This window comes from Planomonospora parontospora, from assembly GCA_014647935.1.
Taxonomy (GTDB): Bacteria; Actinomycetota; Actinomycetes; order Streptosporangiales; family Streptosporangiaceae; genus Planomonospora; species Planomonospora parontospora.
This window is the reverse complement of record BMQD01000025.1, coordinates 1-54,263: the sequence shown is the minus strand read 5'-3', so window position 1 is coordinate 54,263 and position 54,263 is coordinate 1. Positions and strand designations below refer to the sequence as shown.

Here is a 54,263-nt window from a genome sequence, read left to right as displayed (position 1 = left end):
CCCGGTCCGGCGACGGGTTCGTCGGCGTCCTCGACCCGGATGTCGCCGGGGGCGTGGAAACGGGCGACCTTCATTCTTCCTCCTCTATGGGTTCCAGCAGGCGCAGCACCTCGGCGACCTCGTCCGCCTCGCGGAGGGCCCGGGCACGGTCGGGTTCCATCAGGATCCGGGCGAGCGCGGAGAGCAGCCGCAGATGGCCGTCTCCCCGGGCGGCGATCCCGACGCAGACCGTGACCCGCTCGCCGTCCCAGTCGACGCCGCCGGGGAAGCGCAGCACGCACAGGGCGTCGTGCCGGACGGCGTCCTTGGCCTGCAGGGTGCCGTGCGGGATGGCGACGCCCTCGCCCATGTAGGTCGACACGGTGCGTTCGCGCTCCAGCATCGCGTCGAGGTAGGGGGCCTCGACCGCGCCCACCTCCATCAGCGCCCGGCCGCACTGCAGGATCGCGTCGTCGCGCCCGGCCGCCGCGGCGTCCAGCCGTACGGCGCGCGGGTCGAGGGGGAGCGGAGCGGCCTCAGCCACCGACCGTCCCGCCCTTCTTGATGGTGTCGATGAGCCGCGTCACCGCGGGGTCGCCGATGAAGACCTGGAAGGGGACCAGCACGGTGCCCGGGGCCGAGGCCCTGGCCCGGTCGGCCAGGCCCGCGTGGCACAGCACCACGTCGGCGTCACCGGGGATGGAGTTGACCGGGGTGTGCACCACCTCGATCTGCTCGCCCTTGAGCTGGCGGCGGACCTGGGTGGCGAGCATGACGCTGCTGCCCATGCCCGCGTCGCAGGCGACGACGATCTTCCGGATGTCCTTGCTGTCGATGCCGGTCACGGGTCATGCCTCCTTGGAGAAGGGTGCGGTGGCGGGTGAGGCGGTGGTCGCGGCCCCGGGGGCGGTCCCCTCCGGAGCCTCGTCCGCCGAGGTCGCGGCCGCGGTCGGGGTGGCGGTGGCGTCCGCGTCCGGGGCGGTGGCGTCCGGGGCAGGGTCGGCGGCCGGGTCCTGCTCCTCGCCCCGGCCGAAGCCGAGCAGCACCGCCGCGACCGCGAAGGAGACCGCCGCGGCGACGAGGATCCCGGCGCCCGAGGCGAGCCAGCCGCCCCTGGGGGTGACCGCGAAGTAGGCGAAGACGCTGCCGGGGGACGGCGGGGCCACCAGGCCGCCGCCGGTGAGGATGAAGGTGAAGACGCCCGCGGCGCCGCCGGCGATGACCGCCAGGATCAGGCGCGGCTTCATCAGGACGTACGGGAAGTAGATCTCGTGGATGCCGCCGAGGAAGTGGATGACGATCGCGGCGGGCGTGCTGGGGCGCAGCGCCCGGGGGCCGAAGAACATGAAGGCCAGCAGCAGGCCGAGGCCGGGGCCGGGGTTGCTCTCCAGCATGAACAGGATCGACTTGCCCTGCTCGGCGGCCTCGGCCACGCCCAGCGGGCTGAGCACGCCGTGGTTGATGGCGTTGTTGAGGAACAGCACCTTGGCGGGCTCGATCAGGACCGAGGCCAGCGGGAGCAGGTTGTTGCCCACCAGCCAGCCGACGGCGTCGCCCGCCGCCTCGGTCACCGTCTCGATGACCGGGCCGATGCCCCACACGCCCAGCAGCGCCATGGCGCCGCCGACGATGCCGGCGGTGAAGTTGTCCACCAGCATCTCGAAGCCGGCCCTGGTCCGCTCCTGGGTGAAGCCGTCCACCAGCTTGATCAGGTAGGCGGCGAGCGGGCCGACGATCATCGCGCCGAGGAACATCGGCACCTCGGCGCCGACGACCACGCCCATGGTGGCGACCGCGCCCACCACGGCGCCGCGCTGTCCGTGGACCATCCGCCCGCCGGTGTAGCCGATCAGGACGGGGAGCAGGACCTTGACCATCGGGTCGACGAGGGCGGCCAGGCTCTCGTTGGGCAGCCAGCCCGTGGGGATGAAGAGCGCGGTGATCAGGCCCCAGGCGATGAAGGCGCCGATGTTCGGCATGATCATTCCGGCGAGGTGGCCGCCGAAGCGCTGGATGGTGGCTCTCACCCCGGTCCCCTGGACGGCGGGGGTGTAGTCGGTGGTCATGTGGATGGTGCTCCTTCCGGGGCGACCGGCGTGGTGCGCCGGTCAGGGGGGTGGTGGTGCGCCGCCGTCAGCCCCCGGACCGCAGCGGCAGGGCCGGATCGGCCGTGAAGGTGCGGACGTGGTCGCGGCGGATGTCGGCCGGGCCGGGCATCCGGCTGCCGGGCAGCCCGACGGCGGCGGTCGCCCAGGCCAGTGCCTCGACCAGGGCGGCCTCGCCGCTGGCTCCGGCGGCGAGGAACCCGGCCAGCATGGCGTCGCCGGCTCCGACGGTGCTGCGGGGCTCGGCGACCGGGCCCTCGCCGTACCAGATCTGGTCGCCCTGGAGCAGGACCGCGCCGTCGGGCCCGAGACTGGCCAGGACCGTGCCCGCACCGCGGGCGCGCAGCGCCGAGGCGGCCTCGATCGCGTCGCCGAGCGTGGTGATCGCCCGCCCGGCCGCCTCGGCGAGCTCCTCCCGGTTGGGCTTGACCAGCGCGGGCTCCGCGGCCAGCGCGGAGCCCAGCGCGGGGCCGCTGGTGTCGACCGCGACGAGGATGCCCGCGCGGGTGAAGCGGCGGCACAGCCGGGCGTAGACGTCGGCCGGGACCTCCGGGGGGAGGCTGCCGGAGGCGACCACCCAGTCCGCCGAGTCCGCCGCGCCCAGCACCGCCTCGGCGAGGGCGTCCAGCTCGGCGGGGGACAGGGCGGTGCCCGGCTCGTTGATCTTCGTGACGGTGCCGTCGGGCTCGGCCAGCGCGACGTTGGACCGGGTCGGCCCGGTGACCGGCACGGTGACCATGTCGATGCCCTCGGCCGACAGCAGGGAGACGAGTCGCCGCCCCTCGTCGCCGCCGTAGGGGACGACCGCGCAGGAGGGGACGTCGTTGGCCAGCAGCGCGCGGGAGACGTTCACCCCCTTGCCGCCCGGGTCGAGGTGGGTGTCGGCGGAGCGGATGACCGCCCCACGGGTCAGCGCCCCGATCTCGATCGTCCGGTCCAGGCTGGGGTTGAGGGTCAGCGTCACGATCATGCCCGCACCACCTCGGGACCGGCGGCCGAGATCTCGGCGGCCAGCGCCTCGTCCAGGCCGGTGTCGCTGATCACGAGGTCGATCTCCGGCAGCGTGGCGAAGCGGGCCAGGTAGGTGTTGGTGAACTTGGTGTGGTCGGCCAGCAGCACGCTGCGCTGCGCCGCGCCGATCATCGCCCGTTTGATCGCGGCCTCGGCCGGGTCGGGGGTGGTCAGGCCCTTGGCCACCGAGCAGCCGTTGGCCGCCATGAACGCCACGTCCACGTGCAGGTCGGCGAGGGGGCGCAGGGCCCAGTCGTCGACGGTGGCCAGCGTCCGCCCGCGCACCCGGCCGCCGAGCATGATCACGTTCAGGCCGGGCCGGACGGCCAGGGCGGTCGCCAGGGGCGGGGAGTTGACGATGACCGTGAGCTCCCGGTCGGGCGGCAGGGCCTGCACCAGCCGGGCGGTGGTCGTCCCGGCGTCGATGATGACCGCGCCGTCCTCCGGGAGCTCGGCGAGGGCGGCCTTGGCGATGCGCTCCTTCTCCGCGGTCATCACCTCGTCCCTGGCGGCCAGCGCGGGCTCGAAGCCCAGCCGCTCCACGGGGATGGCGCCGCCGTGCACGCGCCGCAGCACCCCGGCCCGCTCCAGCGCGGTCAGGTCGCGGCGGATCGTCTCGGTGGTGACGGCGAACTCCTCCGCCAGCGCCATCACGTCCACCCGCCCGGCCCCCCGGGCGCGCCGCAGGATCTCCTGCTGCCGCTCCTCGGCGTACATGGTGTTGATTCACCGCCGTTTCCATGTTGTTTCGTATTTATTTACACCTGTATGTGTGGGAACACAATAGGGAGGGGGACGGTACTTCGTCCGGGCGGGAACGGGATGGGGCGGCCGTAGGCAGGACGCGAAGGGCCCCGGGGCGTTCGCCCCGGGGCCCGGTCGTTCGTGGCGGATCTCAGCGCGCCGGGATGGTCTCCTGCGCCGCCGCGGCGTCCGCGCGGTCCACGGCGACGGAGCCGGCCGTCCGGCGGCGGGCGTGGAGCCGGCCGGCGCGGACCGGCCCGGCCGGATCACCGCCTCAGGGGGCCTGCGACGCGGCCCCCTCCCAGGTGCGCAGGTAGGCCTCGGCCCCGGCGGCCATGTCCTGGACGAGCTCGTCGCCCGCGACGATCCGGAGGTCCTCGATCCAGTCGGGGACCAGCCCGTAGTGGGCGACCCCGTCGGTGTTGACGTCCCAGACCCGCTCGCCGGTGCGCTGCCGGTCCAGCGTGACCGCGCCGTCGAAGGAGGTGAAGGGGTAGGTCACCGGGTTGCCCGCGTTGCCGGGGCGGGCCGGGGGGAGCGGGCCCAGGCCGTTGGCGTCGAGGCCGTAGCCGTACCCGGGGCGCCCGGACTCCGCGCGCAGCGGCTCGCTCCGCCGCCAGGTCTCCGCGAACTCCTCCGCGTGGTGGCCGTAGGCGGTGACCATGCCGCCGAGCCGGTAGATCCGGCGCAGGAAGCCCGGGTCGGTCCAGCTGTGCGAGGAGACGACGCCCGGGTAGCCGGCCGCCTCCAGCAGGTCCAGCGTCCGGTCGGCGGCCTTGACGCTCATGTGGTCGATCTCGACGAGCATGCCGCGCTCCATCATGCCCTCGACCATGTGCGCGCCCAGGCTCGTCAGCCCGCGGGTGTTGCAGTGCGGGGCGGGCGGGTACAGCGGGAGCCCGACCCCGCCCGGCAGGAACCGCGCCAGCTCGGGCGGGAGCGCCCCGGCCTTCTCGATGGTGTTGTCGTGCTCGGGCCCGGTGCAGGTCCGCGCGGCCCAGAACCTGCCGCTGGACAGGAGGTTGCCCAGGTTGACGATGACGCCCTGGGCGCCGGAGTCGAAGCGCACGCCGCACAGCGCGTTGTCGTACTTGTGGCAGACGAACATGCTCCGCACGCCGAGCGCGTGCAGCTCGTCGAGACCCCGGTCGATCTGCGCCCTCGTGCAGTGCGGGATGCCGAGGGTCTGCCGGCAGCCGAAGGGCTCGGAGGTCTCCACGCCCAGGACCACCGCCAGGTTGCCCGCCGCGATCACCTGCCGGGCCTCGGCGGGGGAGCGCACGACCCGGAACCAGCCCCGGCCGGGCCCGCCGGCCCGGGCGTCGACGAAGTCCTGCAGCTCGAAGGTGCGCTGTGCCTGCAGGCGCAGCGAGGCCATCTCGTCGCAGGGGTGGCGCTTGAGCGGGTAGATCTCGCACAGCTGCCGGTTGGCGACCAGCTGGTTGACCAGGACGCGCAGCCCGCCCCGCCAGGCCCGCTCGACCCACCTGTGGTAGGTCTGCTGGTGGGTGAGGGAGTCGCCGGCGGGCCAGCTCCGGAAGGTGGGCCAGCCGACCGGGTCGTGGGTGCCGGTGGGGGAGCCGGTCCGGGTGAAGTTCTCGAACCAGGCGGCCTCGCCGCGCGGCAGGTGGTCCGGGCAGTCGACGAGGGCCTCCTGGGCGCCGTCGGGGTCGAACGGCCTGCCGCAGAGCAGGCTGCCGCCGAACGCCTCGTAGGACATCAGGTGGGTGTGCCCGTCGACGAACCCGCGGACCGGGGCGGCGCTGCCGGGCGGCTGCCCGATGGCGTTGACCTCCGACTCGGGGGGAGCGGGGGCGGCCATGGCCGTGGTGCCGGCCATGGCGAGGGCGCCGATCAGCAGGAAGGCGGCGGCGAGGGATCTGGGCGGTCTGGCCATGGGGGGTGCCTCCGCGGGGAGGGGGCCGGTGCCTCATGGTCCGTCCGGGACGGCGGCCGGTCAAGAGAAAAGATGAGCCTGACTCAAGGGCTGTCCGGTTCCCGGTGGAACAGCGGCAGGACCATCTCCACCAGTGCGTCGACGTCACCGTCGACCATCGGCTCGCCGGTCATGCCCATCCGGTGGAGCAGGGTCCCGACGACGACGTCGATGAGGAACAGGACCCGGTGCTCCGGCTCGCCGAGCGCCTCCTGGAGTGCGAGCCGGTAGGGGTCCTGTAAGCGTGAGGAGAGGATCTCGCGCAGCTCCGGATCACTGACGCCGTCGCTGAACACGCCCGCGAACGCGTCACCCACCCCCGGCTCGCCGATCTTGCCCGCGGTCCAGCGGACGGCCGAGGAGACGATCTCGGCCCGGCTGCCGCCCTCCAGTGGCACCGGGCCGAACGCGTCGAGCAGGCAGTCCACGATCAGCGCCCCCTTCGTCGGCCAGCGACGGTAGATCGTCGTCTTCGCGATGCCGGCCGCGGCGGCGATGCGCTCCACCGTGGCGCGCGCGTAGCCCAGCTCGCGGACTGTGCTCAGCGTCGCGGCGAAGACCACGTCGTTGATGCCGGAACGCGGGCGGCCGGGCGGCCGGGCGGGTGTGAGCGGAGTCATTCTCACACGATACCGAATTGCGCTACCTTAGGTTCCGAAACCAGAGGTATCGAAACTTGGGGAGAAGTATGACCGACATCACCGCGATGCGGCCCGCGGAGCCGGACTGGTCCACGGTGACGGCTGAGGAGCTGATCGCCTACCGGGACGCCGAGAACCGCGTCCGGGCGTCCACGGCGGCACGGATCATCACCGGGGAGCCGGACCCCGGTGCCGCGATCGGCTGGCAGCAGGTGGCGCTGCCCGGTCGCGAACTCCCCGTCCGGGTGTACCGCCCCCCGGTCGCAGGCCCCCTGCCCCTCGTGATCCACGTGCACGGAGGCGCCTTCGTCGGCACGGCCGTGCAGAGCGACTGGGTCAACAGCCACCTCGCCGCCCACCTGCCGACGGTCGTCGTCTCCGTCGAGCACCGCCTCCTCGACTGGGAGACACCGTTGTCCGCCGCCGCCGACGACGGCTGGGACGTGCTCCGGCACGTGGTGGAGCACGCCGGGACGTGGGGCATCGACCCGGCCCGCGTCGCCGTCTTCGGCGAGAGCTGCGGCGGGCTGATCAGCGCGCTGGCGGCCGTCAGGGCCAGGCGGACCGGCCTGGGGCTGCGGGCGCAGGTGCTGGTCAACCCGGTGGTCGACGTGACCGCGGCGGCCTGGACGTACGACTCGGCGACCCGGTACGCGACCACGCCCACCCTGTCCTTGCCGCTGCTGCGGTTCTTCCAGCGGCTGGCCGTTCCCGAGGGTGCCGACGCCCGCGCGCTGTCGCCGCTGTACACCGACGACCCGGCCGGCGACCTGAGCGGGACGGCCCCGGTGCTCGTGGTGGTGCCGACCACCGATCCGATCGCCGACCACGGCCGCCGCTACGCCGAGCGGCTCCAGGCGGCCGGGGCGCCCGTACGGCTCAGCGAGTACCCGGAGGCGGGGCACGCGTTCCTGAGCATGCCGGGCATGGCACCCCAGGCGACGCCCGCCCGGGCGGAGATCCTCGACTTCCTCCGCGAGTCCCTCGGCGGGTGACGCCCGGCGCGAGCGACCTGGACGCGGCCGTCCAGCCGGGCCGGCGCACTCGTCCGCACCCCGCCGTCGGCCAGGACATCCGCACCTTGCCGCCGCCCAGGACGGCCGCGTCCGGCCGTACCCCGTTCACCGCGACGGCCCCGAGCACGGCGGCACCGCCGGGCTCCCGCCACCCGCTCCCCGCCGGGGAGCGCCCCCTGACCGCTCGACGCAAGGAAGGACGTTCGGCATGACAATCACCTCCGACGCCGGACAGGTCCAGGCCGGGCCGCCGCCCGCACCGCCGCCCGGCCCCGATCCCGCGCACGACGCCCGCCTGGGCAGGCTGCTGCGCCCGCACGCCTGGAGTTTCGCAGCCGTCGTCGCCTTCCAGGTCATCGGCGCCGTCGCGGGGCTGGCGCCGCTGCTGGCGGTCGCCGAACTCGGCCGGATCCTGCTGGCGCCCGGCCCGATCGATCCCGGCCGGGTCTGGTCCGTGGTGATCGCCGGCGCGGCGGGGCTGTTCGTCCGGCTGGCGTTCACCGGTGCGTCGTCCGGGATCGGGCACATCGTGGACGGCGAGGTGCAGCTCGCGCTCCGCCGGCGGCTGGCCGCCCGGCTGGGCCGGGTGCCGATCGGCTGGTTCTCCCGCCGCCGCACCGGCGAGCTGGCCAAGGTGGTGGGCGAGGATGTCAGCGCCGTGCACCCGTTCATCGCCCATGCCCCCGGCGAGCTCGTCGCCGCGTTCGTGCTGCCGCTGCTCTCGCTGGTCTACCTGTTCACCGTCGACTGGCGGCTCACGCTGATCACGCTGATCCCGGTGGTGCTGGCCCTGGCCCACCTCCCGCTGATGATGACCCCGGCCCGGCTGCGTGAGGAGAAGCGGTTCGACGCGGCCATGGGGCGGATCGCCGACTCCGTCGTCGAGTTCGTCCAAGGCATCGCCGTGGTCAAGGCGTTCGGCGGTTCCGGGCGCGCCCACCACAGGTTCCGCACGGCCACCGACGACTTCGTCGGCGTCTACCACCGCTTCGTGCGCGGCCTCTCCGTGGTCGCCGCCGGAATGCAGCTGGTGCTGTCACCGCCGTTCGTGCTGCTGGTCGTGCTGATCGGCGGCACCGCCCTGATCACGGCCGGCGGCCTGCCCCCGGCCGACCTGCTGCCCTTCCTGCTGCTGGGACTGGGCCTGACCGCTCCGGTGGAGGCCCTCATCGCCCACGGTCTCGACGACCTGCAGGCCGCCAGGCGCGCGATCGGCCGGATCCGGGACGTGCTCGAGGTGGCGCCGCTGCCGGAGCCCGCGCACCCGCTCCCGCCGCAGGGCCACCGGGTGGAACTGCGCGACGTCCGCTTCGGCTACGAAGCCGATCGCGAGGTGCTGCGCGGGATCGACCTGGTCCTCGAACCGGGCACGGTCACCGCGATCGTCGGGCCCTCGGGCAGCGGCAAGTCCACGCTGGTCCGGCTGCTGCCGCGCTTCTTCGACCCGACTCACGGTTCGGTCACCCTGGGCGGCGTCGATCTGCGTGAGATCGGCAGCCACGATCTCTACCGGACGGTCTCCTTCGTCTTCCAGGACGTGCGCCTGCTGCGCGCATCGGTCGCGGACAACATCGCGCTCGCCGTACCGCATGCGGGCCTCGACGAGGTGATGCACGCGGCCCGGACGGCGAACATCCATGATCGGATCCTTGAGCTGCCACGCGGCTACGACACGGTGCTCGGACAGGAGGCCGGGCTGTCGGGCGGCGAGGCGCAGCGGATCGCGCTCGCCCGCGCGCTGCTCGCCGACACGCCCGTACTGGTCCTGGACGAGGCGACCGCATTCGCCGACCCGCAGACCGAGCAGGCGGTACGGCGGGCACTGGCGGAGCCGGAGGGCGACCGCACGATCCTGGTCATCGCCCACCGCCTGGAGACCGTCGCCGACGCCGACGCCGTCGTGATGCTGGACGACGGGTCGATCGTCGAGCAGGGCAGGCCCGCCGACCTCCTGGCGGAGAACGGTGAGTTCGCCGCCTTCTGGCAGTCCAAGGAGGACCGATGATCCGCATGCTGCTGCGCGTCCTGGGCCGTGATCACGCCCGGCCGGTGCGTCGCACCGTGGCCCTGATGACGGTGACCGCGATCGCCGAGGGTCTGTCCTACGCCCTGCTGGTCCCCGTGCTGCGGGCCCTGTTCGGCGGTGACCCCGCAGACGACCCCGCGGACGCGCTGCCCTGGCTGACCGCGTTCGGCGGCGCGGTCGCGATCTACGCGGTGCTGCGCTATCTCAGCGATCTGTTCGGTTTCCGCGCCGGGACCACGCTGCTGCGCGGCATGTACCACCGCCTCGGCGATCATCTGGCCCGGCTGCCCCTCGGCTGGTACGGCGGCGGCCGGGTCGGGGAGGTGTCCGTCCTGGCCAGTCAGGGCGTGCTGGAGACGATGGGCGTGATCGCGCATCTACTGGCGCCCTACATCTCCGCCTTCGTCACCCCCGTGACGATCGTCGGCGTGATGCTCGCCTTCAACTGGCAGCTGGGCCTGGCCGCGCTGGTCGCCGTGCCGCTCGTGGCGGCGGTCCAGATCCGGACCGGCCGCTCGATGGCCGCAGGCGACGCCGACCGCCACGAACGTGACACCGAGGCCACCGGGCGGGTCATCGAATATCTCCAGGCTCAGCCGGTGCTGCGCGCCGGCGGCCGGAGCGTCCAACGCTTCGCGCTGCTCGACGACGCGCTGCGGGAACTCCAGCGGGCGTCCCGCCGTACCGTGTTGTCGGTGCTGCCCGGCATGATCGGTTCAGCGCTCGTGGTGCAGGCGGTGTTCACCGGGTTGCTGGTTCTGGGTGCCCACCTCGCACTGGGCGGGAGCATAGGTGTCGCGGAGGTGCTGACGATCCTGGTGCTGGCCGCCCGCTGCGCCGATCCGGTCCTGTCGCTGGCGGACATGGGCGGCAGACTCCGCAGCGCGCGCTCCGAGCTGACCAGACTCGACGCGCTCCTGCGCACCGAGCCGCTGCCGGAGGCACCGGAACCGATCCAGCCGGTGGGTCACGGCCTGGAGCTGGAGTCCGTCGCCTTCCGGCACGGCGACCGCGCGGTGTTCGACGGGTTGTCGTTGTCCGTGCCCGAGGGACGGCGCCTCGCCGTGGTCGGCCCCTCGGGCGCGGGCAAGAGCACACTGCTGCAGCTGCTCGCGCGCTTCCACGACGTGGACGCGGGCGCGGTGCGCGTGGGCGGCGTGGACGTGCGCTCGATGAGCACCGAGACGCTGATGTCCCGGCTGGCCATCGTGTTCCAGGACGTCTACCTCTTCGACGGCACGATCGAGGAGAACGTACGGCTGGGCCGCCCCGAGGCCACCGAGGCCGAGCTGCGGGCGGCGGCGGGCGCCGCGCGGCTGGACGAGGTGATCGAGCGGCTTCCCGGCGGATGGGCGGCGAACGTCGGCGAGGGCGGCGCCCTGCTGTCGGGCGGCGAGCGCCAGCGCGTCTCGATCGCGCGGGCTCTGCTGAAGGACGCGCCCATCGTGCTGCTGGACGAGGTGACCTCCGCGCTGGACCCGGTGAACGAGGCGGCCGTCCACGAGGGCGTCGAGCGCCTGATGGCCGGCCGGACGGTCGTGATGGTCGCTCATCGGATGCGGACGGTCCGGCGCGCCGATCACATCGCCTTTCTCGAGGGCGGCCGGATCGTGGAGGAAGGCACCCACGACGAACTGCTCGACCGCGGCGGCCGCTACGCCGACTTCTGGAACGCCTCCCTGACACCGGCAGCGCAGGACTGAGCCGGTGAGTCCTGCCCGGGCTCCTTCGGCCGGTTGGGCGGGCACGGCCACGGCGGCCCCGGGCCTGCTCGCCTTCACCGGCGCGATCGGGTCGGCCGAACCGCACGCGCACGCCGCGGTGCAGGTCCTGCTGGTGCTCGACGGCGAGGTGACGCTGACCGACCGGCACGGCCACCGGTGCCGGACCGAGGCCGCGATCATCCCGGCCGGTGCCCGGCACGGACTGCGAGCCGCCCCCGGCGCCCATGGCCGGCTGACGTCCGATCCGGGACGTCGTCCGGAGCGTGCCCCCTGAACGACGCCAGCCGGTCCCGCCCTGTCGCCCGGCAGGACCGGCACGGCCCGGTTCGCAGCCCAGCGGATCCGTCCAAGTCCGAGAGGGCCGGCGGCCGCGACGATGATGCGCATGCTGAAATCTGTCGTCCGCTACGGCTACGCGCCGTTCATGCTGCTGGGCGTCAACGGCGCCGCCGTCGCCCTGGCCGCCTCCGGCGCCTCCAAACTGTGGCTGATCGGCCTGCTGTGGCGTTTCCACGCAGTCCACCACTCGGTCAAGCGCTTCTACGGCTTCAACGGCCTGATGAAGCACCCCTTGCACCAGACGCTGGAGATGAGCGCCGGTGTCGTCCCGCTCATCCTCATCGGGTTGCCCGTCGACGTGGCCGCCGCGCTGGCCGTCGCCGTCGCGGTGCAGCTGCTGCTGCAGCACTCCAACGCCGACTACCGCATCGGCGCCCTGAAGTACGTGCTCGCGCTCAACGAGGGGCACCGCCTCCATCATCTGAAGTGGGCCGGCGTCGGCGATGTCAACTTCGGCCTGTTCACCCTGGTCTGGGACCACCTGCTCGGCACCTTCTCCTACGACCCGGCCCGGAGCTTCACCTCCGAGCAACTGGGCATGGCCGCCAAACCCGACTACCCCGCCGCCTATCTGGCCCAGCTCGCCGAGCCCTTCCGCGCCGAACGGCGTCGGAGGTGACGGGGCACGGCCCGTGGGCAGGGGACCGGCATGCAGCACTACGACGTCGCGATCATCGGCGGCGGGCCCGCCGGGCTCACCGCGGCCATGACACTCAGCCGATCCCTGCGCCGCGTCGCGGTACTGGAGTCGCCGGCCGACCCCCGCAACGCGGGTTCGCACGGTGTGCACGGCATCCTCGGCCTGGACGGGGTGAGCCCCGCCGAGTACCGGAGCCGCGCCTGGAGCGACCTCGCCCGGTACGGCATGGCCGAACTCCACGAGACCGAGGCCGTGGACCTGGTCCCCGACCCGGGCGGCGGCGGGTTCGAGGTGGTCACGGAGGACGGTGGTCCGTTCTGGGCCCGGCGGGTGCTGCTCGCCACGGGGATGACCGACGTCATCCCCGAGCTGGAGGGGTTCCGGGAGTGCTGGGGCGCGAGCATCATCCACTGCCCCTTCTGCTCGGGCTGGGAGAACCGCGAGCGCGCCTGGGGAGTGGTCACCGCCGATCCGGAGTTCGCCAGGAAGGCGCCCCGGGCGTTCGCCGCCTGGAGCGACGACGTGATCGTCTTCACCGACGGGGAGGCGCCGGCGGGCGACCTCGGCGTGGAGACGGTCACCGGGAGGATCCGCGGGCTGCGCCACGACGGCGGCGACCTGCGCGCGGTCGAACTGGACGACGGCGCGGTCGTCGAGCGGGGGACCCTGCTGTGGCAGCTCGACCAGCGGCCGGTCCCGCTGGTCTCCAGGCTCGCGAAGGACAGGGGTCTGGCCCTGCGCGAGGACTGCTACGTCAAGACCGACGGCTGCTGCCGTACCAGCGTCCCGGGTCTGTACTCCGCGGGGGACACCATCACCGAGACGCAGGGCGCGATCGAGTCGGCCGCGAGCGGCTCCACCGCGGCGTTCCAGATCATCGAGGACGAGACCGCGTGAACGGAACCCCGGCGCGGCCGGTCATCAAGAGCGGTCGCGAGACCGTGATCGATCCGTGATGTGTCGGCCCTGCCCGCCGGGGCAGACGGAGGTCGGCTCGAACAAGAGGGAGTGTGGAACATGACAGTCACCGGCATCATCACCGCCATCGTCATCGGCGCCATCATCGGAGCCCTGGGCCGCCTGGTCGTCCCGGGACGGCAGGGCATCCCGATCTGGCTGACCATCGTGATCGGCATCGTCGCCGCGCTCATCGGCACCGCCATCGCCGGCGCCTTCGGCGTCGCCAGCACCGGCGGCATCGACTGGATCGAACTGGTCCTGCAGATCGCCGTCGCCGCCGTCGGAGTCATCCTGGCGGTCAGCCTGTACGGCAGGCGCAGCGTCCGGTAAAGGGGTCCGGCCTTCCGGCCGAGACGCCGCACGGACACGCACACGGCCCCGATCCCGGTTCCCCGGGACCGGGGCCGCGGCCTGTCCGGGCACACACCGGAGGCGGAACGGGCGGGGCGGGTCAGCCGTCGGCGGCCCAGCCGTGGGTGGCGCGCAGGACGGCGGCGACCCGCAGGAAGCGGTCGCGGTCCAGGACGGCGCCCTCGCGGCGGATGTCGTCCTCACCCAGCTCGAAGATCCGGTCCAGGCGCAGGTAGGAGACGCGGCCGCCGCGGTCCCAGCGGCCCGGGCCGAGCTCCAGCCAGTTGTCCGGGCGGTCGCCGCCGCGGCTGGAGAGCATCATCGCCAGCAACCGCCGGCCGTGGCGGCCGACGACCAGCAGGGGCCGGTCCTTGCCCCGGCCGGGATCCTCCTCGTAGGGCACCCAGGCCCAGACGATCTCGCCGGGGTCGGCGAGGCCGTCCAGGTCGGGGGAGTAGTCCACGGTCGCCGCCCGGTCCACCCGGTGGACCTCCCGGACCGCGCCGCGGGCGGGCCGGGGATCTTCGCCAAGGTCGCGCATCCGGGCAGACTACGGCAGAAGCCTCCCCCGCGCACCGGGAGCGTCCGGCCGGGGGTCGGTCGGTCGCGCCGGTCAGCCGCTCTTGCGCCGGAAGGGTCAGCCGCTCTTGCGCCGGAAGGAACGCCTGCCGGAGGCCGGACCGTGGGCGCCGTGGATCTTCGAACCGCTCCTGCCCCGGCCGCCTTCGCCGGCTCCCGGCTGGGAGAGCTTCTTGCGTTCGAGGGCCTCGCGGAACCTGCGCTTCATCTCGTCCTCGGAGCTCTCGGGCTGCTGCGAGTCGGTGTTCTCGGGTTCTGGGGTGATGTCGGGCATGCGGACCTCCTGGTCACCGGCGGGCAGTCCAACTCCGGCCCGGCCTGATCGTCATCCTCTCATGTCCGAAACCGGCCCCCGACGCGTGCCGGCGGGGGCCGCCCGCGTGTCGGAGGCCATCCGGCGGCCGGACCGGCGGCCGGGCGGCTCAGTGCAGGCCGATGGCCATCAGGAAGAGCAGTCCCGCTATGTGGCCGATGACGACGAACACGATGATGAAGATGAACAGGAACTTCGCCGGCCCGTGCTCGAAGTGCCGGCCCTCCTCGAGCGGCTTGCGCTTGGCCTCCCGCTCGGCGATCCGCTCCTCGATGGGCTTGCTGTGGAACATGGGGCTCCTCTGGCGGACGGATGCCGGGAAGGTGGCGGTTTGTATCATTAATGTTAATTTATGTCGCCGGGTGGACGGTGCGGACGACCTGCCGGCCGATCCCGTCCGGCCGTGCCGCCGGAAGGGCTCCTCGGCGCCACCGGAAGACGCCGGGGGCGGCGGGCGCGGGCAGGAAGCGAAACCGCCATCGGATGCCGCCTCCCCTGCGTGAAGCCGGAGATCATGGGATTGCTCCAGCTTCATCCGGGTATGTTCTTTCCGCTGTTCACGCGCCCGGCCGGAGCGGGGGACGGTGCGACGGCCGGGGCCGGGACGTCCCGGCCGCGCGGCCCGACCCGCGAGGACGGGACCTGCGGCGCGGGGCGGGGGGGATACCGCCTACGATCGTGAGGCGTCCGGGCAGGAACCTGCCGAACCGCAGGACCTTCAACAGACGCCGGAGCGCGTGGTCGCCGCAGCGAACGACGCGCGACGGTGCCCCATATCGAGAGGAACGGGAAGACGTCATGGCTGGAAGTCACGGAGGAAGCCTCAAGTCTTGGCTCGCGGTGATCGTCATCCTGGCGGGATTCACGGTCGGCGGCGTCGCCCTGTGCTTCGGTCCCAACTGGCCGCTGGTCTGGGCGGGGGCGGGCATCATCGCGGTCGGCGGTGTGATCGCCCTGCTCGTGGACATCTTCTCCGACGTGATCGTGGACGCGCCGCGCGTGCTCGCGTCGGAGAAGGTCGACCGCAAGGGCTGAAACCGCATGACCGCGAGCGTAGCTACGCCCCGTTGAGGGCCTCCCCGACGGTGGGGGAGAGCTCGAAGGCGGGGCGTAGCCCGGTGATGGCCAGGATCCGCTCCAGGATGCCGTGCACACCGGCCAGCACCAGGCGCGTGCCCAGATCGCGACTGCGGTTCAGGGCCCAGATCAGCTCGGCGATCCCCGCCGAGTCACAGAAGGTCAGCCCGGCGACGTCGACGACCACCGTGGCGGGGGTGCCGGACTCCCAGACCCTGGTCAGCTCGGCCCGGAAGACGGGGGCGTGGGCGTAGTCGAGTTCGCCGCCCGCCTGGACGACGAACGCCGTGTCCAGCCGGTGCGACGAGACGGTGAAGACGGTCATCTCTCACTCCTCGGCCCGCAGGGGGCAGGGCGGGCTGTCTCCGTCCTACCAGTTCTGCGGGGACGGCGGCGCCGCCTGCGGGGACCGATTACGCCATGGGCGACGCTCAACGATGACCGACGAGCAAGAACGCCGGGCGTTCTCGCTGATGGGCGCTCCTCTGCCCAGCACTCTGACCTGGGACCGCGGTACGGAGCTCGCCGGCACAGCGGTACGGGCCCGGTCGCGGTGAGGACTTCCACGTTGACCGGCACGCTCACACCCTCACCTGCCCGCGCGGCGTGGCCAGGCCGCCCTGGAAGCCGACGTTCGATGATGATCGCCCGCGTTTCTCGGTGCTGGTTCCCCGCCAGGCGTACCGGGCCTGCCGACCGCCTGGAGTGCACCGGCAACATCGACGACAAAGGCCGCCACGTCACGCTGTCGCCCCGGCCCCAACAAGAGATCCAGACCAGGGCCCGGGCCGGACAGCAGACCGGGCAGCGGCCGACCTGCTCACCGTCCGCGGCATCGCCTTGGCCGATCTGACTCCTGCCGCCCTGCTGCCCCTACTCGTCCAGCACATCGAGGACCCCTACGAGCTAGTCCGCGAACTCCTTGAACAGGCCGCCTCCACCGCCGAAGGCGACAGCTTCGTCCTGAACGGGCGCGCCTACCGGCGCGTTATCACCGACAGCGACCGGCACCGCGAACGAAGTCGCGGTTACCTACCTGTCCGCGTCATCGACGACGCAACCGGCCAGATCATCCACATCGAGACCGACGAAGAACAGGCGTTCCGGGAATGGGTGTGCATCGAAACCCCGCGCCACTCCGGAGTCCGCATCGAGGAGATGTGCGAACTCACCCACCTGAGCATTCGCCGGTACCAGCGCGCCAGCGGCGAGGTCATCGCACTGCTGGTCATCGCCCCTTCCAAGACCGACCGCGAACGCGTGATCCCCATGAGCGCCGAGCTGTTCCACGTCATCGCCCAGGCACAGGCTGGCTCGGGGATGCCGCCCAGCGTCTGCGGCAGGCGCTCTGACGAGGCCTGGGCCAGCCGTAGCGCGATCTGCGCCTCCGCCATGACGGCCAGGTCCGCCAACGTGCTCGTCTCCTTGCGCGACCGGTCCGCCGCGCCACGGCGGTGCCGCCCTCTTTTCCGGTCATCGGTTTGACCGGTACCGGGGTTTACCTGAGGGCACCCGGGCACACTGGTAGCCGTACCTGCCAGGATTCCGCCCTCGGGGCAGACGCACACGGAAACGGGAGAGATGCCATGATCGGATTCATCGTCGCAGGGCTCATCATCGGCGCGCTTGCCCGCCTGCTTAAGCCGGGCAAACAGCATCTCGGCCTGCTGGCCACCCTGCTGCTCGGGTTGGTCGGTTCGGTGATCGGCGGCACCGTCGCCAGCCTGCTGGGCACGGGAGACATCTTCGAGTTGAACGTCCTGGGTTTTGTCGTCGCCGTCGTCGCCGCAGTGGCGCTGATCGGTGTCGCCGAGGCCATCGCCGGGCGGCGGGAGCATCACCCGGTCCACTGACGGCCCTGGCTCCGCTGTCCGCTGCCGTATCCCGCGGCCTGACGATCGCGCTCCCGTTCCCAAAGTCGGGGAGAGGATCTTCGCAGGCGTGGCGGAGGACAGGCCTCGGTCGGCGGGAGGCGTGGCTCAGTCCCGCGATGACGTTTCAGTCTCAGACAGCGTCCCGATGAAGCAAGCTCCCGGAGCGGGAAGAAAGCAGAACAACGTCGACGGAACACGTCCCTGCTCCAAGACGGTTCATGAACCTGGTCCGGTCGCTGGACGGCGCCGGTGCCGCCGAACCAGGTGGCGCCATGTCATGACGCACCTGGCCCGAGCGCTTTTCGAATGCGGGACGCAGAGGTCTTCGCGAGTCACCACAGACCGTATGCCTCGAAGCCCGGCCCGAGTTCCGGAAGGCGGTGACGGAACATGGAAACAGGAGGGCTGATCAGTGCACCTGGTGAGACTGACATGGGCGGATGCTTGCGCGGTCATCGTGTCCGCCGTCGGCGTCTACGTCGCCTTCCTGATCCTTGTCCGGCTTGTCGGGCAGCGGGCGCTGGCGGCCATGTCGAGTTTCGACTTCGCCGCGGTGATCGCGCTCGGGGCGGTCATGGGCCGTGCCGTGCTGGGCTATACCCCGACTTTGACGGCCGGGCTGCTCGGCATGGGCACGCTCTTCGTGCTGCAGGCGGTGTTCGGCCGCCTGCGCCGCAACAGACGCCTCGACCGCACCATGAGCAACCTTCCGCTGCTGCTCATGGCCAATGGAGAAATCCTTCACGACAACCTGCGCAAGGCGCAGATCGTCGAAGACGAACTGCGCCAGAAGTTACGGCTTTCGGCGGTTCACCGGTACGAGGACGTCGCGGCAGTGATTTTCGAGCGGACCGGCGCCATCAGCGTACTGCGCCGGGGTGAGAGCATCGACTCCGACCTCATCTCCGACGTACGGGGGTGGGAACTCCTCGCCCCTGAGCACATCCGGCGTTGACCGGTGTCTCCGAGGAAGAAGCCGGCGCGTCAGGTGTCCCTGAACCACCGGTGAGAAGCGTCGAGTGTCTCACCAGGGACGGCCGCCGTCGACGGGAGGCCGGTGGGTGATGTCCGGCTGTCGCTGAACTCGTCACCTGACCTTTGAAAGGATTTGCTCTACGGTTACCGGCAGGCAGAAACGGGCAACCGGCATGCAACCGGCGGATGGAGTCACGTGTGAAGTCTGATCAGGTCCTTCGGTCGCTGCCGTTCGTCGTCATGGCGGCGGTGACCCTGATCGACGTGCTGGCCGGCCCGCGCCTGGGTTTCCTGCCGCTGCTGACCCTGGGGCCGACCTTCGCCTCGGTCTCCGGCAGCATCCGCCGTACCGCGCTGGTGGGCGTGATCGCGCTGGCGCTGTGCATTCCGCTGGCCTACTACAACCGGCTGCTGCTCACCACGCAGAACAACCTCACCATCGCGACCATCGTCGCCATCACCGCGGCCAGCATGCTGGCCGGCCACCTGCGCATCCGGCGCGAGCGCGAACTTGCCAACGTCCGGATGGTCGCCGAGGCCGCCCAGCGGGTGCTGCTGCGTCCCGTCCCGCGCAAGGCGGGCGACCTGCGAGTAGCGTTGTCCTACACCTCGGCCGCGGCCGAGGCGCGGATCGGTGGCGACCTGTACGAAGTCGTCACGACGCCGTACGGCGTGCGCCTGCTCATCGGCGACGTGCAGGGCAAAGGGCTGGAGGCGGTGGAGACCGCGGCCTGGGTGCTGGGTGCCTTCCGCGAGGCCGCCTACGACGAGGTCGATCTGCCCGGGGTGGCCGAGCGGCTGGAGACCAGCCTGGATCGGCACCTGGGCGGGGAGAGGTTCGTCACCGCGATCATCGCCGAGGTCGTCGACGGTGAGATCTCGCTGCTCAACTGCGGGCATCCGCCGCCCCTGCTGATCGACTCCGGCGGCCGGACCCGCCTGGTAGAACCCCAGGAGGAAGGGCTGCCGCTCGGCCTGGCGTCGCTGGGCCCGCCCCTGCCCAAACCGCAGCGGTTGCCGTTCGGCGAGGGAGACCAGATCCTCTTCTACACCGACGGCGTCATCGAAGCCCGCGACGAGGCCCGGACCTTTTATCCGCTGACGGAACGCGCCCACCTGCTGGCGGTGGACGATCCGCAGAACGCGCTGGACGAGTTGCGCTCGGATCTGCTGGAGCACATCGGAGGGCCGCTGCTCGACGACGCCGCGATGCTGCTGGTGCGCAGGCAGTCCATCTGACCCTCCGGATCGCCCTCGTTTGCCCTATGCAATGATGGATCGTCGTGTATCCCGATCGGGGCCGGAGCGGTCCCGGCGGTGTGTCCGTCCGGGTCCGTCAAGCGCGCCGCTGCTGCCGCAGGGCCCGGGAATCCGGCAACGAAAGGCGATTACACGAGTGGCATGGGCCAATCCCCCTGGATCCGGAACCCTCTCCGTGCTCACCGGCCTGCGCGGCGCCGTCGTCATCGTGCGGCCTACCGGTGAGCTCACCATGTCCACCGCTCCGTACTTCCGCACCCGGCTCGAACAGGCCGCGGTGTTCAACACCCCACCCCGCGTCGTGGTGGACACCGAAGAGATCACCTTCTGCGACTCGGCCGGCCTCGACGTCCTGACGGCCGTACTGCACGAGATCGAACGCGGAGGAGGGCGGCTCGTGCTGAGCGGTCGCAACGACCGGTTGCTGCGCATACTGAAGACCACCGGCATGGACGGGAGATTGCAGCCCTATGCCACCACCGAGGACGCCGTCTCCCATCTCGCCGCATTCGAATGAGCGGGGAGCAGGAGGTGCATCGCCCCATGGTCCCGGGGATCCGCAAGCGAGAGGAGACCGCGGTCGTCGTCGCCCGGGTGAGGCAGAGGCGTGGTCGGCCCTGACCTCGCCGGTGGCGACTTGTCGGCGTGGTGTTCGGGGGACCCGTCCGTACGCGGTCCGGTGCCGTGTACCGCGGTGCTCCGTTCCTGGAAGCTTTCTGGCCGGCCACCCCCGTCTGCTCGCCCCTGGGCGCCTGCTGTTACCGTGGACCACGGTGCGCCGGGAAGTCTGGTCGGCAACGACGGTTTTCATGTCGACTGTGACGGAGGCGCCGATGATGCGGCACGCGACGGATCGCCCGGCTGACGGATTCTGCTCGCACGGAGCGGACCGCTGATGGGCACGCTGCTTCTGGCCTTCGCCGGCCTGCTGCTGCTGGCGGTCCTGCTGTCCAGCCTGGCCCACCGCACGATCCTGTCCACGGCGGCGCTGTTCCTGCTCGCCGGGTTCGTGCTCGGCGACGGCGTCCTGGGCGTGGTATCGATCACCGCCGAGGACGAGGTCGTCGGCACGCTGGCCGAGCTGGCGCTGTTCGCGGTGCTGTTCACCGACGGCATGCGGGTCGGCTGGGCCGACCTGCGCGGCGCCTGGCGGCTGCCCGGCCGGGCGCTCGGCTGGGGGTTGCCGCTCACCCTGGTGATCACCGCGCTGCTCGCGCACTACCTGATCGGCCTGGGATGGATCGAGTCCCTGCTCATCGGCGCGGTCCTGGCCCCGACCGACCCGGTCTTCGCCGCCGCCCTGGTCGGCAACGAGAAAGTGCCGCCCCGGCTGCGCCAGCTGCTCAACGTCGAATCCGGCGTCAACGACGGCCTGGCGCTGCCCTTCGTCATGGTCTTTTTGGCCCTGGCCGCCGGCTCGCGCAACCTGCACCTGGGTGAACTGGGTCTGGAGCTCGGCCTCGGCCTGCTCATCGGCGTGGCCGTGCCGTGGCTGGCGATCAAGCTGGAGCAGACCCGCTGGTTCTCCGCCTCCACCGCCTACGAGCCGCTGAACGCGCTGGCGATCGGCCTGCTCGTGCTGGCGCTGGGCAAGGCCACCCACGGCAACCTGTTCCTGGCCGCCTTCGCCGCCGGCATCACGGTCGCCACCTTCGGACAGCGCCAACGTGAGGCGTTCGAGCACTTCGGAGAGCTCATCGCCGAGTTGTTCAAGCTGGCCGCCCTGCTGGTGTTCGGCGCGCTCATCACCCCGGCCCTGCTGGGCTCGGTCGGCTGGACCGGCTGGCTGTTCGCCGTCCTGGCATTGGTGGCGGCCCGGCCGATCGCCATCTGGATCTCCTTCCTCGGCTCCGGCCTGTCGATGCGGGAGCAGGCCGCGGTGGCGTGGTTCGGACCCAAGGGATTCGCCTCCGTGGTCTACGGCCTGATCGTGCTGTCTTCCGGCATCGCCGCGGCCAGCCAGGAGTTCCAGCTGATCGCGGTCACCATCGTGCTGTCGATCCTGCTGCACTCGTCCACCGACATCGTCGTGGCCCGCTGGTTCGACGACGAGCGCGACGTGCCCGCCTGGTACGGCGCCGCCCGCCGCCTGCGCGACCGGGTCCGCCAGGAACCCACCCCATGAGCACGGATGTGCGCGATGCGCACCGCGGCGGAGCCGTGTCCGCCGTCCGGACCACCACGCTCACCAAACGCTACGGCGACGTCGTCGCGGTCGACGACGTCACCTTGAGCGTCGAGCCCGGGCAGATCTACGCGCTGCTCGGCCTCAACGGCGCGGGCAAGACCACGCTGATCCGCATGCTGCTGGGCATGATCGCACCCACGGGTGGTGCGGCCGCGGTGCTGGGCGCGCACGTCAGCGGCGGGGACCGCTCGGCGTGGCCCCGGGTCGGCTACCTGGTGGAGGCCCCGGCCGCCTACCCGGAGCTGACCGTGCGGGAGAACCTGAAGATCGTCGCCCGGCTGCGCCGCCTGCCCTCCGGCACGGTCGACGACGTCGTCGACCGCCTGGCGCTGCGCCCGTACACCGACCGCCGCGCCCGAGCCCTGTCCATGGGCAACCTGCAGCGCCTGGCCCTGGCCAAGGCCCTTATCCACACCCCTGACCTGCTGATCCTGGACGAGCCGGTCAACGGCCTCGACCCGGCGGGCGTCGTGGAGATCCGCACCCTGCTGGCCGAGTTGGCCCGTGAGCACGGCGTCACCGTGTTCCTGTCCAGCCACCTGCTGGCCGAGGTCGCCCGCCTGGCCACCCGCATCGGCATCATCCACCGGGGCCGGCTGCTGCAGGAGCTCGACGCCGCGGGGCTGGAGGCGCACCTGCGACGGTGGCTGACCGTGTCCACCCGCGACGACGCCGCGGCCCGCGCGGTGCTGGCCGCGGCAGGGTTCACCCCGCAGCGCGAGGGGCCGATCACCCTCACCGACACCCGCGCGATCGAGCGGCCCGACGAGGTCGCCGCCCTGCTCGTGGAGGCCGGGTGCCCGCCCGTCCGGCTCCTGGTCGAGGAAGAAGACCTGGAGACCTATTTCCTGCGCGTGGTGGGAGCCGGCGATGCGTGAGGCCCTGTGGGCGGAACTGCTCAAGGTACGGCGCAGCCGCCTGCCCGCGCTGACCGCCGCGGCCTTCACCCTCGCCACGGGCGTGTGCGGGCTGTTCATGTTCATCCTGGCCGACCCGGGCCGTGCCCGCACACTCGGCATGCTCGGCGACAAGGCGCAGCTCACCGGTGCCAGTGCCGACTGGCCCGGCTACCTGGCCCTGCTGGCCCAGGCGGTGGCCGTGGGCGGCCTGCTGATCTACGGGATGACCGCCGTCTGGCTGTTCGGCCGCGAGTTCAGCGACCGCACCGCCAAGGACCTGCTGGCCCTGCCCACCTCCCGCACCGCCGTCGTGGCCGCCAAGTTCACCGCCCTGGCCGGCTGGTCGCTGCTGCTGGCCCTGCAGGTGATCGCGCTCGGCCTGCTCATCGGCGCGCTGCTCGGCCTGCCCGGCGCCTCGGTGCCGGTCCTGGCCGCCGGAGCGGGCCGCATCCTGCTGGTCGCCGCGCTGACGTGCGCGCTGACCACGCCGTTCGCGCTGGCCGCCAGCGCGGGACGCGGATACCTGGCCGCGGTCGGGACGCTGTTCGCCGCGCTGTTCGCCGCACAGGTGATCGCCGCGCTCGGCTATGGCGCATCCTTCCCCTGGTCGGTCCCGGGACTGCTGGCCAGCATCGCCGGGCCCGGCCAGGACGCGCCCGGACCGGTCGGCTACCTGCTGGTGGCGGTCGTCGGGGGAGCCGGGACACTGGCCACGGCCATCTGGTGGCAGCGGGCCGACCACACCCGCTGAGCACCTTCCTCGCAGCCGGGCACGGATCCGCCGGCCGGAGGGCCGGCGGTTCGCGGTGCGGCTCCGGCGCGTGCCGGATTCCGGGCGGGGATTGCGCGACACGGACGCGGTCCGGATCCTCCGCCGGAGATCGCCGGGCGCGTCCGCCGTGATGATGGACGCATGGACGTCAGCGAGGTGCTCCTGCCCGGGGTCGGGCTGCGGTACGAGTTCACCAACCACGAAGGGCACCTGATCGGCGTCGTCGCACGCCGTACGGGCGACTTCGAGGTGGTCGTCTACGGCGACGACGACAGCGACGAGGCCTGGCCGGTGTTCCGGTTGAACGAGGAGGAGGCCGAGACCCTGGCCCAGATCCTGGGAGCGCCGCGCATCGCCGAGCGGTTCGCCGACCTGACCAGGGAGGTGCCCGGCCTGGAGTCGGGCCGGGTGGAGCTGCCGGCCGGTTCCGTCTACGCCGACCGGCCGCTGGGGCACACCAGGGCCCGCACGCGTACGGGCGCGTCGGTGGTGGCGATCGTCCGCGGCGAGGAGGTGATCGCCTCACCGGGCCCGCAGGAGGTGCTGCGCGCCGGTGACGTCCTGGTGGTGATCGGGACCGACCGGGGCATCACCGACGTGGTCCGCCTCCTGCGGGGCTGAGCGGTGCACGTCTCGGCCGCCCTGCTGCTGGAGCTGGGCCTGATCCTGGTCGCGCTCAGCGTCCTGGGCGCGATGGCGCGCCGCCTGACCCTGTCGCCGGTGCCGCTCTACCTGCTGACGGGCCTGGCACTGGGCGAGGGGAGCGCCCTGCCCGTGCCCGCCGCCGGGGAGTTCCTGCGCGTGGGGGCCTCCATCGGGATCGTGCTGCTGCTCTTGGCGCTCGGGCTGGAGTTCTCCATCGGCGAGTTCACCGCCAGCATGCGGCGTCACGTGCCCTCCGCCGTAGTCGACCTGGTGCTGAACGCCGTACCCGGCGCGGTGGCCGGATGGCTGCTGGGCCTGGACGGCGTGGGCGTCCTGGCGCTGGCCGGCGCCACCTACATCTCCTCCTCGGGGATCATCGCCCGGCTCCTGGGCGACCTGCGCCGGCTGGCCAACCGGGAGAGTCCGGCCGTGCTGTCGGTACTGGTCCTGGAGGACTTCGCGATGGCCGCCTACCTGCCGGTGCTGGCGGTGCTGGTCTCCGGCGGCACCTGGTGGCAGGCCGGGCTCGGGGTGCTGGTCGCACTCGGCGCGGTGCTGGCCGCCTTCGCCACCTCCTACCGGTGGGGCCACCACGTCGGCCGGCTGGTGGCGCATCCGGACGACGAGCAGCTCATGCTCCGCCTGCTCGGGATCACCCTGGTCGTGGCCGCGCTGGCGGAGTACATCCACGCCTCGGCCGCGGTGGGCGCCTTCCTGGTCGGGCTCACCGTCACCGGGCAGACGGCCGAGCGCGCCGGCGCCGTCATCGCCTCGCTGCGCGATCTGTTCGCCGCGGTGTTCTTCGTGGCCATCGGCCTGTCGGTGGACGCCGGCGAGCTGCCGCCGGTGCTGCCGGCCGCCGCGCTGCTGGCGGTGGTCACCGGCGCGACCAAGGTCGTCACCGGCCGCTACGCCGCCTCCCGCGACGGGGTGGGCGCGCGTGCCCGGGCCCGCGCGGGGGCCGCGCTGATCGCCCGAGGCGAGTTCTCCATCGTCATCGTCGGCCTGGCCGCGGCCGGGCATCCTGTGCTGGCGCCCCTGGTGGCCGCTTACGTCTTCATCCTGGCGATCGCGGGACCGCTCATCACCCGCTTCACCGGCACCCGCCGCGTGGACGCGCTGCGAGGCGGTGGCGCCCGGCCTTCCCGGTAGCGGCGAGACCTCCGCCGGATATCCGCGCTGAACAACACCTTCCCTCAGGGCTGACCATTTGGTTAGCATACTGACCATGCGATCAGCTGATGATGATCTGACCGCCCGGGCCCGGATCCGCAACACCGCGCTGGAGCTGTTCGGGGCTGAAGGCGTAAACCGGGTGAGCCTGCGGGCGGTCGCCTCCCGCGCCGGCGTCTCCCACGCCCTGGTGCTGCACCACTTCGCGACCAAGGAGGGCCTGCGCAAGGCGTGCGACGACCACGTGATCTCGCTGGTGCGCGGCGGCCCGGAGGCCGACCTCGGCGACACGGCCGGGCTGACGGCGATGCTGGAGGCGGGCGCCGCGGTGCGGCGCTACCTGGGGCGGGCGTTCCTGGACGGCACACCGGAGGCGGCGGCGCTGTTCGACGAGATCGTCGAGGCGACCGGGCGCTGGCTGGAGGAGGGGGTCGGCGAGGGCTGGGTGCAGCGAAGTGAGGATCCGCGCGCCCGCACCGCGCTGTACGTGACGTGGCTGCTGGCGCCGCTGGCGTTCGGCGAGCACCTGTCGCGGGCGCTGGGCGTGTCCGACGTGCACGACATGGAGGCGATGCTGCGCTTCTCCCGCGCGGGCATCGAGATCTTCACCCGCGGGGTGTTCGCCGACGAGCGCGTCCTGACGGCCTGGGACGCGGTCGAAAAGGAGCGGGGAGCGCGATGAAGGCGCTCATCGTCACCCACGGCACGCGCGGCGACGTCCAGCCGTACGCCGCTCTGGCACTGGCGCTGCCCGAAGTGCTCAACCGGGTCTCCTGCCTGCCGATCACGCTCATGCTGCGCGCCTTCAGCGGAGCCGCCGATGCGGTGCGCACTCGTCTGGGCCTGCCGCGCCGGTGCGGCAGGCACGACATCCTGCGCCGACCAGTCGTTCTGGGCCACCCGGATGCACGTCGCCCGCGTCGCCCCGCCGCCTCGGACGCAGCGGTGCCTGACTGCCGACGGGCTCGCCGCCGCCCTGGGCCGGGCCGTCACCGACCCGCCCATGGCCCGCGCCGCCGCGGCGAGCGCATCCGCACCGAGAACGGCGCCGCACAGGCCGCTTCGATCCTGGAGACCCTATGAGTGCATCGCTCACCGATCTGTTCACCACCCACGACCGGGACGCGTTCTGGTCCGCTCTGGCCGCGGGCGGGCCGGTCAGCCGCGGCCGCTACCTCGACGGCACGCCGATCTGGCTGGTCACCGGCTACCCGGAGAGCCTGACCGTGCTGACCGACCCGCGCTTCAGCAGCGACGTGGCCAAGCAGTCCGTGATCGACGTGGCCGGCGCGGCGGGCCTGCCCGCGGACGTGGCCCCGTACCTGATGCGCACGCTGGGCGCCTACGATCCACCAGACCACACACGGCTGCGGCGGCTGGTGTCGCGGGAGTTCACCGCCCGGCGGGTGGAGCGGCTGCGCCCCCGCATCCAGCGGATCGTCGACGACCTGCTCGCGGACCTGCCGGAGGAGTGCGACCTCATCGCGGACTTCACCTACCCGCTGCCGATCCAGGTCATCTGCGAGCTGCTCGGCGTGCCGGAGACCGACCGCGCCGTCTGGCGCGGCTGGGCCGCCGACCTGAGCGCACCCGGCCCGGAGCGGGTCGCGGCCGGAGCCCGGGGCCTGGTCGGCTACATGACCGAGCTGATCGAGAGCAAACGGGCCCACGGCGGCGAGGACCTGCTGTCGGCCCTGGCCGCGGTGCGCGACCGCGACGGCGACCGGATCGGTGACGATGAACTGATCGCGATGGCCGTCAGCATCCTGATCGCCGGTCACGAGACCACCGTCGCCCTCCTCAGCCAGAGCGTGCACCTGCTGCTCACCCGCCCGGACCTGCTCGCCTTCCTGCGCGCCGATGCGCAGCGGATCCCGGCGGCGGTGGAGGAGTTCCTGCGCTGCACCGGGCCAGCCGAGATCGCCGTCCTGCGCTACACGCTCCAGCCGGTCGCACTCGGCGGCACAGTGATCCCGGCGGGCGAGGCGGTGCAGGTGGTGTACGCCGCGGCCAACCGCGACCCGCGCCGCTTCGAGGGCCCCGACCTGCTCGACCTGTCCCGGCCCGACAACGGGCACCTGGGCTTCGGCCACGGCATCCACTACTGCCTCGGCGCCGCCCTGGCCCGCGCCGAGACCCAGATCGCCCTGCGCTCCCTGGTCGAGCGCTTCCCCCGGCTCGCCCTGGCCGTGCCGCCGGAGGAGATCATCTGGCAGCCGGGCATGAAACGCGCGCTCGCCTCGTTGCGGGTCCGCACCCGCGGATGACCATGAAACCCCGGTAGCGGACCTGGCCGCCTGGCGCTGCAGGATCGTCAGCCGGTGCCGCGGTGCCAGGCGCTCGATCTCCTTGTCACGATCACTTTCCGGCGGCGGCCGGATGAGCGCGAAGCGGTCACCGCAGCCAGGCAGGCCAGGCGCGGCAGCACGACGGGTCATCCCGCCGCGGTGTAGGGCTTACGACTCCGGGATTCACAATGCGTGATCACCGATCAACGCCGTGACGTGTACGAATGGATTTCCGGCACCGCAGGATGGACGGCCGATCGCGCCGGGAATAGGTTGGTTGCCGTCTCACGACAAATGCGGGATGGCAAATGAACGACCCGGAGCGTCTTCTCGACCTGCTCGCCTCGATGCCGCGCGATCTGAGGCCATCACCACTGCGGATGCACGGGCGCGACGAGCTGCGGATGTTCGACAGCGTCATGCTCCAGGTCCTCGACCGCGGAGACGAGCCGACCGTCAAGGAGTCGGCGGCCCTGGTCGGACGGTCGGTCCCGCGGACCAGCCGGATTGCCGACGACCTCGTCCGGCGCGAGCTCGCCGAACGATACGAGGACGAGGCCGACCGCCGCGTCCGCAGAATCCGCATCGGCCAGGAGGGCGCCGCCGTCCTGCAGAAGATCCGGAGCGTCCGGATCGACGCGCCGATGGCGCTCTGGAACCAGTTCACGCAGCAAGAGCGCCAGATCGTGCTCTACTCCGTGGAGATCTACGCGAAGGCCGCGAGGAGGACAAGGGATGCGACTGATCCACCTGGCTGAGATCGACTCCTCCATGATCGATCTGGTGGGCGGCAAGGCCGCCGGGCTCGGCGAGATGATCAAGGCGGGTGAGCGCGTCCCGGACGGCTTCTGCCTGACCGTCGAGTCCTACACCTCCCGGGACCTGCCGGAGAACGAACTGATCGACGCCTATGAGCGGCTCGGTGGCGGCCGCGTGGCCGTGCGTTCCAGCGCCACCGCTGAGGACCTGCCGGACGCCAGCTTCGCCGGCCAGCAGGACACCTACCTCAACGTCGAAGGCGCCGGACCGCTCATCGACGCGGTCCGCATGTGCTGGGACTCCCTGCACACCGAACGCGCCAGGGCCTATCGCGCCGCGCTGGGCATCGACGAGGCCGCCATGGCCGTGGTGGTCCAGCGCATGATCGACCCGGCGGTCGCCGGTGTCCTGTTCACCGCCAACCCGATCACCGGCTGCCGCACCGAGATGGTCGTCGACGCCGCCCCGGGGCTGGGCACCGCCATCGTCGAGGGCACCGTCGTCCCCGACCACTACGTCCTCGGCCACCAGAGGCCGACCGCACCGGACGACGACGGGTGCCTCGACGGGGAGCGGCTCGGAGAACTACGGCAGGCCGGGCGGCGGTTGCAGGAGTCCTTCGGCTCGCCGCAGGACATCGAGTGGGCGATCGACGCGGACGGCACGCTGTGGCTGCTGCAGTCCCGGCCGATCACCACCCTGTTCCCGGCCCCGCCGCACACCGGCGACATGCGCCTCTACCTCGAGTTCGGCCACATCCAGGGGATGCTCCGGCCGGCCACGCCGATGGGGGTGTCGCTGCTCAAGACGGCTTCGGGCATGTGGTTTGCGGCCGCGGGCGCCACGGTCGATCCGCGCGATCCGCTGCCCCGGCTGGTTCCCATCGGCGGACGGCTCTACTTCGATCTGACCGGTTTCATCCGCAACAAGACCATGCGCAATGGGCTGCGGACGTCTTTGGAGGTGTACGGGCCGCGGGTGCAGGATGCCGTCGAGCGCATGCTGGACGATCCGCGGTTCGCCCCGCGGCGCGGCCTGCCGTTCCGGCCGGGCAGCGCCGTGAAGATGACGGCGCGGCTGGCGCCCTGCGCGGCTTTCGGCCTCTTCCGGAGCCTGGCGCGGCCGGACGCCGCCCGGGCCAGGGCGTATCGCGCCGTGCAGGAGATCAGGCGTCGGACGGTGCCGCCGAGCGAGCCGGCCACGTCCGCCGAGCGGCTCCGCTGGGTGATCGAGGACTCCCACCGGGCGGTCATGAGTTTCGACATGATGGGGATCGTGTGGCCGCTGATGGCCGGGATGCTCGCCGGCGCAGTGCCGTCCGGGCTGCTGAAAGGCATCGCCACCGCCGAGGAGCTGGACGTCGTCCTGGGCGGGATGCCGTACAACGTGACCACGGAGATGGACCTGGAGCTCTGGCAGGTCGCGGTGAGCGCGCGCGGACACCGCGACCTGTTCCTCACCACCCCGCCCGGGGAGCTGGCCGCGAAGTACCGCGCGGGACAGCTCCCCGACATCGGGATGGCCGGCTTCCTCGACAGGTACGGCATGCGCGCGGCCGCCGAGATCGACGTCGGCGTGGCCCGCTGGGCGGAGGATCCGGCGCCCCTCTTCGCCACGATCGCCAACTACCTCCGGGTGGACGACCCTGGCCAAGCACCCGACCTGCGGTTCCGGCAGGCCGCAGCGAGGGCGGAGAAGATGATCGAAACGCTGTCACGGCGAGCGCGGCGCAGACGGCCGGTGCGCGGCCGGCTCGCGACCTTCCTCATGCGCCGCTCGCGCAAGCTCACCGGGCTCCGGGAGATCGGGAAGTTCGCCTGGCTGTCACCGCTTCAGGCGGCGCGCCGTCAGCTCCTGCTGATCGGAGCCGACCTGGTCTCCCGCGGCCTGCTGGAGCACGCCGGCGACATCATGTTCCTCGACCTGCCGGAGGTCCGGTCCGCCGTCCACGACGGAGCCGACCATCGGGCCCTGGTCGCGGCGCGCCGTGCCGAATACTCCCGGGAGCTCCGACGGCCCGCCGTCCCGGGGGCCCTGCTGTCGGATGGGACCGATGTGGAGGCGCTCGCCCCGCCCGGGCCCGTGGAAGACGGGGTGCTGACCGGGATGGCCGGGGCCGCCGGCCGGGCGACCGGCCGGGCGCGGGTGATCCGCGACCCGGTCGGCGCGCGCATCGAACCGGGTGAGATCCTCGTGGCCCCCACCACGGATCCCGGCTGGACCCCGTTGTTCCTGACGACGGCGGGGCTGGTGACCGAGACCGGGTCACCGATGGCGCACGGCCCCACCGTCGCCAGGGAGTACGGCATCCCGGCCGTCATCTGCGTCCGCAACGCCACCCGTGAGATCGAGACCGGGCAGCTGATCACGATCGACGGAGCCGCGGGCACGGTACGGATCGAGGAGAACGGTTGACGGCTCGGCCTTTCGGGCCCAGCCGATCGAGCGCTGCCGCAACGCCGCGCACAGCCCGCCGATCAGCGCCGGGAACCGCAGGAGCGCCCGAAATGCCCGGCAGTGACGACCAGGTCAAGGTGGCGTTCCTGGCAGCGGTGATCTTTCTTCTGCTCCGTCTCAGCCGACGATGACCTTCTCCTCGGGCAGCTCGTAGCGGCGCCTGCGGTCGCGGATCGCCAGCGCGGAGAACAGGGTGGCCGGGCCCCACGCCCGATGCCCGGTGGCGGTAGTGCCCACGAGAAAGGGAACGTCATGAGAACCCACGTTCCACCAAACGTCGCCGACGCGCTGCGCGCGGCCGCGAACGCGGCGGCCTGGGCGCCGTCGGTGCACAACACCCAGCCGTGGTCGTTCGCCATCTCCGGCGACGAGCTCAGCGTGCGCGCCGACACCGACAGGAAACTACGGCTCGGCGACGAGGCCGGAAGAGAAGTTCTGATCAGCTGCGGAGCGGCATCGTTCAACGCGCGGATCGCGCTGCACGCGGCGGGCTACGAGCCGCTGGTGCCGTGCTGCCCGACCCGGACCGGCCGTCGCTGGTGGCCATCCTGCGGCCGGGGCCGCACAGCGAAGCCGACGAGCACACCGCGATGCTGCATGCCGAGATCGAACGACGGCGCACCCACCGGGCGGGATTCGCCGATCTGCCGGTATCGGAGCAGGTACTGGAAGGCGTCATTGCCCAGGCCGGTGCCGAAGCCGCGACACTGACCGCGGTGCACTCGCCCGCGGCCGCACGCACACTGGCGGCGCTGACCTGCGCGGCTCAGGAGATCCAGTCCCAGGACCGGAGGTTCAGCTTGGAGGTGATGCGCTGGGCCCGGCCGCCGGGAAGCACCCGTGCCGACGGGGTGCCCGCCGGCGCCTATCCGCGGGAGACCGTTCCGGCCGAGCCGCACTTCGCGCAGCGCGACTACGCCGACGGCCACGCGTGGGGCTGCGACACCGACCAGGGGATGGGAACGTCCACCGGGATCGTCGCCGTCCTGACCACGCCGGGCGACACCCGCCTGGAATGGGTCATCGCGGGACAGGCGCTGCAGCGGGCGTTGCTGCATGCCTCCGCCTACGGAATCAGCGCCGCCTTCCACACTCAGGCGCTGGAGATGCCGCTGCTGCGGGAGGTGATACGCCAGGAGCTGTGCTCGGGGGAGCATCCACAGATGATCATGCGGTTGGGTATCACGCCGGATGAGGCACCCGCGGTCCGACGCCCGCTGACGGAGACGCTGGAGGAGGACCCCACCCCGCGGCCGAGGGCCCCGTGGGCGGGGTGACCCGCTGTCGCCGTCCATCGACCGGAAGGAGCGCGAGCGGGCACGTTGCCTGTGACGGAGTCAAGAGCCGCGCGTAACCGTGAAACGGAGGTCGCCGACCATGGAAGCCAAGCAGTGGACCGTGCAGATCTACATCACCGAAGACGGAGACGACACCTCCGCCCGAGCGGTTCTGACCACCCGGGACACCGATCACCTGGCCGGTCTCGGACACTCTCACCGCAATCCAGCCGACTACCCGATCCCTGAGATCGGCGACGAACTCGCGGTCGCCCGCGCGCTGGCCGACCTGACGAACAAACTGCTCGTCACGACCTCCCGCGACCTCGCCCAGGTCACGGCACCCTCCCCTCCAGAAAGATCATGGTGAAGTCGGCGTGGCCGCTCTCCTCCCGTCAACGGTCCAGGACCGCGACCAGGCCGTTCTCTCCGTCCACGCGGATCCGCTGCCCGGTGCGCAGGCGTGTCGTGGCCTCCTCGACACCGGCCACGGCCGGGATCCCGTACTCCCGGGCGACCACCGCCCCATGGGAGATCACTCCCCCACCTCCATGACGAGCGCCCCGGCGATCAGGAACAGCGGAGTCCATCCCGGGTCGGTACTGGCGGCGATCAGGATCTCTCCCGGCCGCAGCCCCGATCCCACCGGCGAGTCGACCATCCGCGCCCGCCCCTCGTAGGCCCGCCGCACCGCGGCGACCAGCTCCCCGGCCGCCGCGGTGGCCTGCTCGGCGCCGCTTTCGAAACGAGCCGACGTGCGCCCGGGCTCACCCGCCTGCAGGTAGGCCTGGATCAGCTCGATCACGTAGGCCGGGTCGTCGGCGAGGCGCGGCAGGCCCAGGTCGATCTCCCGATCGGGTGCGCGGTGGCCGTAGGCGGCCAGAAACGCCTCGATCCCGGGATCGGCGGGGGACGGCTCGACACCGGCGGTGCCGTAGCACCGCGGGCCAGCCGGGCCAGTTCGGCTCCCATGGCCGTGGTCCGGTCGTACGGCAGCCAGCGGCCGACCGGCTCCACGACCGAGGCGGAGCCCAGCCACCGCTCGATCAGCCACTCGGTTCCCTTCCTGATCAGCCACTCGGCATAGACCAAGGGAAGCTGATCGACGACCAGGTCGAGCGCCTGCGACGGCAGCGTCCGCTCGACGAACTCCAGGGTGACGCGCTGACGGCCTACCGGCAGGGGCACGATCTTTCACCAGGACTCAAGGTCCGGGAGCCCAGAGTGCTCACCTGTTGGCGCCTACCACCAGGAGTCTGCCGTATGGCTTACTCCCAGAACTGATTAGGAGCCGCCGGCAGGGACCGGCGCCCCTTCGGAAGGAGGACCGCGGTCACGGGCAGTGTGTACCGGCCGTGCCCGAGCCGTCTCACTGCGAGGGTGCGGCGCCGGCCTGTTCTGCGTCCCACCGGTCGAGGAGTCTGGGGAACTCCCGGGCCATGAAGGCGTACATGTCGCGCATGCGCTCGAGCCGCGCCCGGGCGGCAGGATGGCCGCCCACCGCCTCCAGCCCTTGCTCGGCCAGCGCGGCGAAGGCGGCGAACTCGGTCATCTTCGCCCGGAACGCGCGCCCGAAGACGTCGTCGGTGAGCCGGTAGTGGTCCCGCCGGGCCCGCGGGGGGCGGTAGCGCTCGACGAGTCCGCCACGCTCCAACTGCTGCAGGGCCACGCTCATGCTGCTCTTGGCCACTCCGAGCCGCTCGCACAGCCCGGGGGCGTCGTCGGCCTCGCCGGTCCCGGCGAGCAGGCACCCCATCACCCGGCCGGCGGTGCGGCTGAGGCCCAGCCGTTCGAAGTACAGTCCGGCGCTTTCCACGAATTCCTCGACATCCGCCATGTACACATCCTAGTTTGTTCGGAATGTTCCGAACGCTTAGGATTCTCGTATGCCCCAACCCGAACCCCTCACCATCGCCGTCACCGGCGCCAACTCCGGCATCGGCCTGCGGGCGGCCCAACGGCTGGCTGCAGACGGCCACCGGATCCTGGCTCTGTGCCGCGACCCGCACCGCGGCCGCACCGCCCTGGAGAGGATCAACGCCCGCGCCGCCCACCCCGCCACCCTCGTCGTGACCGACCTGGCCGACCCCGGCTCCATCGACGCGGCCGCCGAGGAGATCACCGGCGAGACCGGCCGCCTCGACGTCCTGATCAACAACGCCGCCGTCTTCGACCAGACGAGGCGCACCCCCGCCTTCACCCCGTCCGGCCACGAGCTGTTCTGGGCCACCAACCATCTGGGCCCCTTCCAGCTCACCGCCCGCCTCAGCCCCCTGCTGGCCTCAGCCCCCCGCCCCCGGGTGATCAACGTCGCCAGCAAGGGACTGCTCACCATGCCGCGGATCGCGATCCGCTTCGACCAGCTGGACGACGCCTCCTGGTACAGCCCGACCAGGGCCTACTACCATGCCAAGCTGGCTCAGATCATGACCGCCTACGCGCTGGCCCTGCGGGCCCGCGGCGCGCTGGACGTCGCCTGCGTGCGGGTGCCCGCCGTACGGCTGGACGCCGACCGCGTCGCCGCACTGCCGTGGATCCTGCGCACGCTGTACGCGCCCAAGAACCGGCTCGCCATCCCCGCCGAGCGCCTGGGCGAGACGTACGCGGCCCTGGCCGTCCGCACCAGTACCTGGCAGGAGCACGCCGACCCGGCCTCGGCGGGCCGGTCCGCGCTGCGCGGCATCTACCTGGACGAGAATCTGCGGCCGGTCGACGCCCCCGCCTCCGCCTACGACGCCGCGGCCCGCGAGCGGTTGTGGGCCGTTTCCCAGCAGGCTGTCGGCGACCCGTCCTGGGCCTGGTGAACGACCGGCTCTTGCCCGCGCGACCGGGCTGACGGTGAGCCGGATCGAGGTGGCCGGCGTCTGATCACGGTGCCCGCTCCGGCCCGGCGATCCGCAGGCGCCAGGTAGGTCACCGCGGCCGGCAGCGCCAACACCAGCACCGCGCGCATGGAGAAATGCAGCCCCACCCAGGCGAACAGCAGCATGAAGAACGGCGCGGTACTGCCGGCGACGCCCCTGTGGGCCCATATGGCGGCGGCCAGCAGACACAGCGCGGGCACGGTGAGCACCAGCGGCCAACGGGCATCGAACCGGTCCCAGGGCAGCAGCCACGCGATCACGGCCAAGGCCAGCGCCGCAGCGCCGATCACGACGAGCGGAGCGAAGTGGGTCGACGGCGGCACTGCAGTGGCCGCCGCCAGCCCCGCGGCCAGAGCGAACAGTACGGCCGCCTGCCGCGCGGCGAAGGCAGCACCTTCTCCGAGCAGAGCTTTCATCCAGCCGCCACTCCCTTGCGGCGTTCATGCCCTACTGTCCAGGAAAGCACATGCGACTCATCCCTGTGCCGCAGGCTGGGCTTCCATCGAGCATGTGTCCTGCATGATGAGTTCGAGACAGCACTGGTAGGTCGCGATCTCATTCAGGGTGATGTCCGCCAGAGGACCGAACGCGGTCGCAGCGGAAGTTCTCAACCGTCGCACGGGAGATCATCGAGGCCGCGACCCTGGACTCGATCGAGCGGCTCACTCCCTTGCGGTGGGGTACCGATAGTTCCTTGTAGCTCACCGCGAGCTCGGGGTCGGAGCCGTGGCGAGCCAGCGCGTGATGCGGGTACGCAGCAGTGCACGCACCTCGGCCAGATTGACGGTGTGCCCGGCCCAGGCGCCTGCATCGCCGAGCCGAGGCTGGATCGCCGGTTCGGGAGTTGACCGGGGAGCGCTGACGGTGCCCTCCATGACCTCCTTACTCCCCATCATCCTCTCCGCTGACTCGGCGGAGGGCGTCCGGCAACCCGTGGGGATGGAACTGCGGCCGCGGTCCCGCGCCTGGATCCTCACGCAGTTCCTTCACCAGCGCCGCACAGAGCAGGAGCATGACGACCACGAACGGCAGCGCGACCAGGATCGTGGCCTGCTGCAGCGCCTCCAGCCCGCCGGCCAACAGCAGCACCAGCGCGATCGACCCGACCAACACCCCCCACATCACCACCAGGGGCCGGGGAGGATGGAGCGAGCCCCGGCTGGAGAGGGAGCCGAGCACCAGGGAGGCCGAGTCCGCGCTGGTGACGAAGTAGAGCGCCACCAGGGCCGCTGTGATCACGGTGGCGAGCGAGCCGAGCGGCAGGTGACCGAGGAGCGCGAACATCGCCGCCTCCGCTCCTTCCGCGATCTTTCCGGTGAAGTCGGCCGCGCCCGACAACTGCAGCCATACGGCGCTGCCGCCGCTGATCGAGAACCAGAGCAGGCTGGCGCCCGACGGGATGAGCAGCACGCCGACGACGAACTCGCGGATCGTGCGCCCCCGGGAGATCCGGGCGATGAAGGCGCCCACGAACGGCGCCCAGGACATCCACCACGCCCAGTAGAAGATGGTCCATGCGCCGAGCCAGTCCTTGTCGACGAACGCACCCGTCCGCGAGGCCATCGAAAGCAGGTCGTTCAGGTAGCCGCCGAGCGAGGCGGGAATCAGGTCGAGAACCGCGACGGTCGGGCCGAAGACGAAGATGAACACGGCCAGCGTCGCGGCCAGATAGACGTTGAAAGTGCTGAGGATCCGCACGCCGCGGTGCACCCCGGTGGCCGCCGAGACGACGAACCCGGCCGTCAGGACGATGATGACGACCACCTCCAGCCGCCGCCCGCCGAGCCCGAACAGCTCGTTGAGGCCGTACTCCACCTGGAGCGCACCCAGGCCCAGGCTCGTCGCGGTGCCGAAGACCGTGGCCAGCACGGCCAGCAGATCCAGCATCCGCCCCACGACCGGCCGGGGCCGGCCGCCGAACAGCGGGGTGAACGCCTCGCTGAACCGGTTGCCCCGCCCCTTGCGGAAAGTGGAGTAGGCCAGGGCCATGCCGGTCACCGCGTAGATCGCCCAGGGGTGCAGCGTCCAGTGGAACAGGGAGTACTCCATCGCGGTACGCGCGGCCTGAGGCGAACCCGCTGTGATACCCAGATCGGGCGGTGGATCAAGCAGATGTGTCATGGGTTCGGCGACGCCGTAGAACATCAGCCCGATGCCCATCCCGGAGCTGAACATCATCGCCGTCCAGGCGAGATTGGTGAACTCCGGAACGTCGCCATCCCCGCCGAGGCGGATCCGGCCGAACCGGCTGAGCGCGAGCACGACGGCCAGGACCAGGAAGAAGTCGGCGGCCACCACGAACAGCCAGCCGAAGTTACCCAGCACCCATCCGAGTGCGACACCTCCGGCCGTGGCGAGCGACTCGGTGAAGATCGCGCCCCACAGCATCACCACCGACAGCAACCCCACGGCGATGGCCAGCAGGGGCAGGTCGGGTCGGGGTGGGCGCATCATGCCTCCAACATCAATACTCTGAGTGAGATCAATATTGCCCTACGTAAATACCGGCGAACCGTGGTGACCGGTTCCTGATCGGGGGCGCGACCCTGCGGAGCGCCGACGCCGGGCGGCTCACCGTGCCCGGTCCACTGACGGGAAGGCGGTGCGACTTCTGCGAGTCGCGGCTGAGGTCTGTGCGGAGTCGATGGTTGGGGCACGTGCCGCTGACCTGCGCGCGACGTCCTGAGGGTTCCATCCTTGTCGGCCGGCGGCGATGGGCGGACCCACCTGGCGGGACTCCAGGGGAAGGACTGCCGTCCGGCCTGGCGTCTTCGACCCCTCCACCGAAACCGCAACGAACGCTGTCCGGCTCAGGTGGCCGGAACCTCTTCGCCGCCGAAGGGGTCATCGGGGCCGGAGACAAGACCGGGATCTTCTCCCCACTGCCGGGACGCGCCCGCCTGCCGGCGGTGGCCGATCCGCAGAACGCTCCGGACGTGCCGAGGTCCGATCTCCCGGACCGCATCGGAGGGCCGCGGCTCGACGACATGGCGATGCTACGGATGCATGAGCAGCACACCCGACCTCCTCGCCATGTGCACGTGCCGGAAACGGGCCATGGCATGGCGCTCCTGTACCGAGGGTGGCTCGCCCGCTAAGGTGACACGAAGGTGTGCCGGGAAGTCTGGTCGGCGTCGATGCTCGTCATCTCACGAGATCAGGAGGCCAGCCGTGCACGTATCCGGCCGCCAGGTGCCCAGTTGTGCGCATGCTCGTTCGACCGCTGCAGCACCGCCGAACCGGGCATCGGAACCTTCCGTCTCTTCACCGGCCTCAGCCTCACGGCCAGGCGACATCGCCCTGTGACCTCTGGCTGGCGCCCTCCGTAACGGCAAGCTGGGGATTCGCCGTGAAGCCTTGCGCCTGCGCCGTCCGGCCACCACAATCCTTGCACAATGCAAGAGAGATAGAGCCGGAAGCATTTCGGGCGATAAGTGCCGACCGTAATGACCCCGAGATCGACCCACCGGTCGATGCCGCCGGACGCCGAGGAGCCGCCCCGTGACCCTGCTCGACGAGACCATCCGAACCCCGCGCGGCACCCGCCGCTTCCGCGCCTACACCGGCAAGCACCTGGACGAGCTGACCGCACGCGCCGGGCTCGGCGCCGAGGAGCGGCTGGCTGCGCGGGCGGTGGCCACCGTGCTGCCGTTCCGCACCAACGCCTACGTGGTGGAGGAGCTGATCGACTGGTCGGCCGCCCCCGAGGACCCGATCTACCGGCTGGTCTTCCCCCAGCCCGACATGCTGCCCGCCGCCGACGTCGCGCACCTGGCCGGCCTCATCCGGCGGGGCGCGTCCGGAGCCGAGCTCCAGGCCGCCGCCACCGGCGTGCGGATGCGCCTCAACCCGCATCCGGCCGGGCAGTTGGAGCTCAACGTCCCCCGGGTGGGTGAGGCCCCGATCTCCGGCGTGCAGCACAAGTATCCGGAGACGGTGCTGTTCTTCCCCAAGCAGGGGCAGACCTGCCATGCCTACTGCACCTACTGCTTCCGGTGGGCGCAGTTCATCGGGGAGCCCGACCTGAAGTTCGCCTCCGACGACGTGACCGCGCTGGTGGCCTACCTGCGGGCCCACCCCGAGGTGACCAGCGTGCTGCTGACCGGCGGCGACCCCATGATCATGGGCGAGGCGGTGCTCCGCCGCTACCTGGAGCCGCTGCTGGCGGTCGAGCAGTTGGAGTCCGTCCGGATCGGCACCAAGTCCCTGGCCTACTGGCCGCAGCGCTTCCTGACCGACCCCGACGCCGACGACACGCTGCGCCTGTTCGAACAGGTCGTAACGGCGGGCAAGAACCTCGCCTTCCAGGCCCACTTCACCCACCCCCGCGAGATGGAGCCCGGCCTCGTGGCCAACGCCGTACGGCGCATCCTGGACACCGGCGCGGTGATCCGCACCCAGGCGCCGCTGATCCGCACCGTCAACGACGACCCGGCCGTCTGGTCGTCGATGTGGCGTCGGCAGCACGTGATGGGCATGGTGCCGTACTACATGTTCGTCGAGCGGGACACCGGGCCGCGCGACTACTTCGCGGTGCCGCTCGCGCGGGCCCACGAGATCTTCCGGGACGCGTACGCGGACGTTTCGGGGCTGTGCCGTACCGTGCGGGGGCCGTCGATGTCGGCCACGCCCGGCAAGGTCTGCGTGGACGGCGTCGCGGAGGTCGCCGGGCGGAAGGTCTTCGTGCTCCACCTCATCCAGGCACGTGACCCCGGGCTGGTGGGCAGGCCGTTCTTCGCCGAGTACGACCCCGAGGCGGTGTGGCTCACCGACCTGCGGCCGGCCTTCGCCGACCGCTTCCCCTACCAGGCCGCCTGACCGGCGGAGAAGGCAGGACGGAGGGCGGGGGAGGGCTGGACCCCGCTACGGCTTCGCCCGCCGTAGCGGGGTCCAGCCCTCCCCGGCCCGTCATGTTTGCATGATGCAATGAGGCGGGCATGGGACGAGCCGTGTAAAAACAATGCCTATGGCAGAGCGGCAGGCGGATCAGACGAACGGCGAGGATCTCTTCGCGGTCACCTCGGCCGTCCTCACCGGGTCGCGGCTGCTGGTCGCCATCGCCGCCCGCTCCCTGGCCGCGGTGGAGGACAAGGTCACGCTGCCGCAGTTCCGCATGCTCGTCGTCCTGGCCACCCACGGGCAGACCAAACTCGTCACGCTGGCCGAGCGGCTGAGCGTCAACCCCTCCACGGCGATGCGCATGGCCGACCGCCTGGCCGGTACACAACTGATCGTCCGCGAGATCAACCCGCACAACCGGCGCGAGACCCTGATCCGCCTCACCCCGCAGGGGCGGCGCATCGTCGACGAGGTCACCGCGCGCCGCAGCGAGGAGATCGCCGCCATCGTCTCGCGGATGTCCCCCGAGCAGTGCCGCGCGCTGATCTCGGCCATGGCCGCCTTCACCCGGGCAGGGGGCGAGCCGCCCGCAGGTGACGTCCACCCCCTGGGCTGGCCCGACGCATAGCCCGCCGGGATATCAAGGCCGCCTGCACCCCCGGGCGGTCCGAGGTCATCTGCCGAGGTACAGATCGGTGATGGCCTCGCCCACCGTGGCCCGCATCTCGAACGCGCCCTCCAGCCCACGTCTGGCCAGGCGGGTCCGCAGGATGTCTCCCGCACCGCAGACGATCATGCGGCCGCCCGAGGTGCGGGCGTGGCGTTCGGCGCCCAGCAGCACGGCCAGGCCGAAGGAGTCCGCCGATTCCAGGCCGGCGACCTCGATGATCAACCACGGCGGATGACGGGCGACCAGCGCACGGGTGAACTTCTCCTGGAGAAGGGCGACGCCGGACCGCTCAAGGCGACCTTCGAGGACCAGGATCGCGTAAGGGCCGTCCAGCAGGAGTTTTACGGTGAAGTCGCGCCCCGGTGATGCGGGTACCTGCTGATCCGCGGTGCGCCGCTCGCCATCCCGGAACGGGGCGCCCCCCTGGGAAACGGTTTCGTGCGGGGGATGAGGGCCGTCGGCGGAACCGGTCATCGGGCGCCCTTCCTGGTCCATGGACTACGTCACCATGCCGACCAGACTTCCCGGCGCTCCGGATTCACCGTACCACGGTATTTTCCTGCGCAACATTTGGCCTATGCGGGTGTTCGTCGAGGCTCGCTCGATGCGGACACGAAGCCGGTATCGCGTTCTCGTGTCGCGCCGCGGCGCCGATGATCGTCATCCCGGCCTGGAATGATCGTTCCAAGGCGGGGCGCGCCGCATGCCGGGCGATCCGATTCGGGTGCGGCGCTGTAGCGGATGGAGTGCCCGTCCTGACAGCGTTGCACGGGTGCGACCGGCGCCGCCGGGGTGAGGCCGCCGAACGCGGTCACCTCAGCCTGAGCCGGGCGGATGAGCGCTGTTTCGGGCCGTTCGACCCGGTCGGTACGTAACGTATCGGCTCGAGATGAGCACGTCGTGCCAGCCGCTTTCGTCGGCTGGACCGTGACAGAAATGCGACTCCACAGGACTCGGGGCCAGACTCCGCCTCCACAAGACCGGGGGCACACCAAGGCTTCCACGAAACCCGGACCGGGTCGCTCGCCGTCGCTCTCGGCTGCGTGTCCGTCAAGAGCTGACCATGGGAGGGAAAGCGCCGTGACCGCGTCCGGTCGCCGTTTCCCCCGGCCGGATGCGGGTATCGAGGCGTGGCGGACAAACTGGCGCAAAAGGGATCACTGTAACCGAGGTGGTGCTGATGGCTCGCCCGCGTATCGTCATCGTCGGCGCAGGGTTCGCCGGTTACCACGCCGCGCGGGCGCTGCAACGCCTTGCCCGTACGGCGGCGGACATCGTCATGGTGAACCCGACCGACTACTTCCTGTACCTGCCGCTGCTGCCCGAGGTGGCCGGTGGGGTGCTGGACCCGCGCCGGGTGACCGTCCCGCTGGCCGACGCGCTGCCCGGGGTACGGCTGGTACTGGGTGAGGCCGACGGGGTCGACGTGCAGAACCGGACCGTGTCCTACACCGGACCGGAAGGCGAGCGTGGCCGGCTTGGCTACCACCGTCTCGTGCTGGCCTCGGGAAGTGTGAACAAGCTGCTGCCCATTCCCGGGGTGGCCGACCACGCGCACGGCTTCCGCGGGATCCCTGAGGCGCTGTATCTGCGTGATCACTTGATCCGTCAGATCGAGCTGGCCGATGCCGCCGACGATCCGGATGAAAGAGCCGCGCGGTGCACCTTCGTGGTGGTCGGCGCCGGCTACACCGGAACGGAGGCGGCCGCCCAGGTCCAGTTGCTGACGCAGGATGTCGTCCGGTGCCATCCGCGTCTGCGCGGCACCTCGCCGCGCTGGCTGCTGCTCGACACCGCCGACCAGGTCCTGTCGGGTATGGACATGCGGATGTCGGCGATGGCCGAGCGGGTGCTGCGGGAGCGCGGAGTCGAGGTATGCCTCGGCACGTCGGTGGCCGAGGCGACCGGCGCCGGCGTGCGGTTGACCGATGGCCGTTTCGTGGCCTCCCGGACGCTGGTGTGGTGTGTCGGAGTACGGCCGGACCCGCTGGCCGCCGGCACCGGCCTGCCCGTGGCAGAGGGCCGCCTGCAGGTCGACGAGTATCTGGCGGTGCCCGGGCATCCGGAGATCCTGGCCTGCGGTGACGCCGCGGCGGTGCCTGATCCGAGCCATCCCGGTGAGCTGACACCGATGACGGCACAGCACGCCGTTCGGCAGGGAAAACTCACCGCGCGCAACATCGCGGCCTCCTACGGCGTGGGCCGTCGCAGACCCTACCGCCATCGTGACCTGGGCTTCGTCGTGGATCTCGGGGGATGGCAGGCTGTCGCCAACCCGCTGGGCGTGCCGTTGGCCGGGCCGCCGGCCCGGATGCTCGCCCGCGGCTACCACCTGGCCGCGCTGCAGGCCAACCGAGGCCGTACGGCCGTGGACTGGTTGTTCTCCGCCGCCAGGTCGCGGCCCGCCGTGCAACTCGGCCTGGTGCCCGGCTCCGCGGTGCCCCTGCAAACCGATGCTCCGGAACTCGTTCGTCTTCACCGCTGAAACGAGGACGACTGATGCGTGCGCTGACCGTCACACCGCTCCGGGCCGGCACGGCCGAGGTGCGAGAGCTGCCCGACCCGGTGCCGGACGAAGGGGAACTCCTCGTCGAAGGCCTGGCCCTGGGCATCTGCGGCACCGACCGGGAGATCGCCTCCGGGGCGTACGGCTGGGCGCCGCCGGGGCGCGACCATCTGGTACTCGGTCATGAGTCGCTGGGCCGGGTCCGCTCCGCCCCGGACGGCAGCGGGTTCTCCGCCGGTGACCTCGTGGTCGGCGTGGTGCGCCGACCTGACCCGGTGCCCTGCGGCGCGTGCGCGCGCGGTGAATTCGACATGTGCCGCAACGGCCGCTACACCGAGCGCGGCATCAAGCAGCTCGACGGCTACGGCAGCCGGCTGTGGACGGTCGAGCCCAGTTACGCCGTCCTGCTGGATCCCCGGCTGGAGCACGTCGGCGTGCTGATGGAACCGGCCACGGTGGTGGCCAAGGCATGGGAGCAGGTCGACAGAGTCGGTGCTCGCGCCTGGTTCGAGCCCCGGCGGGTCCTGGTGACCGGGGCGGGACCGATCGGGTTGCTGGCCGCGCTGCTCGGTGTCCAGCGCGGCCTGGAGGTCCATGTCCTAGACCTGGCCACCGGCGGTCCGAAACCCCGGGCGGTCCGCGAGCTGGGAGCCGAATATCACTCGGCCGGTGCCGGGGAGGTCACCGAGCGCGTCGAACCCGACATCATCATCGAGGCCACCGGCGCCTCCAGGGTGGTGTTCGAGGTGATGGCCGGTACCGCTCCCTACGGCATCGTCTGCCTGACGGGGGTCTCTCCGGTGGGGCGCCGGATATCGGTGGACGTCGGCGCGGCCAACCGCGAGATCGTGCTGGAGAACGACGTGGTCGTCGGTTCGGTCAACGCCAACCTGCGCCACTACGCCACCGCCGCCGACGCCCTGGCCGAAGCCGACCCGGACTGGCTGTCGCGGCTGATCACGCGCCGGGTGCCGCTGGAGCGTTTCACCGAGGCGCTGACCGCCGACCCCGACGACATCAAAGTCGTCCTCACCCTGGACTGAGGAACCCCACGAGCCCGGCGTCTGCGCTCCGGGCTCGTGGGACGCGGCGGGGCGCGGAGCGTCGCAGGCGACGCGGGCAGGACGAGGAGGAGCGGCACCGGAAGGAGGAACCGAGTGAAGATCGTGATCGTCGCCGTGCTGGCGGTCGGCGTGCTCTGCGGGTGCGCGGTCACCACGCAGACGCCCGGCACTCCTCCGCACGTGAAGGGACCCGGTGAAAGCCGGACCTCGGAGGACACCGCGAAGAACGGCTACAGCTTCCTGCACACCCGGGACAACGGCGAGCCCGTGCGGTGGAGCACCTGCGAACCCATCGGCTACGTGGTGCGACAGAAAGGGCGGCCGGAGGGGGCCGGGCGGCTGCTGGAGGAGAGCGTCAGCCGCATCTCCGAGGCGACGGGACTCGAGTTCTCCCACGAAGGGGCGACCGATGAGGCGCCCAGCGACGGCAGGAAGCTCTACCAGCCGGACCGGTACGGCGACCGGTGGGCGCCGGTGCTGATCGCGTACTCCCACCCGGGCGAGTACGCGCGCCTGAACGGGCAGGCGGCCGGATACGGAGGGCCTGCCTACGTCCGGGTCGGGAACGGCACCCCGAGGTATGTGAGCGGGATGGTGGTCCTCGACACCGAGCAGATGACGTCGATGGGCGGCGATGACGCCATCCGGGCCGTCATGATGCATGAGCTGGCGCACCTGGTGGGCTTGGGCCACGTGGACGACTCAGGCCAGCTCATGCACCCGATCCAGTACGGGCGGAAGGTCACCACCCTTCAGGAGGGAGACCTTGCGGGCCTCGAAGTCGTCGGTGCCGGTCGGTGCTACGAGCCGGTGGAGCCCCGAGGCGTCAGGCAGTAGGACGATGGGCAGGCCGGGCCCCACCGAAAAGGCGGGAGCCCGGGCTTTCCCGGCGCGGTGACCTGTGCTCACCGCCACTGCGATGATCTGGGTGACGGCTCATGCAGCACCGGCTGGGCCGCGCTTCGCCGGTCGGCGGGAGCATCCCCGCCTCCGCTGCACGGCTCGCGGACTTCGGCGGTCCCCCCCCGTTCAGCGGTGCCGTGGCGGCCTTGCCGGACTGCGGCAGCCCTCGACGGAGGCCCTCCGCCCGGCGAAGACGATACGCCGCCGCACATGGTCGACGATCCGGTAGCCCGGCTGGCCGCCGAGCCTTTTCGGTTCCCCGATGCCGGGTATCAGGCTGATCCCGTGAAACGTCCCGGCCCTGAACGGAGCACAGTGAACCGAGATGACCGGTCGGCAGACCGCAGCGGGTGGCGCGCGCTGCCGGGGCCGCTGCGGACGGCGGTCGTAGTGAGCGGCTGCCTGGTCATCGTGGTCGCGGCGATCGCGATCCTGGGACGGATGCTCGTCCAGTTGGCGCCGCTGACGCTGGCCATCGTGGCCGCGCTCTTCCTCGCCGCCCTGCTCAGCCCGGTGACCGCCCTGGCGCGCCGACTGAGGGCGCCGCGGTGGCTGAGCGCGCTCGCGGGCATCCTGTTCCTGATCATCGCGGTGGCCGGTCCGCTGACCCTGGTGGCCGAACGCGCCGTCGCGCAGTTCGGCGACCTGGAAGGGCGGCTCATCGCGGGGTTGCAGCGCCTGCGCGAGAGCCTGACCGCGGGACCGCTCAGCGGCAAACAGCTGGATGCGATCGTCGGTGATCTGACGGAGCGCCTGCAGAGCGCCGCCCCCGACCCCGTGGCCGGAGCGATGGGCGCACTGCAGGCGCTGGCGGCCGTGGTCACGGCACTGGTGCTGCTGTTCTTCCTGCTGCGCGACGGAGACGGCATGTGGAGCTGGCTGCTGCACCGGTTCCCGGCCCGCAGCCGGCCCCGGGCGGACGCCGCCGGCCGGGGCGGCTGGCAGACCCTGGTCGCCTACGTGCGGGGCACCGCGATGATCGCCGTGATCGATGGCGTGGGCATCGGCCTGGCCCTGGTGATCCTGGGGGTGCCGCTGGCCTTCCCCCTGGCCTTCCTGACCTTCCTGCTCGCGTTCATCCCGATTTTCGGCGCGGTCACGGCCGGGGCGGTGGCGGTGCTGGTGGCGCTGGTCAGCAACGGGGTGAGTGACGCACTGCTGGTCCTGGCGGCGGTGATCCTCGTCCAGCAGGTCGAAGGCAACCTGCTGGAGCCGTTCATCATCGGCAGGGCCGTGCGCCTGCACCCGGCCGTGGTACTGACGGCCGTCACCGCCGGCACGCTGGTGGCCGGGATCGCGGGAGCGGTCGTGGCGGTGCCGCTCACCGCGGTCGTCTACCGCATCACGGAGTGCGCCCGCACCTACCCGGGTGACGACCCTGCGCAAGGCCGGAACACCGGTGATCCCCGGTCCGGGGCATCGGGGGAGGCAAGGGCGGCGGCGGCCGATACGAAACCGACCGCGTCGGGATCCTCACCGGACCCGGGATGACGCGCCGGATGCGGCGGTTTCCGGGTCCGCCTCCAGCCGGACGGAACCGCCTCCGGAGTCCATTCCCTCGCCCCGTCACCGTGCCCGGTGGCGAGGCGTTCAGCGCCTGTAACCGCAGGAAAGACTCCTCGGCACGACGGGATGCCGGCGCACTGGTCACCGGCGGATCGACCACCGGTGGGGCGGTCCCGTGTCGTCGGGGTCGGACAGGAGAACCCGGCCGACCACCGCAAGACAGATCAAACCGAGGACGAATCCCCAGGCCACGTCCGTGAGATAGTGCATGCCCCGATAGAGCCGAGCCCAGGCCACCCCGATCGCCAGAGCGGATCCGGCCAGCCACCACACGACGGCCAGGGCTGCCCGTCGCCGCGTGTGCAGGGCGAGTACGAGAGCTATGCCGCAGTAGCAGGCGACGGCCGCGCTGGTGTGACCCGAGGGATAGCTGGAGGTCGGAGGGGCGGGGTCGAGATGGGGGACCGCGGGACGCAGGCGCTGGACGAAGACGGTGGCCAGCAGGAAGACGGCGGACTGGGCCGCCACGACCACAACGATGAACACCGATTCGCGCCATCGCCCGAACGCGGTGCGGAAAGCCAGAGCGGCCACTGCGGTGACAGAGATGATCACTGGTGTGTCCGCCGTGGTGGACACCACGTCGCTGACCGTGTTCCAGGTGGTGGTGCGTTCCCGGGCCAGTGCGCGGTTCAGTGCGCCCTCGGCCCACAGACCGGTGAGCACTTCGGTGATGAGCTGCCCCAGCGCGATCGTCACGACGGCCAGCACACCCAACGGGATGGCGATGTTCCGTACGCGCCGGAGGAAACCGGTGGCATCAGTGGTCACGCGTTCCGCTCCTCATTGAGACTTCCGGGCGGTCGGACGGCGGCGTTCTCCGGAGGCGCCGCCGAAGACAGTGATCGTCCGCAGGGCCGGATCTCGTTGTGCCCGGTGATGCAGCGGCTACTCCTCGGTGCTGCCGCCGAGGGACCACGGAGACGGGTGGCGCGTTGCCTCATGCCGTCCGAGTCGTGGTCGGCGCGATCGCCTGCGGGATCGGGGGTAATGGCCTGGAAACCGCCGACACGGCCGTGGAGAGGGAGACGATGAGCAGCAGCGGGCCGGTACCGGAGACGACCTTGCTGCGAGGCGGGCGCCGAACGGCCGCTCAGCCCTGGTCGGCCCTGCGTCGTTACGGGCTCTGGCCGCTCCTGCGCGACAGCTACGTGCGGTTCCGCTACAGCGACGGCTTCAGCCACGCTCGCTCGCTGGCGTTGCTGCTGTGCCTGGCGGCGGTCCCGTTCCTGATCGCGCTGACCGGACTGGCCGAGGGCCTGGGCGTGGAGGAGGGCGGAACGGTGGTGGCCGAGACCATTCTCGCTCTGACGCCCGGCAGCAGCGATGCGCTCGTGAGGCGGGTGCTGACGGGCGGGGAGGAGGACGACCTCGGCGAGCTGGCGCTCCTGGTCGGCCTGGTCACCGGGATCGCGGCGCTGACGATGGCGATGGGCCAGGTCGAGCGGGGCGCGAACCGTATATACGGGATCCGGCGTGATCGTCGGGCTTCCGTCAAGTACGGCCGGGCGTTCGTCCTGACCTGGGTAGCCGGGATTCCGGCGATCGGCGGGTTCCTGGTGGTGGTGGCCGCGGTCCCCTTCGGCACGGCGCTCGAACGCGCGTACGCATGGGGTGGCCTGGCCCGCGCGGTGCTGAGCGTGCTGCGCTGGCCGGTCGGATTGGTGCTGACCGTGGTCGCGCTCCTGGTGTTGTTCGCGGCGGCGCCCCGCCGACGTCAGCCGTCACTGTGGTGGCTGGCACCCGGTGTCGGCCTGGCCACCGCACTGTGGCTGGCCACCAGCGGCCTGCTCGGCTGGTACGTCACCGCCAGCGAGGTCTTCGGTGACATCTACGGCCCCCTGACCGGAGTCGTCGCCCTGATGATGTGGGGAAACCTCACGGCGGTGGCGCTGCTGTTCGGTATCGGCTGCGCCGCCCAACTCGAAGCCTGGCAGGCCGGGTCGCCGCGGCCCTGCGAACCGGACCGATGGACCGAGGAGAACGGGTCCGCGTGATCGCGCGTCCTGATCCGCCGTCCGGCGGAGTCCCGCGGGTGGCAGATCACCATGAGGCCACCGATGGCCGCCGGCGGATCGCCCCTCAGGGAGCGTCACCATCGGCGGGCCGCCCGGCCGGTGACGGATCTCGAGGGGCATCGCCGGGCCGGGGACGCAGCACCCACCAGGTGACGGCGACCCACGGCAGGGCCAGCAGCACGCTGGCGAGCACGTCGGTGGGGTAGTGGACGCCGCGGTACATCCGCGACAGCGCGCACCACAGCGGAATCAGTACGGCTGCCGCGACCGCCGCCCAGCGCCACCAGCGGCCCGTGGCGTGCCAGACCAGGACGGCGATCGCCGTGTACAGGGTGAGCGCGGCGGCGACGTGCCCGGAGGGGAAACCGGAGGTCGGGGGCAGTTCCGGCCCCAGATGCGGCACCGGCGGACGGGACCGGCCCACAGCGGCCGCCGCAGCCAGGAACAGGGTCAACTCCCCGCCCATGGCCACCAGCAGGAACAGCACCGGCCGCCAGCGGCGCAGCACGGCCAGAGCCAGTGCGCAGGCGGCGAGGGTGCCGGCCAGGATCCACTGCGTGTTGCCGATCCAACTGCCCACCCGCGCGAGACCGGCCAGCGCGGGGTCACGGTGGTCGGCGAACCACCGGATGACCGCCTGGTCGGCCGCGGCCAGGGCGCTGCCGTCCAGGACGCCGGTGACCAGCACCCCCGCACCGAACAGCGCGCCCAGGATGAGCACCCAGGCCACCGATAGTTCCGCCGTACCACGCCAGGGGTGGGGCAGCGGCTCGCGGCGTGCGGCCGGGACCGGCTCCAGCGCGGGCGCCTCCTCTGGAGCCAGACCCTCGCTCAACGCGGGCGTGCGCAGGCCGATCTCCCGGCGCCAGCGGCGGAACGCGACCGCGGTGATACCGAGCCAGACGAGCCCGAGCAGCCAGCCGCCGATCACGTCGCTGAGATGGTGCACGCCCAGAGCGATGCGGGTGAAGCCGACCACCACCACCAGGGCGACCACCACGGTGACCACCATCGGCCGCAGCCGGCGCGGGACGGCGGGTGCGAAGACCAGCAGCAGCACACCGTAGGAGACCAGGGACCCCATGGAGTGCCCACTGGGAAAGCTCATGCCCGCAGCGGTGGCGACGGGCTCCTCGACGACGGGCCGTAACCTGCCGACCAGCAGCTTCACGACACGATCCAGGATCAAGGCGCCGAGGGCGGTGACGACCACATAGGCGGCCAGCCGTACCCGCCGCCGGATGAGCAGGAACGCGGTGGCCAGGACCAGCACGCGGGCCAAGACGGCGAGGCCGCCGAAGTCGGTCAGCGCTTGGAGGGTCTCCAGCAGCAGCGCGTTACCGGACACCACCGTGTTGAGGGCGTCGGTCACGGCGCGATCGACGGCGTGCAAAGGCTCCCACGCGGTGCGTACCAGACCCACCAGCAGAGCGAATCCGGTTCCCGCCACGATCACGGCGGCCAGTCCCAGTACGGAACGGAGCGCGAAACGCTCGAGCCGGTCCGGCTCCAGGCGGTGCGACTGGTGCAGCATCCTTGCTCCTGTCGTTCGTCGGCGCGCGGACGCGGAGCGCACCCGGCGGTGCGGTGGCTGCGGCCGCCGTCTCCGGCGAGGAAACGAGAGGAAATCGGGTTCCTGTGGGAGGGCCGGACCGGCCCTCCCACAGGAACCCGTTGCGCTTACGCGTCCTGGCGGATCTGGAGCTGGTTGCTGACATCCACGACGCCTTCGGTGTCCCAGGCGTCGTCGCCGGCCGCACGCTTGGCGACCCAGGAGGGCACCTCACCGCCCAGGATCACCACGTGCTGTTTGACGTCGACCTTGATGTCGGAGTCCTTGGTGTGCGGGTTGCCCCGCAGTTGGTCGACGATCCGGGATTTGATCTCACCGTCGGTCGGTTCGATCGTCACCGGCTGGCCCCACCAGCCGTAGTAGTAGCGCTCCGCCGGGTAGGCCCACGGGGTGAGCGGAAACATGATCGCTCCTTGTCGTCGGGTCTTCTCCGTTCGGCCTTTACCCGACAGGGCTCGGCCGTATCTTCGGATGCGCGGTCGATGGCCCTCCGCGGGGTCTCCTGCCACTGCCGGGGATGCGGGGCCGGTGAACGCCGGTGATCCGCCGGCGGCTTCGGCTTCAGGCGGTGTCGACCAGGCTCGTGATCAGTTCGGGGATTTCGTACGGCAGAGTGTGCACGGCGTCCGTCTCGATGAGCACGCCTTGTGGGCAGGCCGACGCCAGTTCCTGGGCCCAGCCCCGGGAGGCGAGGTGGTCGCGCAGTCCGCGGACGACGAGGACGGGTGCCGTGACGCGGGTCAGGCGCTGCCGTAGCGGGTAGCGGCGGGCCATGCGCAGGTGCGCGGCCGCCTGCCGCAGCCCGGTGCGGCGCAATGCCTGCAGCCCGATCGGCCACAGGGCCGGCGGTTCACGGACCGCTGTGCTCATCCATCGCAGCGCGATACCGGGCAGGCCGGGGCGGGCGGGAGGGCCCGCCATGATCAGACAGCGCACCGCTTCGGGGTGACGTATGGCCAGTTCGACGGCGATGAGGCAACCGAAGGAGTTGGCGATCACAGCCGCCGGCTCGCCGACTTCCTTGAGCAGTCCACGAGCTATGACGGCGAGTTGATCGATCCCCAAAGGCACATCCGGATGGGGACTGTCACCGCAGCCGGGCATGTCCGGAACGACCACCAGCCGGGATGCGGCGAGCCGCCGCGCGCTCGGCATCAGGTAACGGCCGGACAACACCAGCCCGTGCAGCAGCAGAGTCGGCGGCCGGCCGCTGCCGGCCGGACCGCCGAACCGGACGGACACGCGGTGCTCGCCGTCCTGCGCCGGGACATCGACCACCTGTCGGCCGAAGGCCTCGGCAGGAACCGGGGCGGGGCCGACGAACGCGGGAATGCCCGCGCGGGCCGATCGGGTGGTGTCGGCCTGCGACCCTGTCTCCTCAGGGACGGTCATCTGTCTCCTGCTCTGCGGGCGGGTACGGGGTACGCCGCTGGCAGTACCCCGGTGCGGCACCGTCTACCGCGGGTGCGCCGGCGCAGGGTGTGCTCGGCTATGTCGGGGGTAGACCTGCCGTCATGACGAACACGGCGGCCCGTCCGGTCTCCCGCCTCTGGGGGATCGCCGCCGACCTCGCCCGGGTGGCGACCGGCGTCGCCGCCCTGGCCGCGGCGATCTCGCAGCAGATCGAGGGAACGGTCCGGTTCGCACTGCTTTTCGCATTGCTGCTGGTCCCTCGAGCGGCGCGGATCGCCGCACCTTTCGACGCGGCCTTCGGCTGGACGCTGCTCCTGGCCACGGTCGCCACCCCCGCCGGCTGGTACACATCACTGAGCTGGATCGACTGGGTCATCCACTGCGTGACGACCGGGGCGGTGGCGGCGATGGCGATCCTGGTCCTGATCGTAACGGGGATCATGCGCGACCCGTCGGGCCTGCGGTCGCTGCGGCGCAGGATGGCGCTGGTGCTGGCCACGGTCGCGGCCGGACTGGCCGTAGGCGTCGTCTGGGAGTTCTACGAGTGGATCGCGACTTCGGTGTTCGGCGTGCCCATGGTGGTGGGATACGACGACACGGTGGCCGATCTCGCCATGGACGGCTTGGGCTCGCTGCTGGCCGGGATCGCCTTGACCGTATGGAAGACACGGGGTCACGCCGCTGAGCACGACCCCGCGGCCCGGCCCAGGAGCCGGTGACCGGATTCACGGAAACCTCAGACGGTCAGCCCTCCCGGACGGGCGTCCCGGCTCGCCGAATCCGCTATGTCGCCCGATCACCCAGCCCGCAAGAGCAACAGCCATCCGGAGAGCAACCTCCGACGGCGTGGGCGAGCCGCCATGCGCTGAGCCGGAGCCGTGAAGCCCGGCAGCACCCTACGGCACAAAGTGATCACAGCATCACCCCTCCCTCACATCCAGACCGCTACCTCGGCACCGCTTCTCCACGATCGGCAAGCAACCGGCGATGGGCGAGAACCGACGGCTACCGCCCGGGAGACGCCGCCTCCCGGGCCGGTGCTCCTCAGGCCGATCCCTGCGGGAAACCGTCCCCACATGCCTTAACGACACCTTCCAGCGGCCGATGGTTCTCAGGAGACACGATGGAGGTTCATGATGTCCCTGAAGAAGATCAAGAACCGGCGACGACCAATTCGACAGCAGGCCCCGCAACAGCACCGCCGCAGGTTGACCGCCGTGATCGGCTCGGCCACCGCCGGACTGATCCTGGCCGGCGGGCTGGGTTACGGCCTGTCGGCTGAGCCGTCGGCCAAAGCCGCCTCCTTCGACGGCGGGCTGAACTACAGTCAGCCGGCCGAAGCCGCTTCGTCGGACGGTGGACTGCCGCCCTGGACGACCCCGGCCGACCCGCTGCCGGGCATCAAAGCTGCGGGTCTGACCACGGGACCCATGGGCACAGCTGAGCACTACCATGCCCACCTCGACATCTTCATCGACGGCAAGCCGGTTCCCATGGCGGCCGATATCGGCATCGAGCCCGTTTCAGGAACCATGACGGCCCTGCACACCCATGACAGCCGCGGCGTGATCCACATTGAGTCGCACACCAAAGGTGACACCTACACTCTGGGCCAGCTCTTCACCCAGTGGGGCGTCACGCTGACCGCAGACCGGATCGGCGCGCTGACGGCTGGAGGCGGCAAAACGCTGACCGCCTACATCGACGGCAAGCGGGCCGACGGCGATCCGGCCGCGATCGTGCTCAAACCACATATGCAGGTGGCCCTGGTGTACGGCACCCCTGATCTGTCGTTCACCCCTCCCGCCGCTTACACGTTCCAGCCGGGCGAATGACACCGAGCAGAAAAAACGCCCGCTCGGGGCAGCCGCCCACGACTGGCCTGCAGGCCGTCAAAGGGCGGCGGCAACGCTCAGGCCGAAGACGGCCGACCGCTCCGGTCGGGCGCCGTCATCCACTGTCCCGCGTCGTCCGCTGGTCACCGGCGGACCGCTGCCCGGGAGAGGGGTCCCCATTTCTCTCGGGAGGGTGCGGGATCGAGTTCAGGACCTCGTCGATGTCGGCGTAGATGGCGATCGGCAGATCGAACAGGACGCCGACCACGGCCTCATCGGCACCGGCAGCGGTCGCCTGATCGACCACCGCCCGGTTGTCGGCGGGATAGTGCAGCCCCGCCAGCGCGCGACGGACGCGTTCGGGATCCGTCCCCGAAGTCATGTCCTCTCCCTCCTCCCGCCCTCCCCGGCCACCGCCACTGGGGCGTAGACGCCGAGGCGAGGGGGTGAATGCGTATTTTTCGTGCGCTTCCGATAGCTACCCGATTGGTGGGGTGAGACGCCCATCGGCGGATCCCCATCACATCGCCACTGATCGTCAATGCGGCAGGTGGACATGGATCGCTGGAGTTCGGCGCATGCACATTCAGAAGGTCGGCAACCGCGCGAAGTTGCCCCCGCTCGGCATTCCAGCGCTGATGGATTCAGGCCGGGCCGCAGCTACCGGGACGCGAGAGGCTGTCCTCCAGGTCGATCTCCGTCGATGCCTGGATCACACTACTCATCAGGGGTGTTCCCCTTGATCAGGAGTTACGCCGAAAACCGTACAGTCCCCGTCCCGGCTGCCTGCCGAGCACCGAGCCGTCACGCGGTAGGCAGGGTGAAGAAGAAGGTGGTGCCTCCTTCGGGCCGGGCTTCGGCCCAGATGCGCCCGGAGTGCCGGGTGATGATGCGCTGCACCAGGCTCAGGCCCATGCCGACGCTCTGGTAGGTGCCGGTGGGGTGCAGCCGCTGGAAGGGGGTGAACAGCTCCTTCAGCTGGCCGGGATCGAGTGTGACGCCGT

Annotated in this window: 60 protein-coding genes (1 of these 60 running past the window's edge); 35 read left to right on the top strand and 25 right to left on the bottom strand. The window is 71.4% G+C overall.

What is annotated here, in order from left to right; translation table 11 throughout:
* The 8 genes from IEZ07_RS29325 to IEZ07_RS29290 all read right to left on the bottom strand — a co-directional run.
* Nucleotides 1-74 carry the start of a zinc-dependent dehydrogenase gene (locus IEZ07_RS29325; protein WP_191897741.1) on the bottom strand. 967 nt of this gene lie to the left of the window's left edge, so 74 of the gene's 1,041 nt are visible here — the first part of the coding sequence; its start codon is at nucleotides 72-74; its stop codon lies beyond the left edge, outside the window.
* A complete protein-coding gene (locus IEZ07_RS29320) occupies nucleotides 71-523 on the bottom strand; it encodes a PTS mannitol transporter subunit IIA (RefSeq protein ID WP_191897740.1) in 453 nt (150 codons plus the stop codon). The genes IEZ07_RS29325 and IEZ07_RS29320 overlap by 4 nt, the downstream gene beginning before the upstream one ends.
* Nucleotides 516-824 (bottom strand): PTS sugar transporter subunit IIBC family protein, encoded by a 309-nt coding sequence (locus tag IEZ07_RS29315; protein WP_189238476.1) that lies wholly within the window; start codon nucleotides 822-824, stop codon nucleotides 516-518. Before IEZ07_RS29315 ends, IEZ07_RS29320 begins: the two co-directional genes overlap by 8 nt.
* A gap of 3 nt (nucleotides 825-827) precedes the next feature.
* Entirely contained in the window at nucleotides 828-2,045 is a 1,218-nt protein-coding gene (gene mtlA, locus IEZ07_RS29310; RefSeq protein WP_191897739.1) for a mannitol-specific PTS transporter subunit IIC, read from the bottom strand.
* Between the two features lie 67 nt (nucleotides 2,046-2,112).
* Nucleotides 2,113-3,054 (bottom strand): 1-phosphofructokinase, encoded by a 942-nt coding sequence (gene pfkB / locus IEZ07_RS29305; protein ID WP_191897738.1) that lies wholly within the window; start codon nucleotides 3,052-3,054, stop codon nucleotides 2,113-2,115.
* On the bottom strand, nucleotides 3,051-3,812 hold the full coding sequence (locus tag IEZ07_RS29300) for a DeoR/GlpR family DNA-binding transcription regulator (protein WP_191897737.1): 762 nt from the start codon (nucleotides 3,810-3,812) through the stop codon (nucleotides 3,051-3,053). The genes pfkB and IEZ07_RS29300 overlap by 4 nt, the downstream gene beginning before the upstream one ends.
* Nucleotides 3,813-4,113: 301 nt before the next feature.
* Nucleotides 4,114-5,736 (bottom strand): amidohydrolase family protein, encoded by a 1,623-nt coding sequence (locus IEZ07_RS29295; protein ID WP_191897736.1) that lies wholly within the window; start codon nucleotides 5,734-5,736, stop codon nucleotides 4,114-4,116.
* A gap of 83 nt (nucleotides 5,737-5,819) precedes the next feature.
* Entirely contained in the window at nucleotides 5,820-6,395 is a 576-nt protein-coding gene (locus tag IEZ07_RS29290; protein WP_191897735.1) for a TetR/AcrR family transcriptional regulator, read from the bottom strand.
* 68 nt (nucleotides 6,396-6,463) lie between these two features.
* Between IEZ07_RS29290 and IEZ07_RS29285 the strand changes: the two genes are divergently transcribed.
* The 7 genes from IEZ07_RS29285 to IEZ07_RS29255 all read left to right on the top strand — a co-directional run bounded on the left by IEZ07_RS29285 (nucleotide 6,464) and on the right by IEZ07_RS29255 (nucleotide 13,451).
* Nucleotides 6,464-7,411 (top strand): alpha/beta hydrolase, encoded by a 948-nt coding sequence (locus IEZ07_RS29285; protein ID WP_191897734.1) that lies wholly within the window; start codon nucleotides 6,464-6,466, stop codon nucleotides 7,409-7,411.
* 229 nt (nucleotides 7,412-7,640) lie between these two features.
* Nucleotides 7,641-9,437: an ABC transporter ATP-binding protein gene (locus tag IEZ07_RS29280; protein WP_191897733.1), complete on the top strand. Its 1,797-nt coding sequence runs from the start codon at nucleotides 7,641-7,643 to the stop codon at nucleotides 9,435-9,437.
* Nucleotides 9,434-11,161 (top strand): ABC transporter ATP-binding protein, encoded by a 1,728-nt coding sequence (locus IEZ07_RS29275; RefSeq protein ID WP_191897732.1) that lies wholly within the window; start codon nucleotides 9,434-9,436, stop codon nucleotides 11,159-11,161. Before IEZ07_RS29280 ends, IEZ07_RS29275 begins: the two co-directional genes overlap by 4 nt.
* A gap of 4 nt (nucleotides 11,162-11,165) precedes the next feature.
* A complete protein-coding gene (locus IEZ07_RS29270; RefSeq protein WP_191897731.1) occupies nucleotides 11,166-11,456 on the top strand; it encodes a cupin domain-containing protein in 291 nt (96 codons plus the stop codon).
* 111 nt (nucleotides 11,457-11,567) lie between these two features.
* Nucleotides 11,568-12,140: a sterol desaturase family protein gene (locus IEZ07_RS29265; RefSeq protein ID WP_191897730.1), complete on the top strand. Its 573-nt coding sequence runs from the start codon at nucleotides 11,568-11,570 to the stop codon at nucleotides 12,138-12,140.
* Nucleotides 12,141-12,170: 30 nt separating this feature from the next.
* Nucleotides 12,171-13,058, top strand: a complete 888-nt coding sequence (locus IEZ07_RS29260) for an NAD(P)/FAD-dependent oxidoreductase (RefSeq protein ID WP_191897729.1) — start codon at nucleotides 12,171-12,173, stop codon at nucleotides 13,056-13,058.
* Between the two features lie 120 nt (nucleotides 13,059-13,178).
* A complete protein-coding gene (locus IEZ07_RS29255) occupies nucleotides 13,179-13,451 on the top strand; it encodes a GlsB/YeaQ/YmgE family stress response membrane protein (protein WP_191897728.1) in 273 nt (90 codons plus the stop codon).
* Nucleotides 13,452-13,572: 121 nt separating this feature from the next.
* Here the strand turns inward: IEZ07_RS29255 and IEZ07_RS29250 are convergent, their stop codons facing one another.
* The 3 genes from IEZ07_RS29250 to IEZ07_RS29240 form a co-directional block, all read right to left on the bottom strand.
* The gene (locus tag IEZ07_RS29250) at nucleotides 13,573-14,013 is read right to left on the bottom strand and encodes a type II toxin-antitoxin system PemK/MazF family toxin (RefSeq protein ID WP_191897727.1); all 441 of its coding nucleotides are present in this window, start codon (nucleotides 14,011-14,013) and stop codon (nucleotides 13,573-13,575) included.
* 96 nt (nucleotides 14,014-14,109) lie between these two features.
* On the bottom strand, nucleotides 14,110-14,325 hold the full coding sequence (locus IEZ07_RS29245) for a DUF5302 domain-containing protein (protein ID WP_191897726.1): 216 nt from the start codon (nucleotides 14,323-14,325) through the stop codon (nucleotides 14,110-14,112).
* 148 nt (nucleotides 14,326-14,473) lie between these two features.
* Nucleotides 14,474-14,656: a hypothetical protein gene (locus IEZ07_RS29240; RefSeq protein WP_068897198.1), complete on the bottom strand. Its 183-nt coding sequence runs from the start codon at nucleotides 14,654-14,656 to the stop codon at nucleotides 14,474-14,476.
* Between the two features lie 506 nt (nucleotides 14,657-15,162).
* On the opposite strand from IEZ07_RS29240, the gene IEZ07_RS29235 reads away from it, so the two are divergent.
* Nucleotides 15,163-15,399, top strand: coding sequence for an HGxxPAAW family protein (locus IEZ07_RS29235; RefSeq protein WP_068897197.1), 237 nt, complete (start codon nucleotides 15,163-15,165; stop codon nucleotides 15,397-15,399).
* Nucleotides 15,400-15,421: 22 nt separating this feature from the next.
* Here the strand turns inward: IEZ07_RS29235 and IEZ07_RS29230 are convergent, their stop codons facing one another.
* On the bottom strand, nucleotides 15,422-15,766 hold the full coding sequence (locus IEZ07_RS29230) for an STAS domain-containing protein (protein ID WP_191897725.1): 345 nt from the start codon (nucleotides 15,764-15,766) through the stop codon (nucleotides 15,422-15,424).
* A 515-nt stretch (nucleotides 15,767-16,281) separates the two neighbouring features.
* Between IEZ07_RS29230 and IEZ07_RS29225 the strand changes: the two genes are divergently transcribed.
* The 17 genes from IEZ07_RS29225 to IEZ07_RS29145 all read left to right on the top strand — a co-directional run bounded on the left by IEZ07_RS29225 (nucleotide 16,282) and on the right by IEZ07_RS29145 (nucleotide 32,378).
* A complete protein-coding gene (locus IEZ07_RS29225) occupies nucleotides 16,282-16,926 on the top strand; it encodes a hypothetical protein (protein ID WP_191897724.1) in 645 nt (214 codons plus the stop codon).
* 101 nt (nucleotides 16,927-17,027) lie between these two features.
* The gene (locus IEZ07_RS29220) at nucleotides 17,028-17,294 is read left to right on the top strand and encodes a hypothetical protein (protein WP_191897723.1); all 267 of its coding nucleotides are present in this window, start codon (nucleotides 17,028-17,030) and stop codon (nucleotides 17,292-17,294) included.
* Nucleotides 17,295-17,727: 433 nt separating this feature from the next.
* The gene (locus tag IEZ07_RS29215; protein WP_204054685.1) at nucleotides 17,728-18,270 is read left to right on the top strand and encodes a DUF421 domain-containing protein; all 543 of its coding nucleotides are present in this window, start codon (nucleotides 17,728-17,730) and stop codon (nucleotides 18,268-18,270) included.
* 218 nt (nucleotides 18,271-18,488) lie between these two features.
* Nucleotides 18,489-19,529, top strand: coding sequence for a PP2C family protein-serine/threonine phosphatase (locus IEZ07_RS29210; RefSeq protein ID WP_239320888.1), 1,041 nt, complete (start codon nucleotides 18,489-18,491; stop codon nucleotides 19,527-19,529).
* A gap of 157 nt (nucleotides 19,530-19,686) precedes the next feature.
* Nucleotides 19,687-20,067, top strand: coding sequence for an STAS domain-containing protein (locus IEZ07_RS29205; RefSeq protein WP_191897721.1), 381 nt, complete (start codon nucleotides 19,687-19,689; stop codon nucleotides 20,065-20,067).
* A gap of 378 nt (nucleotides 20,068-20,445) precedes the next feature.
* Nucleotides 20,446-21,675 (top strand): cation:proton antiporter, encoded by a 1,230-nt coding sequence (locus tag IEZ07_RS29200; protein ID WP_191897720.1) that lies wholly within the window; start codon nucleotides 20,446-20,448, stop codon nucleotides 21,673-21,675.
* Nucleotides 21,672-22,616, top strand: a complete 945-nt coding sequence (locus IEZ07_RS29195) for an ABC transporter ATP-binding protein (RefSeq protein WP_191897719.1) — start codon at nucleotides 21,672-21,674, stop codon at nucleotides 22,614-22,616. Before IEZ07_RS29200 ends, IEZ07_RS29195 begins: the two co-directional genes overlap by 4 nt.
* Nucleotides 22,609-23,388, top strand: a complete 780-nt coding sequence (locus tag IEZ07_RS29190; RefSeq protein WP_191897718.1) for an ABC transporter permease — start codon at nucleotides 22,609-22,611, stop codon at nucleotides 23,386-23,388. Before IEZ07_RS29195 ends, IEZ07_RS29190 begins: the two co-directional genes overlap by 8 nt.
* Nucleotides 23,389-23,550: 162 nt before the next feature.
* The gene (locus IEZ07_RS29185; RefSeq protein WP_191897717.1) at nucleotides 23,551-24,030 is read left to right on the top strand and encodes a cation:proton antiporter regulatory subunit; all 480 of its coding nucleotides are present in this window, start codon (nucleotides 23,551-23,553) and stop codon (nucleotides 24,028-24,030) included.
* Between the two features lie 3 nt (nucleotides 24,031-24,033).
* Nucleotides 24,034-25,206, top strand: a complete 1,173-nt coding sequence (locus IEZ07_RS29180; RefSeq protein ID WP_191897716.1) for a cation:proton antiporter — start codon at nucleotides 24,034-24,036, stop codon at nucleotides 25,204-25,206.
* 76 nt (nucleotides 25,207-25,282) lie between these two features.
* The gene (locus IEZ07_RS29175) at nucleotides 25,283-25,909 is read left to right on the top strand and encodes a TetR/AcrR family transcriptional regulator (protein ID WP_191897715.1); all 627 of its coding nucleotides are present in this window, start codon (nucleotides 25,283-25,285) and stop codon (nucleotides 25,907-25,909) included.
* Entirely contained in the window at nucleotides 25,906-26,310 is a 405-nt protein-coding gene (locus IEZ07_RS29170; RefSeq protein ID WP_191897714.1) for a hypothetical protein, read from the top strand. The genes IEZ07_RS29175 and IEZ07_RS29170 overlap by 4 nt, the downstream gene beginning before the upstream one ends.
* Complete coding sequence (locus IEZ07_RS29165) at nucleotides 26,307-27,494, top strand: cytochrome P450 family protein (protein WP_191897713.1); 1,188 nt, start codon at nucleotides 26,307-26,309, stop codon at nucleotides 27,492-27,494. Before IEZ07_RS29170 ends, IEZ07_RS29165 begins: the two co-directional genes overlap by 4 nt.
* Nucleotides 27,495-27,823: 329 nt before the next feature.
* The gene (locus tag IEZ07_RS29160; RefSeq protein WP_191897712.1) at nucleotides 27,824-28,273 is read left to right on the top strand and encodes a MarR family winged helix-turn-helix transcriptional regulator; all 450 of its coding nucleotides are present in this window, start codon (nucleotides 27,824-27,826) and stop codon (nucleotides 28,271-28,273) included.
* A complete protein-coding gene (locus IEZ07_RS29155) occupies nucleotides 28,251-30,689 on the top strand; it encodes a PEP/pyruvate-binding domain-containing protein (protein ID WP_191897711.1) in 2,439 nt (812 codons plus the stop codon). Before IEZ07_RS29160 ends, IEZ07_RS29155 begins: the two co-directional genes overlap by 23 nt.
* Nucleotides 30,690-31,240: 551 nt before the next feature.
* Nucleotides 31,241-32,008 (top strand): nitroreductase family protein, encoded by a 768-nt coding sequence (locus IEZ07_RS29150; protein WP_239320891.1) that lies wholly within the window; start codon nucleotides 31,241-31,243, stop codon nucleotides 32,006-32,008.
* A gap of 100 nt (nucleotides 32,009-32,108) precedes the next feature.
* Entirely contained in the window at nucleotides 32,109-32,378 is a 270-nt protein-coding gene (locus IEZ07_RS29145) for a DUF1876 domain-containing protein (protein ID WP_191897710.1), read from the top strand.
* A gap of 25 nt (nucleotides 32,379-32,403) precedes the next feature.
* On the opposite strand, the gene IEZ07_RS36020 is transcribed toward IEZ07_RS29145, so the two are convergent.
* The 4 genes from IEZ07_RS36020 to IEZ07_RS29130 form a co-directional block, all read right to left on the bottom strand.
* Nucleotides 32,404-32,547 (bottom strand): PEP-utilizing enzyme, encoded by a 144-nt coding sequence (locus tag IEZ07_RS36020; protein WP_239320894.1) that lies wholly within the window; start codon nucleotides 32,545-32,547, stop codon nucleotides 32,404-32,406.
* Nucleotides 32,544-32,855 (bottom strand): hypothetical protein, encoded by a 312-nt coding sequence (locus tag IEZ07_RS36015; RefSeq protein ID WP_507763585.1) that lies wholly within the window; start codon nucleotides 32,853-32,855, stop codon nucleotides 32,544-32,546. Before IEZ07_RS36015 ends, IEZ07_RS36020 begins: the two co-directional genes overlap by 4 nt.
* On the bottom strand, nucleotides 32,810-33,196 hold the full coding sequence (locus IEZ07_RS29135; protein ID WP_191897709.1) for a hypothetical protein: 387 nt from the start codon (nucleotides 33,194-33,196) through the stop codon (nucleotides 32,810-32,812). The genes IEZ07_RS36015 and IEZ07_RS29135 overlap by 46 nt, the downstream gene beginning before the upstream one ends.
* Before the next feature lie 181 nt (nucleotides 33,197-33,377).
* Nucleotides 33,378-33,845, bottom strand: a complete 468-nt coding sequence (locus IEZ07_RS29130; RefSeq protein WP_191897708.1) for a GbsR/MarR family transcriptional regulator — start codon at nucleotides 33,843-33,845, stop codon at nucleotides 33,378-33,380.
* 49 nt (nucleotides 33,846-33,894) lie between these two features.
* On the opposite strand from IEZ07_RS29130, the gene IEZ07_RS29125 reads away from it, so the two are divergent.
* The gene (locus IEZ07_RS29125) at nucleotides 33,895-34,812 is read left to right on the top strand and encodes an SDR family NAD(P)-dependent oxidoreductase (protein ID WP_191897707.1); all 918 of its coding nucleotides are present in this window, start codon (nucleotides 33,895-33,897) and stop codon (nucleotides 34,810-34,812) included.
* On the opposite strand, the gene IEZ07_RS29120 is transcribed toward IEZ07_RS29125, so the two are convergent.
* A complete protein-coding gene (locus IEZ07_RS29120; protein ID WP_191897706.1) occupies nucleotides 34,737-35,288 on the bottom strand; it encodes a hypothetical protein in 552 nt (183 codons plus the stop codon). The two genes, IEZ07_RS29125 and IEZ07_RS29120, sit on opposite strands and share 76 nt — an antisense overlap.
* Nucleotides 35,289-35,754: 466 nt before the next feature.
* Nucleotides 35,755-37,323, bottom strand: a complete 1,569-nt coding sequence (locus tag IEZ07_RS29115) for a BCCT family transporter (RefSeq protein ID WP_204054687.1) — start codon at nucleotides 37,321-37,323, stop codon at nucleotides 35,755-35,757.
* Nucleotides 37,324-38,373: 1,050 nt separating this feature from the next.
* On the opposite strand from IEZ07_RS29115, the gene IEZ07_RS29110 reads away from it, so the two are divergent.
* Both IEZ07_RS29110 and IEZ07_RS29105 read left to right on the top strand, forming a co-directional pair.
* Nucleotides 38,374-39,690 (top strand): KamA family radical SAM protein, encoded by a 1,317-nt coding sequence (locus IEZ07_RS29110; RefSeq protein WP_301549360.1) that lies wholly within the window; start codon nucleotides 38,374-38,376, stop codon nucleotides 39,688-39,690.
* Nucleotides 39,691-39,838: 148 nt separating this feature from the next.
* Complete coding sequence (locus IEZ07_RS29105; RefSeq protein ID WP_191897704.1) at nucleotides 39,839-40,339, top strand: MarR family transcriptional regulator; 501 nt, start codon at nucleotides 39,839-39,841, stop codon at nucleotides 40,337-40,339.
* Nucleotides 40,340-40,384: 45 nt separating this feature from the next.
* On the opposite strand, the gene IEZ07_RS29100 is transcribed toward IEZ07_RS29105, so the two are convergent.
* Nucleotides 40,385-40,855: an STAS domain-containing protein gene (locus IEZ07_RS29100; protein ID WP_191897703.1), complete on the bottom strand. Its 471-nt coding sequence runs from the start codon at nucleotides 40,853-40,855 to the stop codon at nucleotides 40,385-40,387.
* Nucleotides 40,856-41,561: 706 nt separating this feature from the next.
* Here IEZ07_RS29100 and IEZ07_RS29095 point away from each other — a divergent pair.
* The 4 genes from IEZ07_RS29095 to IEZ07_RS29080 all read left to right on the top strand — a co-directional run bounded on the left by IEZ07_RS29095 (nucleotide 41,562) and on the right by IEZ07_RS29080 (nucleotide 46,345).
* The gene (locus IEZ07_RS29095) at nucleotides 41,562-42,866 is read left to right on the top strand and encodes an NAD(P)/FAD-dependent oxidoreductase (protein ID WP_191897702.1); all 1,305 of its coding nucleotides are present in this window, start codon (nucleotides 41,562-41,564) and stop codon (nucleotides 42,864-42,866) included.
* Between the two features lie 14 nt (nucleotides 42,867-42,880).
* On the top strand, nucleotides 42,881-43,930 hold the full coding sequence (locus tag IEZ07_RS29090; protein ID WP_191897701.1) for a glucose 1-dehydrogenase: 1,050 nt from the start codon (nucleotides 42,881-42,883) through the stop codon (nucleotides 43,928-43,930).
* A gap of 114 nt (nucleotides 43,931-44,044) precedes the next feature.
* Entirely contained in the window at nucleotides 44,045-44,788 is a 744-nt protein-coding gene (locus tag IEZ07_RS29085; RefSeq protein WP_191897700.1) for a matrixin family metalloprotease, read from the top strand.
* A 381-nt stretch (nucleotides 44,789-45,169) separates the two neighbouring features.
* Entirely contained in the window at nucleotides 45,170-46,345 is a 1,176-nt protein-coding gene (locus tag IEZ07_RS29080) for an AI-2E family transporter (RefSeq protein ID WP_204054788.1), read from the top strand.
* A gap of 156 nt (nucleotides 46,346-46,501) precedes the next feature.
* Here the strand turns inward: IEZ07_RS29080 and IEZ07_RS29075 are convergent, their stop codons facing one another.
* The gene (locus tag IEZ07_RS29075) at nucleotides 46,502-47,191 is read right to left on the bottom strand and encodes a phosphatase PAP2 family protein (RefSeq protein ID WP_191897698.1); all 690 of its coding nucleotides are present in this window, start codon (nucleotides 47,189-47,191) and stop codon (nucleotides 46,502-46,504) included.
* A gap of 260 nt (nucleotides 47,192-47,451) precedes the next feature.
* Here IEZ07_RS29075 and IEZ07_RS29070 point away from each other — a divergent pair, with 260 nt between their 5' ends.
* On the top strand, nucleotides 47,452-48,417 hold the full coding sequence (locus tag IEZ07_RS29070) for a YihY/virulence factor BrkB family protein (protein ID WP_191897697.1): 966 nt from the start codon (nucleotides 47,452-47,454) through the stop codon (nucleotides 48,415-48,417).
* A gap of 85 nt (nucleotides 48,418-48,502) precedes the next feature.
* Here IEZ07_RS29070 and IEZ07_RS29065 read toward each other — a convergent pair whose 3' ends face one another.
* From IEZ07_RS29065 to IEZ07_RS29055, 3 genes are all read right to left on the bottom strand, one after another.
* Nucleotides 48,503-49,972 (bottom strand): phosphatase PAP2 family protein, encoded by a 1,470-nt coding sequence (locus IEZ07_RS29065; protein ID WP_191897696.1) that lies wholly within the window; start codon nucleotides 49,970-49,972, stop codon nucleotides 48,503-48,505.
* A gap of 146 nt (nucleotides 49,973-50,118) precedes the next feature.
* Nucleotides 50,119-50,415 carry a BON domain-containing protein gene (locus tag IEZ07_RS29060; RefSeq protein ID WP_191897695.1) on the bottom strand — a complete coding sequence of 99 codons (297 nt, stop codon included), beginning with the start codon at nucleotides 50,413-50,415 and terminating at the stop codon, nucleotides 50,119-50,121.
* Nucleotides 50,416-50,572: 157 nt separating this feature from the next.
* Complete coding sequence (locus IEZ07_RS29055) at nucleotides 50,573-51,403, bottom strand: alpha/beta fold hydrolase (protein ID WP_191897694.1); 831 nt, start codon at nucleotides 51,401-51,403, stop codon at nucleotides 50,573-50,575.
* Nucleotides 51,404-51,525: 122 nt separating this feature from the next.
* Here IEZ07_RS29055 and IEZ07_RS29050 point away from each other — a divergent pair, with 122 nt between their 5' ends.
* Both IEZ07_RS29050 and IEZ07_RS29045 read left to right on the top strand, forming a co-directional pair.
* Nucleotides 51,526-52,143, top strand: coding sequence for a DUF2238 domain-containing protein (locus IEZ07_RS29050; protein ID WP_191897693.1), 618 nt, complete (start codon nucleotides 51,526-51,528; stop codon nucleotides 52,141-52,143).
* A 417-nt stretch (nucleotides 52,144-52,560) separates the two neighbouring features.
* The gene (locus tag IEZ07_RS29045; protein WP_191897692.1) at nucleotides 52,561-53,259 is read left to right on the top strand and encodes a hypothetical protein; all 699 of its coding nucleotides are present in this window, start codon (nucleotides 52,561-52,563) and stop codon (nucleotides 53,257-53,259) included.
* Nucleotides 53,260-53,374: 115 nt separating this feature from the next.
* Here the strand turns inward: IEZ07_RS29045 and IEZ07_RS29040 are convergent, their stop codons facing one another.
* Together IEZ07_RS29040 and IEZ07_RS29035 are read right to left on the bottom strand one after the other, a co-directional pair.
* Entirely contained in the window at nucleotides 53,375-53,641 is a 267-nt protein-coding gene (locus IEZ07_RS29040) for a DUF2795 domain-containing protein (protein ID WP_191897691.1), read from the bottom strand.
* 422 nt (nucleotides 53,642-54,063) lie between these two features.
* A partial coding sequence (locus tag IEZ07_RS29035; protein WP_301549359.1) for an ATP-binding protein occupies nucleotides 54,064-54,263 on the bottom strand: 200 nt, incomplete at its 5' end.

Excerpts from the sequence above, each read along its gene's own strand:
- pfkB (WP_191897738.1), bottom strand. The coding sequence starts at position 3,054 with ATGATCGTGACGCTGACCCTCAACCCCAGCCTGGACCGGACGATCGAG.
- IEZ07_RS29045 (WP_191897692.1), top strand. The coding sequence starts at position 52,561 with ATGTCCCTGAAGAAGATCAAGAACCGGCGACGACCAATTCGACAGCAG.
- IEZ07_RS29120 (WP_191897706.1), bottom strand. The coding sequence starts at position 35,288 with ATGAAAGCTCTGCTCGGAGAAGGTGCTGCCTTCGCCGCGCGGCAGGCG.
- IEZ07_RS29300 (WP_191897737.1), bottom strand. The coding sequence starts at position 3,812 with ATGTACGCCGAGGAGCGGCAGCAGGAGATCCTGCGGCGCGCCCGGGGG.
- IEZ07_RS29245 (WP_191897726.1), bottom strand. The coding sequence starts at position 14,325 with ATGCCCGACATCACCCCAGAACCCGAGAACACCGACTCGCAGCAGCCC.
- IEZ07_RS29220 (WP_191897723.1), top strand. The coding sequence starts at position 17,028 with ATGATCGGATTCATCGTCGCAGGGCTCATCATCGGCGCGCTTGCCCGC.
- IEZ07_RS29170 (WP_191897714.1), top strand. The coding sequence starts at position 25,906 with ATGAAGGCGCTCATCGTCACCCACGGCACGCGCGGCGACGTCCAGCCG.
- IEZ07_RS29295 (WP_191897736.1), bottom strand. The coding sequence starts at position 5,736 with ATGGCCAGACCGCCCAGATCCCTCGCCGCCGCCTTCCTGCTGATCGGC.
- IEZ07_RS29255 (WP_191897728.1), top strand. The coding sequence starts at position 13,179 with ATGACAGTCACCGGCATCATCACCGCCATCGTCATCGGCGCCATCATC.
- IEZ07_RS29050 (WP_191897693.1), top strand. The coding sequence starts at position 51,526 with ATGACGAACACGGCGGCCCGTCCGGTCTCCCGCCTCTGGGGGATCGCC.
- IEZ07_RS29285 (WP_191897734.1), top strand. The coding sequence starts at position 6,464 with ATGACCGACATCACCGCGATGCGGCCCGCGGAGCCGGACTGGTCCACG.
- IEZ07_RS29250 (WP_191897727.1), bottom strand. The coding sequence starts at position 14,013 with ATGCGCGACCTTGGCGAAGATCCCCGGCCCGCCCGCGGCGCGGTCCGG.
- IEZ07_RS29115 (WP_204054687.1), bottom strand. The coding sequence starts at position 37,323 with ATGCGCCCACCCCGACCCGACCTGCCCCTGCTGGCCATCGCCGTGGGG.
- IEZ07_RS29290 (WP_191897735.1), bottom strand. The coding sequence starts at position 6,395 with ATGACTCCGCTCACACCCGCCCGGCCGCCCGGCCGCCCGCGTTCCGGC.
- IEZ07_RS29145 (WP_191897710.1), top strand. The coding sequence starts at position 32,109 with ATGGAAGCCAAGCAGTGGACCGTGCAGATCTACATCACCGAAGACGGA.
- IEZ07_RS29105 (WP_191897704.1), top strand. The coding sequence starts at position 39,839 with ATGGCAGAGCGGCAGGCGGATCAGACGAACGGCGAGGATCTCTTCGCG.
- IEZ07_RS29275 (WP_191897732.1), top strand. The coding sequence starts at position 9,434 with ATGATCCGCATGCTGCTGCGCGTCCTGGGCCGTGATCACGCCCGGCCG.
- IEZ07_RS29165 (WP_191897713.1), top strand. The coding sequence starts at position 26,307 with ATGAGTGCATCGCTCACCGATCTGTTCACCACCCACGACCGGGACGCG.
- IEZ07_RS29060 (WP_191897695.1), bottom strand. The coding sequence starts at position 50,415 with ATGTTTCCGCTCACCCCGTGGGCCTACCCGGCGGAGCGCTACTACTAC.
- IEZ07_RS29230 (WP_191897725.1), bottom strand. The coding sequence starts at position 15,766 with ATGACCGTCTTCACCGTCTCGTCGCACCGGCTGGACACGGCGTTCGTC.
- mtlA (WP_191897739.1), bottom strand. The coding sequence starts at position 2,045 with ATGACCACCGACTACACCCCCGCCGTCCAGGGGACCGGGGTGAGAGCC.
- IEZ07_RS29175 (WP_191897715.1), top strand. The coding sequence starts at position 25,283 with ATGCGATCAGCTGATGATGATCTGACCGCCCGGGCCCGGATCCGCAAC.
- IEZ07_RS29055 (WP_191897694.1), bottom strand. The coding sequence starts at position 51,403 with ATGACCGTCCCTGAGGAGACAGGGTCGCAGGCCGACACCACCCGATCG.
- IEZ07_RS29190 (WP_191897718.1), top strand. The coding sequence starts at position 22,609 with ATGCGTGAGGCCCTGTGGGCGGAACTGCTCAAGGTACGGCGCAGCCGC.
- IEZ07_RS29100 (WP_191897703.1), bottom strand. The coding sequence starts at position 40,855 with ATGACCGGTTCCGCCGACGGCCCTCATCCCCCGCACGAAACCGTTTCC.
- IEZ07_RS29160 (WP_191897712.1), top strand. The coding sequence starts at position 27,824 with ATGAACGACCCGGAGCGTCTTCTCGACCTGCTCGCCTCGATGCCGCGC.
- IEZ07_RS29260 (WP_191897729.1), top strand. The coding sequence starts at position 12,171 with ATGCAGCACTACGACGTCGCGATCATCGGCGGCGGGCCCGCCGGGCTC.
- IEZ07_RS29090 (WP_191897701.1), top strand. The coding sequence starts at position 42,881 with ATGCGTGCGCTGACCGTCACACCGCTCCGGGCCGGCACGGCCGAGGTG.
- IEZ07_RS29130 (WP_191897708.1), bottom strand. The coding sequence starts at position 33,845 with ATGGCGGATGTCGAGGAATTCGTGGAAAGCGCCGGACTGTACTTCGAA.
- IEZ07_RS29195 (WP_191897719.1), top strand. The coding sequence starts at position 21,672 with ATGAGCACGGATGTGCGCGATGCGCACCGCGGCGGAGCCGTGTCCGCC.
- IEZ07_RS29185 (WP_191897717.1), top strand. The coding sequence starts at position 23,551 with ATGGACGTCAGCGAGGTGCTCCTGCCCGGGGTCGGGCTGCGGTACGAG.
- IEZ07_RS29235 (WP_068897197.1), top strand. The coding sequence starts at position 15,163 with ATGGCTGGAAGTCACGGAGGAAGCCTCAAGTCTTGGCTCGCGGTGATC.
- IEZ07_RS29200 (WP_191897720.1), top strand. The coding sequence starts at position 20,446 with ATGGGCACGCTGCTTCTGGCCTTCGCCGGCCTGCTGCTGCTGGCGGTC.
- IEZ07_RS29040 (WP_191897691.1), bottom strand. The coding sequence starts at position 53,641 with ATGACTTCGGGGACGGATCCCGAACGCGTCCGTCGCGCGCTGGCGGGG.
- IEZ07_RS29095 (WP_191897702.1), top strand. The coding sequence starts at position 41,562 with ATGGCTCGCCCGCGTATCGTCATCGTCGGCGCAGGGTTCGCCGGTTAC.
- IEZ07_RS29070 (WP_191897697.1), top strand. The coding sequence starts at position 47,452 with ATGAGCAGCAGCGGGCCGGTACCGGAGACGACCTTGCTGCGAGGCGGG.
- IEZ07_RS29280 (WP_191897733.1), top strand. The coding sequence starts at position 7,641 with ATGACAATCACCTCCGACGCCGGACAGGTCCAGGCCGGGCCGCCGCCC.
- IEZ07_RS29125 (WP_191897707.1), top strand. The coding sequence starts at position 33,895 with ATGCCCCAACCCGAACCCCTCACCATCGCCGTCACCGGCGCCAACTCC.
- IEZ07_RS29265 (WP_191897730.1), top strand. The coding sequence starts at position 11,568 with ATGCTGAAATCTGTCGTCCGCTACGGCTACGCGCCGTTCATGCTGCTG.
- IEZ07_RS29065 (WP_191897696.1), bottom strand. The coding sequence starts at position 49,972 with ATGCTGCACCAGTCGCACCGCCTGGAGCCGGACCGGCTCGAGCGTTTC.
- IEZ07_RS29240 (WP_068897198.1), bottom strand. The coding sequence starts at position 14,656 with ATGTTCCACAGCAAGCCCATCGAGGAGCGGATCGCCGAGCGGGAGGCC.
- IEZ07_RS29155 (WP_191897711.1), top strand. The coding sequence starts at position 28,251 with ATGCGACTGATCCACCTGGCTGAGATCGACTCCTCCATGATCGATCTG.